Source organism: Bacteroides stercoris ATCC 43183, assembly GCF_025147325.1.
Taxonomy (GTDB): Bacteria; Bacteroidota; Bacteroidia; order Bacteroidales; family Bacteroidaceae; genus Bacteroides; species Bacteroides stercoris.
This window is the reverse complement of record NZ_CP102262.1, coordinates 3,574,827-3,632,497: the sequence shown is the minus strand read 5'-3', so window position 1 is coordinate 3,632,497 and position 57,671 is coordinate 3,574,827. Positions and strand designations below refer to the sequence as shown.

At 46.8% G+C, this 57,671-nt stretch carries 50 protein-coding genes, 2 rRNA genes and 4 pseudogenes (2 of these 56 cut by a window edge); 46 read left to right on the top strand and 10 right to left on the bottom strand.

What is annotated here, in order from left to right; all coding sequences use genetic code 11:
* The 10 genes from NQ565_RS15395 to cysK all read left to right on the top strand — a co-directional run.
* A 23S ribosomal RNA gene (locus NQ565_RS15395) occupies nt 1–955 on the top strand (it extends 1,926 nt beyond the left edge of the window).
* An 84-nt stretch (nt 956–1,039) separates the two neighbouring features.
* A 5S ribosomal RNA gene (gene rrf / locus NQ565_RS15390) occupies nt 1,040–1,150 on the top strand.
* A 454-nt stretch (nt 1,151–1,604) separates the two neighbouring features.
* Nucleotides 1,605–1,868 (top strand): hypothetical protein, encoded by a 264-nt coding sequence (locus NQ565_RS15385; protein ID WP_005654366.1) that lies wholly within the window; start codon nt 1,605–1,607, stop codon nt 1,866–1,868.
* 369 nt (nt 1,869–2,237) lie between these two features.
* Nucleotides 2,238–3,728, top strand: coding sequence for a 2-isopropylmalate synthase (locus NQ565_RS15380; RefSeq protein ID WP_005654367.1), 1,491 nt, complete (start codon nt 2,238–2,240; stop codon nt 3,726–3,728).
* A gap of 81 nt (nt 3,729–3,809) precedes the next feature.
* The gene (gene leuC, locus NQ565_RS15375) at nt 3,810–5,204 is read left to right on the top strand and encodes a 3-isopropylmalate dehydratase large subunit (RefSeq protein WP_005654369.1); all 1,395 of its coding nucleotides are present in this window, start codon (nt 3,810–3,812) and stop codon (nt 5,202–5,204) included.
* Nucleotides 5,205–5,283: 79 nt separating this feature from the next.
* The gene (leuD, locus tag NQ565_RS15370; RefSeq protein ID WP_005654370.1) at nt 5,284–5,877 is read left to right on the top strand and encodes a 3-isopropylmalate dehydratase small subunit; all 594 of its coding nucleotides are present in this window, start codon (nt 5,284–5,286) and stop codon (nt 5,875–5,877) included.
* Nucleotides 5,867–7,408, top strand: coding sequence for an alpha-isopropylmalate synthase regulatory domain-containing protein (locus tag NQ565_RS15365; RefSeq protein WP_005654372.1), 1,542 nt, complete (start codon nt 5,867–5,869; stop codon nt 7,406–7,408). The genes leuD and NQ565_RS15365 overlap by 11 nt, the downstream gene beginning before the upstream one ends.
* Nucleotides 7,409–7,419: 11 nt before the next feature.
* The gene (locus tag NQ565_RS15360) at nt 7,420–7,665 is read left to right on the top strand and encodes a hypothetical protein (protein ID WP_005654373.1); all 246 of its coding nucleotides are present in this window, start codon (nt 7,420–7,422) and stop codon (nt 7,663–7,665) included.
* A 5-nt stretch (nt 7,666–7,670) separates the two neighbouring features.
* Nucleotides 7,671–8,729, top strand: a complete 1,059-nt coding sequence (leuB, locus tag NQ565_RS15355; protein ID WP_005654375.1) for a 3-isopropylmalate dehydrogenase — start codon at nt 7,671–7,673, stop codon at nt 8,727–8,729.
* Between the two features lie 137 nt (nt 8,730–8,866).
* Nucleotides 8,867–9,817 (top strand): cysteine synthase A, encoded by a 951-nt coding sequence (cysK, locus tag NQ565_RS15350; RefSeq protein WP_016662585.1) that lies wholly within the window; start codon nt 8,867–8,869, stop codon nt 9,815–9,817.
* On the opposite strand, the gene NQ565_RS15345 is transcribed toward cysK, so the two are convergent.
* Nucleotides 9,814–10,017, bottom strand: a complete 204-nt coding sequence (locus NQ565_RS15345; RefSeq protein ID WP_229127208.1) for a hypothetical protein — start codon at nt 10,015–10,017, stop codon at nt 9,814–9,816. The two genes, cysK and NQ565_RS15345, sit on opposite strands and share 4 nt — an antisense overlap.
* A gap of 4 nt (nt 10,018–10,021) precedes the next feature.
* Between NQ565_RS15345 and NQ565_RS15340 the strand changes: the two genes are divergently transcribed.
* The gene (locus NQ565_RS15340) at nt 10,022–10,873 is read left to right on the top strand and encodes a tetratricopeptide repeat protein (RefSeq protein ID WP_005654379.1); all 852 of its coding nucleotides are present in this window, start codon (nt 10,022–10,024) and stop codon (nt 10,871–10,873) included.
* 200 nt (nt 10,874–11,073) lie between these two features.
* Here the strand turns inward: NQ565_RS15340 and recQ are convergent, their stop codons facing one another.
* Nucleotides 11,074–12,888 (bottom strand): DNA helicase RecQ, encoded by a 1,815-nt coding sequence (gene recQ / locus NQ565_RS15335; RefSeq protein ID WP_005654381.1) that lies wholly within the window; start codon nt 12,886–12,888, stop codon nt 11,074–11,076.
* Between the two features lie 283 nt (nt 12,889–13,171).
* Here recQ and NQ565_RS15330 point away from each other — a divergent pair, with 283 nt between their 5' ends.
* The 13 genes from NQ565_RS15330 to NQ565_RS15270 all read left to right on the top strand — a co-directional run bounded on the left by NQ565_RS15330 (nt 13,172) and on the right by NQ565_RS15270 (nt 27,600).
* Nucleotides 13,172–13,636 (top strand): helix-turn-helix domain-containing protein, encoded by a 465-nt coding sequence (locus NQ565_RS15330; protein WP_005654383.1) that lies wholly within the window; start codon nt 13,172–13,174, stop codon nt 13,634–13,636.
* Nucleotides 13,637–13,736: 100 nt separating this feature from the next.
* The gene (locus NQ565_RS15325) at nt 13,737–15,785 is read left to right on the top strand and encodes a dipeptidyl-peptidase 3 family protein (RefSeq protein ID WP_040315693.1); all 2,049 of its coding nucleotides are present in this window, start codon (nt 13,737–13,739) and stop codon (nt 15,783–15,785) included.
* A gap of 202 nt (nt 15,786–15,987) precedes the next feature.
* Nucleotides 15,988–16,650: a DNA alkylation repair protein gene (locus tag NQ565_RS15320; RefSeq protein WP_005654386.1), complete on the top strand. Its 663-nt coding sequence runs from the start codon at nt 15,988–15,990 to the stop codon at nt 16,648–16,650.
* 122 nt (nt 16,651–16,772) lie between these two features.
* Nucleotides 16,773–17,261, top strand: coding sequence for a Fur family transcriptional regulator (locus tag NQ565_RS15315; protein ID WP_005654388.1), 489 nt, complete (start codon nt 16,773–16,775; stop codon nt 17,259–17,261).
* Nucleotides 17,258–18,526: an adenylosuccinate synthase gene (locus NQ565_RS15310; protein WP_005654390.1), complete on the top strand. Its 1,269-nt coding sequence runs from the start codon at nt 17,258–17,260 to the stop codon at nt 18,524–18,526. Before NQ565_RS15315 ends, NQ565_RS15310 begins: the two co-directional genes overlap by 4 nt.
* A gap of 106 nt (nt 18,527–18,632) precedes the next feature.
* Nucleotides 18,633–19,937 (top strand): alpha-L-fucosidase, encoded by a 1,305-nt coding sequence (locus NQ565_RS15305; RefSeq protein WP_005654392.1) that lies wholly within the window; start codon nt 18,633–18,635, stop codon nt 19,935–19,937.
* 178 nt (nt 19,938–20,115) lie between these two features.
* Nucleotides 20,116–20,811, top strand: a complete 696-nt coding sequence (locus tag NQ565_RS15300) for a zinc metallopeptidase (RefSeq protein ID WP_005654394.1) — start codon at nt 20,116–20,118, stop codon at nt 20,809–20,811.
* 124 nt (nt 20,812–20,935) lie between these two features.
* Nucleotides 20,936–22,297 (top strand): histidine--tRNA ligase, encoded by a 1,362-nt coding sequence (gene hisS / locus NQ565_RS15295; RefSeq protein ID WP_005654395.1) that lies wholly within the window; start codon nt 20,936–20,938, stop codon nt 22,295–22,297.
* 128 nt (nt 22,298–22,425) lie between these two features.
* Nucleotides 22,426–22,584, top strand: a complete 159-nt coding sequence (locus tag NQ565_RS15290) for a hypothetical protein (RefSeq protein WP_005654397.1) — start codon at nt 22,426–22,428, stop codon at nt 22,582–22,584.
* 191 nt (nt 22,585–22,775) lie between these two features.
* A complete protein-coding gene (locus tag NQ565_RS15285) occupies nt 22,776–24,278 on the top strand; it encodes a glutamine synthetase family protein (RefSeq protein ID WP_005654398.1) in 1,503 nt (500 codons plus the stop codon).
* Nucleotides 24,279–24,494: 216 nt separating this feature from the next.
* Nucleotides 24,495–24,767 carry a co-chaperone GroES gene (locus NQ565_RS15280; RefSeq protein WP_004290132.1) on the top strand — a complete coding sequence of 91 codons (273 nt, stop codon included), beginning with the start codon at nt 24,495–24,497 and terminating at the stop codon, nt 24,765–24,767.
* A gap of 41 nt (nt 24,768–24,808) precedes the next feature.
* The gene (groL, locus tag NQ565_RS15275; RefSeq protein ID WP_005654400.1) at nt 24,809–26,446 is read left to right on the top strand and encodes a chaperonin GroEL; all 1,638 of its coding nucleotides are present in this window, start codon (nt 24,809–24,811) and stop codon (nt 26,444–26,446) included.
* A gap of 131 nt (nt 26,447–26,577) precedes the next feature.
* Nucleotides 26,578–27,600 (top strand): threonine aldolase family protein, encoded by a 1,023-nt coding sequence (locus NQ565_RS15270; protein WP_005654403.1) that lies wholly within the window; start codon nt 26,578–26,580, stop codon nt 27,598–27,600.
* Between the two features lie 168 nt (nt 27,601–27,768).
* Here the strand turns inward: NQ565_RS15270 and NQ565_RS15265 are convergent, their stop codons facing one another.
* Nucleotides 27,769–30,297 (bottom strand): glycoside hydrolase family 9 protein, encoded by a 2,529-nt coding sequence (locus NQ565_RS15265; RefSeq protein ID WP_005654405.1) that lies wholly within the window; start codon nt 30,295–30,297, stop codon nt 27,769–27,771.
* A gap of 311 nt (nt 30,298–30,608) precedes the next feature.
* Here NQ565_RS15265 and NQ565_RS15260 point away from each other — a divergent pair, with 311 nt between their 5' ends.
* The 7 genes and pseudogenes from NQ565_RS15260 (at nt 30,609) to NQ565_RS15230 (ending at nt 36,021) form a co-directional block, all read left to right on the top strand.
* Nucleotides 30,609–31,586, top strand: a complete 978-nt coding sequence (locus tag NQ565_RS15260; protein ID WP_005654407.1) for a DnaJ C-terminal domain-containing protein — start codon at nt 30,609–30,611, stop codon at nt 31,584–31,586.
* Between the two features lie 15 nt (nt 31,587–31,601).
* Nucleotides 31,602–31,901 carry a chaperone modulator CbpM gene (locus NQ565_RS15255; RefSeq protein ID WP_005654409.1) on the top strand — a complete coding sequence of 100 codons (300 nt, stop codon included), beginning with the start codon at nt 31,602–31,604 and terminating at the stop codon, nt 31,899–31,901.
* A gap of 630 nt (nt 31,902–32,531) precedes the next feature.
* Nucleotides 32,532–32,723: pseudogene (locus NQ565_RS15250) on the top strand (site-specific integrase); the annotation flags it as partial.
* Between the two features lie 81 nt (nt 32,724–32,804).
* Nucleotides 32,805–33,422 (top strand): FAD:protein FMN transferase, encoded by a 618-nt coding sequence (locus NQ565_RS15245; protein WP_005654418.1) that lies wholly within the window; start codon nt 32,805–32,807, stop codon nt 33,420–33,422.
* Nucleotides 33,423–33,523: 101 nt separating this feature from the next.
* A complete protein-coding gene (locus NQ565_RS17045; protein WP_010185707.1) occupies nt 33,524–33,760 on the top strand; it encodes a hypothetical protein in 237 nt (78 codons plus the stop codon).
* A 310-nt stretch (nt 33,761–34,070) separates the two neighbouring features.
* Nucleotides 34,071–34,376 carry a hypothetical protein gene (locus tag NQ565_RS15235; protein WP_005859437.1) on the top strand — a complete coding sequence of 102 codons (306 nt, stop codon included), beginning with the start codon at nt 34,071–34,073 and terminating at the stop codon, nt 34,374–34,376.
* Between the two features lie 191 nt (nt 34,377–34,567).
* A pseudogene (locus NQ565_RS15230) lies at nt 34,568–36,021 on the top strand (IS1182 family transposase).
* A 140-nt stretch (nt 36,022–36,161) separates the two neighbouring features.
* Here NQ565_RS15230 and NQ565_RS15225 read toward each other — a convergent pair.
* Nucleotides 36,162–36,437, bottom strand: a complete 276-nt coding sequence (locus NQ565_RS15225; RefSeq protein WP_005654429.1) for a hypothetical protein — start codon at nt 36,435–36,437, stop codon at nt 36,162–36,164.
* Nucleotides 36,438–37,219: 782 nt separating this feature from the next.
* Between NQ565_RS15225 and NQ565_RS17005 the strand changes: the two genes are divergently transcribed.
* The 15 genes and pseudogenes from NQ565_RS17005 (at nt 37,220) to NQ565_RS15155 (ending at nt 51,846) form a co-directional block, all read left to right on the top strand.
* The gene (locus NQ565_RS17005) at nt 37,220–37,429 is read left to right on the top strand and encodes a hypothetical protein (protein ID WP_005654431.1); all 210 of its coding nucleotides are present in this window, start codon (nt 37,220–37,222) and stop codon (nt 37,427–37,429) included.
* Nucleotides 37,430–37,590: 161 nt separating this feature from the next.
* Nucleotides 37,591–38,043 carry a ferritin-like domain-containing protein gene (locus tag NQ565_RS15220; protein WP_008777875.1) on the top strand — a complete coding sequence of 151 codons (453 nt, stop codon included), beginning with the start codon at nt 37,591–37,593 and terminating at the stop codon, nt 38,041–38,043.
* Nucleotides 38,044–38,145: 102 nt separating this feature from the next.
* Nucleotides 38,146–38,793 carry a MarC family protein gene (locus NQ565_RS15215; RefSeq protein WP_005851956.1) on the top strand — a complete coding sequence of 216 codons (648 nt, stop codon included), beginning with the start codon at nt 38,146–38,148 and terminating at the stop codon, nt 38,791–38,793.
* Between the two features lie 50 nt (nt 38,794–38,843).
* Nucleotides 38,844–39,353 carry a ferritin gene (locus NQ565_RS15210; protein WP_005654442.1) on the top strand — a complete coding sequence of 170 codons (510 nt, stop codon included), beginning with the start codon at nt 38,844–38,846 and terminating at the stop codon, nt 39,351–39,353.
* 1 nt (nt 39,354) lies between these two features.
* A complete protein-coding gene (locus tag NQ565_RS15205; RefSeq protein WP_005654447.1) occupies nt 39,355–40,404 on the top strand; it encodes a class I fructose-bisphosphate aldolase in 1,050 nt (349 codons plus the stop codon).
* A gap of 13 nt (nt 40,405–40,417) precedes the next feature.
* Nucleotides 40,418–41,167, top strand: a complete 750-nt coding sequence (gene gpmA, locus NQ565_RS15200) for a 2,3-diphosphoglycerate-dependent phosphoglycerate mutase (RefSeq protein WP_005654449.1) — start codon at nt 40,418–40,420, stop codon at nt 41,165–41,167.
* Between the two features lie 76 nt (nt 41,168–41,243).
* Nucleotides 41,244–41,672: an Hsp20/alpha crystallin family protein gene (locus NQ565_RS15195; RefSeq protein WP_005851963.1), complete on the top strand. Its 429-nt coding sequence runs from the start codon at nt 41,244–41,246 to the stop codon at nt 41,670–41,672.
* A gap of 101 nt (nt 41,673–41,773) precedes the next feature.
* Nucleotides 41,774–42,271 (top strand): RNA polymerase sigma factor, encoded by a 498-nt coding sequence (locus tag NQ565_RS15190; RefSeq protein ID WP_005654453.1) that lies wholly within the window; start codon nt 41,774–41,776, stop codon nt 42,269–42,271.
* Nucleotides 42,272–42,293: 22 nt separating this feature from the next.
* Nucleotides 42,294–43,280 (top strand): 6-phosphofructokinase, encoded by a 987-nt coding sequence (gene pfkA / locus NQ565_RS15185; RefSeq protein ID WP_005654454.1) that lies wholly within the window; start codon nt 42,294–42,296, stop codon nt 43,278–43,280.
* 13 nt (nt 43,281–43,293) lie between these two features.
* The gene (locus tag NQ565_RS15180; protein ID WP_005654455.1) at nt 43,294–45,540 is read left to right on the top strand and encodes a cation:proton antiporter domain-containing protein; all 2,247 of its coding nucleotides are present in this window, start codon (nt 43,294–43,296) and stop codon (nt 45,538–45,540) included.
* 27 nt (nt 45,541–45,567) lie between these two features.
* The gene (glgP, locus tag NQ565_RS15175; RefSeq protein WP_005654457.1) at nt 45,568–48,126 is read left to right on the top strand and encodes an alpha-glucan family phosphorylase; all 2,559 of its coding nucleotides are present in this window, start codon (nt 45,568–45,570) and stop codon (nt 48,124–48,126) included.
* A 16-nt stretch (nt 48,127–48,142) separates the two neighbouring features.
* Nucleotides 48,143–48,952: an arginase family protein gene (locus NQ565_RS15170; protein WP_005654458.1), complete on the top strand. Its 810-nt coding sequence runs from the start codon at nt 48,143–48,145 to the stop codon at nt 48,950–48,952.
* A 52-nt stretch (nt 48,953–49,004) separates the two neighbouring features.
* A complete protein-coding gene (locus tag NQ565_RS15165) occupies nt 49,005–49,541 on the top strand; it encodes a methylglyoxal synthase (RefSeq protein WP_005654459.1) in 537 nt (178 codons plus the stop codon).
* A gap of 206 nt (nt 49,542–49,747) precedes the next feature.
* Nucleotides 49,748–51,407 (top strand): annotated as a pseudogene (locus tag NQ565_RS15160) (IS1182 family transposase).
* Between the two features lie 214 nt (nt 51,408–51,621).
* Nucleotides 51,622–51,846, top strand: coding sequence for a DUF7688 family protein (locus NQ565_RS15155; protein WP_040315779.1), 225 nt, complete (start codon nt 51,622–51,624; stop codon nt 51,844–51,846).
* Between the two features lie 322 nt (nt 51,847–52,168).
* On the opposite strand, the pseudogene NQ565_RS15150 reads toward NQ565_RS15155, so the two are convergent.
* The 6 genes and pseudogenes from NQ565_RS15150 to NQ565_RS15125 form a co-directional block, all read right to left on the bottom strand.
* Nucleotides 52,169–52,384 (bottom strand): annotated as a pseudogene (locus tag NQ565_RS15150) (GNAT family N-acetyltransferase); the annotation flags it as partial.
* 23 nt (nt 52,385–52,407) lie between these two features.
* Nucleotides 52,408–53,337, bottom strand: coding sequence for an acyltransferase family protein (locus NQ565_RS15145; RefSeq protein ID WP_005654474.1), 930 nt, complete (start codon nt 53,335–53,337; stop codon nt 52,408–52,410).
* On the bottom strand, nt 53,334–54,110 hold the full coding sequence (locus NQ565_RS15140) for a class I SAM-dependent methyltransferase (protein WP_005654481.1): 777 nt from the start codon (nt 54,108–54,110) through the stop codon (nt 53,334–53,336). The genes NQ565_RS15145 and NQ565_RS15140 overlap by 4 nt, the downstream gene beginning before the upstream one ends.
* A gap of 249 nt (nt 54,111–54,359) precedes the next feature.
* Nucleotides 54,360–56,066 carry an acyl-CoA dehydrogenase family protein gene (locus NQ565_RS15135; RefSeq protein WP_005654482.1) on the bottom strand — a complete coding sequence of 569 codons (1,707 nt, stop codon included), beginning with the start codon at nt 56,064–56,066 and terminating at the stop codon, nt 54,360–54,362.
* Between the two features lie 37 nt (nt 56,067–56,103).
* On the bottom strand, nt 56,104–57,123 hold the full coding sequence (locus tag NQ565_RS15130) for an electron transfer flavoprotein subunit alpha/FixB family protein (protein ID WP_005654484.1): 1,020 nt from the start codon (nt 57,121–57,123) through the stop codon (nt 56,104–56,106).
* Between the two features lie 4 nt (nt 57,124–57,127).
* Nucleotides 57,128–57,671, bottom strand: the 3' portion of a protein-coding gene (locus NQ565_RS15125) for an electron transfer flavoprotein subunit beta/FixA family protein (protein WP_005654485.1). It continues 350 nt past the right edge of the window; 544 of the gene's 894 nt are visible here — the last part of the coding sequence; its start codon lies beyond the right edge, outside the window; the stop codon is at nt 57,128–57,130.

The following is a 57,671-nucleotide window of genomic DNA, read 5'->3' as shown; positions in this document are numbered from 1 at the left end:
AACGGTCCTAAGGTAGCGAAATTCCTTGTCGGGTAAGTTCCGACCTGCACGAATGGTGTAATGATCTGGACGCTGTCTCAACCGTGAGCTCAGTGAAATTGTAGTATCGGTGAAGATGCCGATTACCCGCGATGGGACGAAAAGACCCCGTGAACCTTTACTATAGCTTAACATTGAATTTGGGTAATTGATGTGTAGGATAGGCCGGAGGCTTCGAAGCAGGTACGCCAGTATTTGTGGAGCCGCTGTTGAAATACGGCCCTTTGATTATTTGAGTTCTAACCCGCGGTTGCGGGGACACTGTTTGGTGGGTAGTTTGACTGGGGTGGTCGCCTCCAAAAGCGTAACGGAGGCTTCTAAAGGTGCCCTCACGACGATTGGTAACCGTCGGCAGAGTGTAATGGCATAAGGGCGCTTGACTGGGAGACTAACAAGTCGATCAGGTAGGAAACTAGAGCATAGTGATCCGGTGTTTCTGTATGGAAAGGACATCGCTCAAAGGATAAAAGGTACTCCGGGGATAACAGGCTGATCCCTCCCAAGAGCTCATATCGACGGAGGGGTTTGGCACCTCGATGTCGGCTCGTCACATCCTGGGGCTGGAGAAGGTCCCAAGGGTTGGGCTGTTCGCCCATTAAAGTGGCACGCGAGCTGGGTTCAGAACGTCGTGAGACAGTTCGGTCTCTATCTATCGTGGGCGTATGAAATTTGCGTGGCTCTGACACTAGTACGAGAGGACCGTGTTGGACTGACCTCTGGTTTACCGGTTGTGCCGCCAGGTGCATTGCCGGGTATCTAAGTCGGGATTGGATAAGTGCTGAAAGCATCTAAGTACGAAGCCAGCCACAAGATTAGATTTCTTAGGGTCGTCACAGACGATGACGTTGATAGGATGCAGGTGTACAGGCAGCGATGTCATAGCCGAGCATTACTAATTGCCCGTTCACTTTTGGTTTTTCCGTGTATGGGTGGTATATACGTTCAGTTTACCGGTTTCATTACCGGTTGTTCTTTACTTTTTACATCATGTCTGCCTTATTCAGGTGACTATAGCACTGAGGTTCCACCTCTTCCCATTCCGAACAGAGAAGTTAAGCTCAGTCACGCCGATGGTACTGCGTAACAGTGGGAGAGTAGGTAGTCGCCGTTTTTTAGAGAGAGAAGCCCCTGTATCGGAAGATGCAGGGGCTTTCTTGTTTTTGGGCTATTTTGTCTGCCTTGCCTTATACTTGCCTTGTTTTGCTTGCTTTTCTTTTCTTTTCTTTTCTTTGTTTTGCTTGCTTTCTTGGGGTCAGCAGATTTTTAGTGGGGATTATTTTTATGAATGCTATGTCTCCTAAATCCCCCTTAGTACAGAGAATTTACTGTACAGCCAGAACAACACCCCGAACTACATCCCCCTCTCTTTACGTTCTTTTGTTCTTCTGTCTAAAAAATAATATAAAAATAATGTCACAAAAAATGATAGTGTCACCAGACAAACAATCAATTTACCGATAAGTTTATTCTTACTTCTCTTCTTCCTCGTTTTGGAAAACCGGGTTGTTTTTCGTATATTTGTCAGCGAACTGATTTTTTAATTAATATTTAAAGCAAATTGAAGTATGAAAACTAAAGTTTTATTCGCTGCTGTGGCAGTAGCATTTTCTTTCGCTGTAACATCATGTGGTAACAAAAAAGCTGCTGATGCCAATGCTGCCGGAGCAGACTCTTGTTGCGCTGCACAAACAGAACAGGTATGTGACTCTGCAAAGGCTTGCTGCCAGGCTGATTCTGCCGTTTGTCCGAAAGCCGATTGCGCGAAAGCTGATTGTCCGAAGGCCGCTTGCGATAGCGCCAAGTGTGACAAACCTTGTGAAAAGAAGTAATTCAGGACTTGTATCGAACTGAAACATAAAGGAAAGGCGTGCCTGTTTGGTACGCCTTTCTTGTGATATATTGGTGCGATAAATGAATATAATCTTATAAAATGATATTATTTCAGATGAAAAAGTTACTGATTTATTTGCATGCTACAAAATAATCTATACCTTTGCATCATTAAACAAAAAAACAAGATGATTCAGAACTTTACATATATTCTACTGTGTGGTATTATTATTCTACTGGCAAAGTTTAGTGGAAGTGAGTGCTGTGCATAAATATATGTAAGATATAACAATATACGAAAGCCTTTCTCACTTCCCTGTGTGAAAGGCTTTTTTTATGGAATATGAATTTATAAATACAATGAAGCGATGAGTGATAAATTATTTATTTTCGACACAACGCTCCGCGATGGCGAGCAGGTTCCGGGATGCCAGTTGAATACAGTGGAAAAAATTCAGGTGGCAAGGCAACTGGAAGCGCTGGGCGTGGATGTGATTGAGGCGGGATTCCCCATTTCGAGTCCGGGTGACTTTAACTCGGTGATTGAGATTTCCAAAGCTGTGACGTGGCCTACGATTTGCGCCTTGACACGTGCCGTACAGAAAGATATTGACGTGGCGGCGGAAGCTCTGCAATTTGCCAAGCATAAACGTATTCATACCGGTATCGGTACTTCCGACTCGCACATCAGATATAAATTCAATTCCAACCGCGAGGAGATTATCGAACGTGCCGTAGCGGCAGTGAAGTATGCCCGTCGCTATGTAGAGGATGTCGAATTCTATGCCGAAGATGCCGGACGCACGGATAACGAATACCTGGCGCGTGTGGTGGAAGCCGTTATCAAAGCGGGCGCTACGGTGGTGAATATTCCCGATACCACCGGTTACTGCCTTCCCGGTGAGTATGGTGCGAAGATAAAATATCTGATGGAGCATGTGGACGGCATTCATAACGCTGTCATCTCCACGCATTGCCACAACGACCTGGGTATGGCTACTGCCAATACAATGGCAGGTGTGCTGAACGGCGCCCGCCAGGTGGAAGTTACTATCAACGGTATCGGCGAACGTGCCGGAAATACTTCGCTTGAAGAGGTGGCTATGATTATCAGATGTCATAAGGATATCAATATTGAAACCAATATCAACACGCAGAAGATTTACCCTACCAGCCGTATGGTATCCAGCCTGATGAATATGCCGGTGCAGCCTAACAAGGCAATCGTAGGCCGTAATGCCTTTGCGCACTCGTCGGGCATTCATCAGGACGGCGTATTGAAGAATGTGCAGACTTATGAGATTATCGACCCGCACGATGTGGGCATCGATGACAACTCTATCGTACTGACCGCCCGTAGCGGACGCGCTGCCTTGAAGAACCGCCTGCAGGTGTTGGGCGTGTCTCTGGATCAGCAGAAACTGGATAAGATTTACGAAGATTTCCTGAAACTTGCCGATAAGAAGAAAGATATTAACGACGATGATATTCTGGTATTGGCAGGTGCGGACCGCTCGCAGAATCATCGTATCAAACTGGAATACTTGCAGGTGACGAGCGGCGTAGGTGTCCGTTCGGTAGCCAGTATCGGGTTGAACATTTCGGGTGAGAAGTTCGAAGCCGCCGCCAGCGGAAACGGTCCGGTAGATGCCGCAATCAAAGCCCTGAAGAAGATAATAGACCGCCACATGACGTTGAAGGAGTTTACCATTCAGGCCATCAGCAAGGGGAGTGATGATATGGGTAAGGTGCACATGCAGGTGGAATATGATAACCGTATCTACTATGGTTTCGGCGCCAATACGGATATTATAGCTGCGTCGGTGGAAGCGTATATAGACTGTATTAATAAATTTTAGCGGTTAGTGATTAGCGGTTAGTGATTAACGATTAGTGATTAACGATTAGTGATTGATAATTTGTAATTAATACTTATTCTGATGAATACATTATTTGATAAAATTTGGGATGCCCACGTTGTACAGAAGGTGGAAGACGGCCCTACACAACTTTACATAGACAGGCTTTATTGCCATGAAGTGACCAGCCCGCAGGCTTTTGCCGGATTGCGTGCCAGGGGAATCAAGTGTTTCCGTCCGGAAAAGATATTCTGTATGCCCGACCATAATACGCCGACGCACGACCAGGATAAACCTATCGAAGACCCCGTGTCAAAGACGCAGGTGGATACGCTTGCCAAGAATGCGGAAGATTTCGGACTGGAGCATTTCGGCATGATGGACAAGAAGAACGGCATTATCCATGTGGTGGGTCCGGAACGCGGGCTGACCTTGCCGGGCATGACGATTGTATGCGGTGACTCGCATACGTCCACTCACGGCGCAATGGGAGCGGTGGCTTTCGGCATCGGTACGAGCGAAGTGGAGATGGTGATGGCTTCGCAGTGTATTCTGCAAACCCGCCCCAAGACGATGCGCATTACCGTAGACGGCAAATTGGGTAAAGGGGTGACCGCCAAAGATGTGGCGCTCTATATGATGTCCAAGATGACTACCAGCGGCGCTACGGGCTACTTTGTGGAGTATGCCGGAGAGGCGGTGCGCAGCCTGTCCATGGAAGGACGCCTTACGCTGTGCAACCTCAGCATAGAAATGGGTGCGCGCGGCGGTATGGTTGCTCCGGACGAAACGACTTTCGAGTACATCAAGGGACGCGAATATGCTCCGAAAGGCGAAGCGTGGGACAAGGCGCTGGCATACTGGAAAACGTTGAAAAGCGATGAGGATGCCGTGTTCGATAAGGAAGTACGCTTCGACGCCGCCGACATCGAGCCGATGATTACCTATGGAACCAATCCGGGTATGGGCATGGGCATCACGCAGCACATCCCCGCTACCGAGGGCATGGGCGAGGCCGCCAAGGCATCTTTTATGAAGTCGATGGAGTATATGGGCTTCCGGCCGGGTGAACCGTTGTTGGGCAAGAAGATTGATTACGTGTTCCTGGGTGCTTGCACCAACGGCCGTATCGAGGATTTCCGTGCATTTGCCTCTATCGTGAAAGGCCGTAAGAAAGCGGCGGATGTAGTGGCATGGCTAGTTCCCGGTTCGTGGATGGTAGATGCGCAGATACGCGAGGAAGGCTTGGACAAAGTGCTGGAAGAGGCGGGATTCGCTATCCGCCAGCCGGGATGTTCGGCTTGTCTGGCGATGAATGATGACAAAGTGCCTGCCGGGAAATATGCGGTATCCACCAGTAACCGTAACTTTGAGGGACGTCAGGGACCGGGTGCACGCACATTGCTTGCCAGTCCGCTGGTGGCTGCGGCAGCGGCGGTGACGGGGGTGATTACAGACCCGAGGGAGTTTATCTAAATCAAGGTTCACTACAGAGGGAGAAACTGAGGGCCTATGTCCTCTGCAGTGAAGAAAGAACAATCAAATAACAGCAACAATGAAACAGAAATTCAATATCATCAACAGCACTTGTGTACCTCTTCCGTTGGAGAATGTGGATACCGACCAGATAATCCCTGCACGTTTCCTGAAAGCCACCACGAAAGAAGACTTTGGCGAGAACTTGTTTCGCGACTGGCGGTATGACAAGCAAGGCAACAAAATAGAATCTTTCGTACTGAACGACCCTACCTACGGCGGACAAATCCTTGTGGCCGGCAAGAACTTCGGTTCGGGAAGCAGCCGCGAGCATGCGGCATGGGCCATTGCCGACTATGGTTTCCGCGTGGTGGTGAGCAGCTTCTTTGCGGATATCCATAAGAACAACGAACTGAATAATTTCGTGCTTCCCGTGGTGGTGAGCGAACCGTTCCTGAAAGAACTTTTCGACTCGGTTTTCGCCAATCCCAAAACGGAAGTGGAAGTGAACCTGCCCGAACAGACCATTACCAACAAGGCCACGGGCAAGAGCGAGCATTTTGAAATCAATGCCTACAAGAAACACTGCCTGATGAACGGATTGGACGATATAGATTTCCTTGTAGAGAATAAAGACAAAATAGAATCCTGGGAGAAGAAACATGAAGCATAATCATCCGAAGATAGAAATCATGGACACCACGCTCCGCGACGGCGAACAGACCAGCGGGGTGTCTTTCGTGCCCCATGAGAAGCTGATGATAGCCCGTTTGCTGCTTGAAGACTTGAAGGCGGACCGGGTGGAAGTGGCTTCCGCGCGGGTGTCTGAAGGGGAGTTCGATGCGGTGAAAATGATATGCGACTGGGCCGCCCGCCGCAATATGCTGCCGAGGGTGGAAGTGCTCGGTTTCGTAGACGGGCATACGTCGGTGGACTGGATACACGCTACCGGCTGCCGCGTCATTAACCTGCTGTGCAAAGGCTCGCTGAAGCATTGCTCCTGCCAGTTGAAGAAGTTGCCCGAAGAACATATCGAGGACATTCTGGCAGTGGTGGACTACGCAAACGTGCAGGACATGGAGGTGAACGTCTACCTGGAAGACTGGAGCAACGGCATGAAAGATTCGCCCGAATATGTGTTTCAATTGATGGACGCATTGATCCGGACCAACATAAAGCGGTATATGCTGCCCGATACGTTGGGGGTGCTGAACCCGTTGCAGGTCATTGAATTCATGCGGAAAATGGTGAAACGCTATCCGCACGCGCATTTCGACTTCCATGCGCACAATGATTACGACCTTGCGGTGAGCAATGTGCTGGCAGCCGTGTTGAGCGGTTGCAAGGGGTTGCACACCACCATTAACGGTCTGGGCGAGCGTGCCGGGAATGCGCCTCTTGCCAGCGTGCAGGCCATCCTGAAAGACCATTTCAGCGCTGTTACCAATATCGACGAGAGCCGCCTCAATGATGTGAGCCGTGTGGTGGAGTCTTATTCGGGCATCGTAATTCCCGCCAACAAACCGATTGTGGGTGAGAATGTGTTTACGCAGGTGGCGGGCGTGCATGCTGACGGAGATAATAAAAGCAACCTGTACTGCAACGACCTCTTGCCCGAACGTTTCGGTCGTAAGCGGGAGTATGCGCTGGGCAAGAACAGCGGCAAGGCGAATATCCGCAAGAACCTGGAAGACCTGGGGCTGGAGCTGGACGAGGATGCCATGCGCAAGGTTACCGAACGTATCATCGAGCTGGGCGATAAAAAGGAACTGGTGACGCAGGAAGATTTGCCGTACATCGTTTCCGATGTTTTGAAACATGGCATGATGGACGAGCGGGTGAATCTGAAAAGCTACATCGTGAACCTTGCCTACGGACTGAAACCGATGGCTACGTTGAAAATAGAAATCAACGGCAAGGAGTATGAGGAGAGTTCCAGCGGCGACGGTCAGTACGATGCCTTTGTGCGTGCGTTGCGCAAGATATACAAGGTGACTCTGGGGCGCAAGTTCCCGATGCTGACGAACTATGCGGTGACCATCCCGCCCGGCGGACGTACCGATGCCTTTGTGCAGACGGTTATCACCTGGAGTTTTGAAGACAAGGTGTTCCGTACCCGCGGGCTGGATGCCGACCAGACGGAAGCGGCCATTAAGGCTACGGTAAAGATGTTGAATATAATAGAAGCTGAATACGATAAATAAGATGCCCAACCATGATTGATAAGAGAATAAAGGATTATTTCGAAAGAAAACCCAATGTAAGCTATCTGTTTTTTGCTTGCATGATATTTTTGTTTCGTGTTTTCTTGAATTGGTATGCAAATGAGCTGCAGCTCGTCACTCTTATGGATGTGATATGGACGCTTATGCTGACTGCGGGATTTGTGACGGGTGACCGTGTTCGCCGCAAGAATAAAGCAATGAAAGATAAGATAGAAAATGAATTGAAAAAGAAATAATAATTATGGACTTTAAAATTGCAGTATTGGCCGGTGACGGTATCGGCCCCGAAATATCCGCCGTAGGTGTGGACGTAATGACCGCCGTTTGCGAGAAATTCGGTCACAAAGTAAGTTATGAGTATGCCGTGTGCGGTGCGGACGCCATCGACAAAGTGGGCGACCCTTTCCCCGAAGCTACCTATCAGGCTTGTAAGAATGCCGATGCAGTGCTCTTTTCGGCAGTAGGCGACCCGAAATTCGACAATGACCCCACCGCCAAGGTGCGTCCCGAACAAGGACTGCTGGCTATGCGCAAGAAGTTGGGGCTGTTTGCCAATATCCGTCCGGTGCAGACCTTCAAGTGCCTCTTGCACAAGTCGCCGCTCCGTGCGGAACTGGTGGACGGTGCGGACTTCATCTGCATCCGCGAACTGACGGGCGGTATGTATTTCGGTGAGAAGTATCAGGACAACGACAAGGCCTACGACACCAATATGTATACCCGTCCGGAGATTGAACGCATCCTGAAAGTGGGCTTTGAGTATGCCATGAAGCGCAACAAGCACCTTACGGTAGTGGACAAGGCAAATGTACTTGCCTCTTCGCGTCTGTGGAGACAGATTGCGCAGGAAATGGCCCCGGACTATCCGGAAGTCACCACCGACTATATGTACGTGGACAACGCCGCCATGCGCATGATTCAGGAACCGAAGTTCTTCGACGTGATGGTGACCGAGAATACCTTCGGCGATATTCTGACCGATGAAGGCTCCTGCATCAGCGGCTCCATGGGCTTGCTTCCTTCGGCTTCCACGGGCGAAAGCACGCCGGTGTTCGAGCCTATTCACGGCTCATGGCCGCAGGCTAAGGGCCTGAACATAGCCAATCCGCTGGCACAGATTCTTTCCGTAGCCATGCTGTTTGAGTATTTCGACCTGAAGGAAGAAGGCGCGCTTATCCGCAAGGCGGTGGATGCTTCGCTCGACGCCAATATCCGTACCCCGGAAATCCAGGTGGAAGGCGGCGGCAAATACGGCACGAAAGAAGTGGGGGCGTGGATTGTGGACTATATCAAACACTAATCTTTATTAAGGAAAGAAAGGGCGAAACGTTTTTTTCCTACCTTTGCGAGGAGATGCGTCAAGAGTACGGCGATAGCGAGCCTGCTTTTGCTGTGTCTCCTCATTTGTGTCTTATTCTGTATAAACTCGGACGAATTATGGCGAAAATAGCGAATAACTTGACGGAACTTATCGGCGGTACGCCGCTGATGAAACTGGCGGGGTACAGCCGGAAGTACGGATTGCAACGGGAGGTGGTTGCCAAACTGGAGTCCTTTAATCCCGCAGGCAGCGTAAAAGACCGCGTAGGGCTGGCGATGATTGAGGATGCCGAAGCGCGAGGAGCGTTGAAGCCCGGCGCCACCATTATAGAGCCTACCAGCGGCAATACGGGAGTAGGGCTGGCAATGGTGGCGACCATTAAAGGCTATCATCTGATACTGACCATGCCCGAAACCATGAGCATCGAACGCCGCAACCTGCTGAAAGCCCTCGGAGCGGAAATCGTGCTGACAGACGGACTGGCAGGCATGGCTGGTTCTATTGCCAAGGCGCAGGAACTGAGGGACAAGATACCCGGTGCCGTGATTCTGCAACAGTTCGAGAACCCTTCCAACGCCCGGATACACGAACTTACTACGGGCGAGGAAATCTGGACGGATACGGACGGACAAGTGGACGTGTTTGTAGCGGGAGTAGGTACGGGCGGCACGATTTGCGGTGTGGCGCGCGCCTTGAAAAGGCATAATCCGAATGTCTACATTGTGGCCGTAGAACCTGCATCATCTCCCGTGCTTGAGGGGGGCGAGGACGCTCCTCACCGCATACAGGGCATCGGGGCAAACTTTATTCCGGCCCTTTACGATGCTTCGGTAGTGGACGAGGTGATTCCCGTGCCGGATGATGAAGCCATTCGCGCCGGACGCGAACTGGCATCTACCGAGGGATTGCTGGCGGGAATATCTTCCGGAGCGGCTGTCTATGCGGCACGTCTGCTGGCGGTGCGTCCCGAATTTGCCGACAAAACGGTGGTGGCCTTGCTGCCTGATACGGGAGAGAGGTATCTCTCTACGGAGTTGTTTGCTTTTGACACCTATCCTTTGGATTAAATGCCGGGGACGGACGTTTGTTTCACCCGGTGGTAGCGGTCATACCGACGGGTGGTAGCACTTGTACCGTCGCGTGGTATTGCCCGTACCAGCGCTTGGTACTGTCCGTACCACCGCCTGATATTCTTTGTACCCTTGCTTGGTACTTCCTGTACCGGCTGGTGAAACCGGTACGGGTGCATTAATAAATTTAGAATCATAAGTATGAAGAAACTGATTTTTCTCGCAGTATGTTTATTGGCAAGCGGTATGCCTGCATTCGGGCAAACCTATCAGGAACTTTGCGACCGTGCCGTAACTTATACGGAGCAGGATAGTCTGCCGCAGGCGGAAACGTACATCCGCAGAGCCTTGAAGCTGGAGCCTGCGAATCCTCATAACGCCCTTCTGTTCTCCAACCTCGGTACGATACAACGCCGCCAGCGGAAGTACGAAAAGGCTTTGGAGTCCTATAACTTCGCCCTGAATATCGCCCCGCGGGCAGTGCCTATCTTGCTGAACCGTGCGACCATTTATATGGAACTGGGGCGTAACAACCTGGCACAAGCCGATTATTCGCTGGTGCTGGATTTGGAGAAAGACAATGAAGAAGCCCTGCTGATGCGCGCTTATATCTATATGCAACAACGTGACTATAAAATGGCAAAGGCGGATTACGAACGCTTGTTGAAAGTGAATCCCACCAGCTACAACGGCCGTCTCGGCTTGGCTACTTTAGAGCAGAGAGAGGGAAAATACGAAGAAGCACTGAGGCTATTGAACACTATGATTGCCGCCAAAGGAGAGAACCGGCAGTTGTCTCCTTCCCAATATGCCATGCTTTATGTGGCTCGTGCCGGAGTAGAAAAAGACTTGCACCATACAGATATGGCATTGGTAGACCTGGAAGAGGCGATAAGCCTGGATAGCTCGCAGCCTGAAATATACCTGATGCGCGGCGAAATCTACCTCGCCCAAAAAAAGAAAGAACTTGCCAAACGCGATTTCGAGAAAGCCATATCGTTAGGAGTACCGCAATCTGATTTACGCAACTTCTTACAACAAACGGGGAAATAGGGGGTAGCGGTTAGTGATTAGCGGTTAGTGATTAGCGTTTAGTGGTTAGTGGTTAGTGATTAAGTTATGTACAATAAACAGTTAATTGCTAATTGCAAAACACTAACTGCTCACGACTAATCACTCACGACTAATCACTTACCACTAATCCTTAACCGCTAATCACTAATCCTTAACCGCTAATCACTAATCCTTAATCACTAATCACTATATTTTCGTATTAGGTTGATAAATTCTTTGCCGTATTTCTTTTTTTTGTGTTCTCCGATGCCGCTGATGTTGCCGAACTCTTCGAGGTTGGTGGGGCGTGAGGTGCTGAGCAAGTGGAGAACCTTGTCGGACAAGACGATATAGGCAGGCAGGGCCTCTTCATCGGCAAGACGTTTTCTTAATTTGCGTAATGCTTCAAAGAGGGCTTCGTTCTCTGTATTGGGAAGTCCTAAGGGTAGCTCTTGGGCGGGGACGGTTGCTTTGCGTTTTCTGCCACGTTTGGTTTCGTTTGTTTCTTCCCGGCGTATCACTACCAATCGGGCGGTGGCTCTGCCGAAGAGGACATCGCTTCCTGCGGAAGTTATTTTCAGATGATTGTTTTCGTTGTAGGCAATCTCGAAGTATCCGAGTTGCAGCATTTGTAATAAATAATCATGCCAGTCGCGGGCGGGAACATCACGTCCGGCGGCAAAGGTTTTCAGTTGCTGATAGCCTTTGCCTACGACTTCGGGCGACATGTTTCCCCTGAGAATATCCACTAAAACGCCTGTACCGATTTGCTGGTCTGTGCGGACAATGGCGCTCAGGGCCTTTTGTACGATGACAGTTCCGTCAAAGCGTTCGGGCGGGTTCTTGCAGACGTCGCAATTGCCGCAGTCATGGTCTGCTATTTCTCCAAAATAACTTAACAATATGCGGCGTCGGCAGATGTCGGATTCGGCGTATTGCTGCATGCGTTGCAGTTTCTCCAGGTTGATATTCTGCTGTCCGCTCTCGGTAGCGAATTTGGTAAGCAAAATCAGGTCTGCAAGCGAGTAGAACAGTAGCGTGTCACTGGGCAGTCCGTCTCTGCCGGCACGCCCTATCTCCTGGTAGAAACTCTCGATGCTCTTTGGTAAATTATAATGAATAACCCAACGAACGTTACTCTTGTCTATACCCATGCCGAAAGCAATGGTGGCGCACACTACCTGTACGCGGTCGTTGATGAAATCGTCCTGTGCTTCGTCCCTGAGAGAGGGGGAGAGTCCGGCATGGTAGACGGCGGTGCGGATACCATGCTTCTGGAGCATCTGCGCCACGGATTCCGTCTTGCTCCGGCTCATGCAATAGATGATGCCGCTTTCTCCGGGATGGCGGGCTATGAAGTCAAGAATTGTCTTGGATTTTTCCTTCTGCTGGTAGCCCCGTTTTACGGTGAGGCTCAGGTTGGGACGGTCGAACGAGGAGATGAACGTCCGGGGATGGTTCAGGTGAAGCTGCCTGATGATATCTTCGCGCGTGATTTTGTCGGCGGTGGCGGTCAGGGCGATGATGGGCACGTGCGGGAACTGCTGGTGCAGAATCCCCATCTGTGCGTATTCAGGCCGGAAGTCATGTCCCCATTGCGAGATGCAGTGCGCTTCGTCGATGGCGAAAAGCGAGATGTGCATGTCCCGCAGGAGATAATTGGCTTCTGCAAGCAGCTTTTCGGGCGAGATATACAGCAGTTTCAGTCTGCCTTCCATGCAGGCACGGCGCAGGGCGGCATTCTCCGTTTCGTCATTGCTGCTGTTCAGCGCACCGGCGCTGATGCCGTTGGCGCATAATGCCTCTACCTGGTCCTTCATCAGCGAGATGAGCGGTGAAACGACTACCGCGGTTCCTTCGCGCAGCAGGGCGGGAAGCTGGTAGCATATTGATTTTCCACCGCCGGTGGGCATTAACACAAGTGCGTCGTTTCCGTCCAGAATGTGACGGATAATCTCTTCCTGAAGGGGACGGAAACTGTCGTATCCGAAGTATGTTTTAAGCGTTTGTAGCATAAGCAGTGCCGGTATCTTTTTATCAGGGGACAAAGGTACGTTAATTCTTGCATAAAATGCAAAAGGAAGTGGCGTTCAGTCAAATAACTTAATAATTAAGCAGTTGTGTTAAATAAGCTTGTAATTAAACGTATCCTGCTTCTTTTCAAGCTTTTTCGTTGTTTGTATATTAAAAATATGTACGGGAAAAGTTGCGTATTAAAAAAAAATGTTAGACTTTTGTGTAATCTAAGGGAAGCTCCTTTGGATTTCCGTATTTAAACAACCCTAACCAGTTAATTCAATGAGTGATTTAGAAAAGAATGCACAGGAGGAGGCTACAAAGAAGCATCCCTATAACCTGCGCGAAAAGAAAGAAAAGAAGGCTGCCTACAGTTCCTTGATACGGCCGGAACTGGCAGACGAGCTGTACGACAGGATACTGAATATCATTGTCGTGCAGAAGAAGTACAGAGACCCCAATTACTCTGCTAAGGATTTGGCGAAAGAACTGCAGACCAATACCCGTTATTTGTCGGCAGTGGTGAACTCCCGTTTCGGCATGAATTATTCTTGTTTGTTGAATGAGTACAGAGTGAAAGACGCTTTGCATTTATTGACAGATAAGAGATATGCTGACAAGAATGTTGAGGAAATCAGCACGATGGTAGGCTTTGCCAATCGTCAGTCTTTTTATGCTGCATTTTATAAAAATGTAGGAGAAACTCCTAACGGTTATCGTAAGAAAAATGCAGTGAAAGGTAAATAATGCAGTAAAACTGAACTTATAAAAGGAAATATTCCGAGTCATGTGCTCCGGAATACTTCCTTTTGTTATTTTAATACTAATCAATCTTTTCCAAACACGCATGAAAAAACAACTGATTTCCGTAATGGTTGCCGCGTCCTTGCTGACAGCTTGCGGCGGAGCACCGAAAACTACTGCCGAGGCAGAAAAATTTGATTATACAGTGGAACAATTTGCAGACTTACAGATTTTACGCTATCGCGTACCGGAGTTTGAGAACTTGTCTCTCAAACAGAAAGAATTAGTTTATTACCTCACGGAAGCCGCTTTGCAGGGACGTGACATCCTGTTCGACCAGAACGGGAAATACAACCTCAGAATCCGCCGGATGCTGGAAGCCGTCTATACGGGCTATACCGGCGACAAGACTGCGGCAGACTTCAAGGCTATGGAAGTGTACCTGAAACGGGTATGGTTCTCCAACGGCATTCATCATCATTACGGCTGCGAGAAGTTCGTACCGGGCTTTACTCCCGAATTCTTCAAGCAAGCCCTTTTAAGCGTGGACGCCGCTACACTGCCGCTTGCAGAAGGGCAGACGGTGGAGCAGCTTTATGAAGAGGTGGCTCCCGTTATCTTCGACCCCAAAGTGATGCCGAAGCGTGTGAACCAGGCTGCCGGTGAGGATTTGGTGCTGACCTCGGCATGTAATTATTATGACGGGGTGACGCAGCAGGAAGCCGAAGCCTTTTACAGCGCCATGAAGGACCCTAAGGATGAAACGCCGGTTTCTTACGGATTGAACAGCCGCCTGGTGAAAGAGAACGGCAAGATTCAGGAGAAAGTGTGGAAAGTGGGGGGCTTGTACGGCGCGGCTATCGGGAAGATTGTGTATTGGCTGAAGAAAGCGGAAGGCGTGGCCGAGAACCCTGAACAGAAAGCGGTTATAGCCAAGCTGATAGAGTTTTATGAAACAGGTGACTTGAAGACCTTTGATGATTATGCCATTCTGTGGGTGAAGGATTTGGATTCCCGCATCGACTTCGTAAACGGATTCACCGAAAGCTACGGCGACCCGTTGGGCATGAAGGCAAGCTGGGAATCTTTGGTGAACTTCAAGGATTTGGAAGCTACCCGCCGCACGGAGATTATCAGCAGCAATGCGCAATGGTTTGAAGACCACTCTCCGGTGGAAAAGCAGTTCAAGAAAGAGAAGGTGAAAGGTGTTTCAGCCAAGGTAATCACTGCCGCTATTCTGGCGGGCGACCTCTATCCTTCGACGGCTATCGGTATCAACCTGCCCAATGCCAACTGGATCCGCAGCCATCACGGCTCCAAATCCGTAACGATTGGCAATATAACGGATGCCTACAACAAGGCGGCTCATGGCAACGGCTTCAACGAAGAATTTGTATATAGCAATGCCGAACTGCAATTGATAGACAAATATGCCGATACGACCGATGAACTGCATACCGACCTGCATGAGTGTCTGGGACATGGTTCCGGCAAACTGCTTCCGGGCGTAGACCCCGATGCGCTGAAGGCTTACGGCTCTACTATCGAAGAGGCGCGTGCCGACCTGTTCGGACTGTATTATGTGGCCGATCCGAAACTGGTGGAACTGGGGCTGACTCCGAGTGCGGATGCCTACAAGGCCCAATTCTATACCTATCTGATGAACGGTCTGATGACACAGCTTGTGCGTATCGAACCGGGAAACAACGTGGAAGAGGCACATATGCGCAACCGCCAGCTCATAGCCCGTTGGGTATATGAAAAGGGTGCTGCCGACAAAGTGGTGGAACTGGTGAAGAAGGACGGAAAGACTTATGTCGTAATCAATGATTATGAAAAGGTACGGGAACTGTTTGGCGAACTGCTTGCCGAAATACAGCGTATCAAGTCCACGGGCGACTATGACGCAGCCCGTGAACTGGTAGAGTCCTATGCCGTGAAAGTAGACCCGGAACTGCACGCGGAAGTATTGGAACGTTACAAGAAACTGAACCTGGCTCCGTATAAGGGCTTTGTCAACCCGAAGTATGAGGCTGTGACGGATGCGGACGGCAACATAACCGATGTGAAGGTAACTTATGATGAAGGGTATGCCGAACAGATGCTGCGTTATAGCAAGGATTACTCGGCATTGCCTTCAGTGAACGATTGAATGGTAATTTAGAGATTTTATTGTTTTCTTTTAGGCACGGATTACGCGGATTTCACGGAAACGGAAAAAAAGGATAAAGTAAATCCGTGCATTCCGCGTAATCCGTGCCTAAAAAAATCATCAGGTGCATTTTGACACACCTCTTTTAAGATAAAAGGCTTTTTGCCTCAGGTGATAACCGGAACTCTCATTTCTGAAACTAATGGAACTAAAAGAACAACTCAAAGAAATAAAAACCCAGCTCCGCCTTTCCATGAATGGGGCTGTGTCTCAAAGTATGCGTGAGAAAGGTTTGGTCTACAAACTTAACTTCGGCGTGGAACTGCCCCGTATCAAAAGTATTGCTTCTGCTTACGGGAAAGATCATGCCTTGGCGCAGGCACTTTGGAAAGAAGATATTCGCGAATGTAAAATATTGGCGGGATTGCTCCAGCCTGTCGACAGCTTCTTGCCCGAAATAGCGGACATATGGGTGGAGAACATCCGGAACATCGAGATTGCGGAACTTACCTGTATGAACCTGTTCCAACATCTTCCGTATGCTCCTGCGAAGTCTTTTCACTGGATTGCCGCTGAAGATGAATATACGCAGGTCTGCGGTTTCCTTACCATTGCCCGGCTGTTAATGAAAAAAGGCGATATGAACGAACGGGTGGAGAATGAATTCCTTGACCAGGCAATATCGGCGTTCCTCTCAGGCTCTTATCATGTGCGCAATGCCGCGCTGACCGCTATCCGCCGCTTCATGCAGCACGGCGAGGAAAATGCGTTTCAGGTTTGCCGCAGGGTAGAAGGCATGGGAGATTCCTCTTCGGAGACAGAACGGCTTCTTTATAATCTGGTAAAGGAAGAGGTGGCGTTATGATAAAACGGTAAAGTGATAGAGTGTTGGCTACTTTACTATTCTCATCATTAATTTTTCTTTTTTTGTTTGCTTTCCGCAAAAAAGGCTTAACTTTGTTGGCTGTTAAAAAACTGCGCCTTTAAATGGAAAGTCAGAACGTGAAAGATACGGTTAGACAGATATTCACCGAATATCTCAATATGAACGGGCATCGCAAGACTCCCGAACGCTATGCCATACTCGACACTATTTATTCCATAGACGGCCATTTCGATGTTGACACGCTTTATTCGCTGATGGCAGACCAGGAGAATTTCAGAGTGAGCCGTGCGACGCTGTACAACACCATCATATTGCTTATCAATGCCCGGCTGGTTATCAAGCATCAGTTCGGAAATTCCTCTCAATACGAAAAATGCTATAACCGTGATACGCATCATCACCAAATCTGCACGCAGTGCGGCAAGGTTACCGAATTCCAGAACGAGGAATTGCAGCATGCCATTGAGAATACCAGGTTGAGCCGCTTTAACTTGACGCATTATTCGCTGTACATGTACGGCTTGTGTAGCAAGTGCGACCGCGCAAACAAAAGAAAGAAGAAAAATAATAACCATAAGAAAGAGAAATGAAAGTAGACATTCTATTAGGATTACAATGGGGCGACGAAGGCAAAGGCAAAGTCGTTGATGTATTAACTCCGAGATACGATGTAGTGGCACGTTTTCAAGGCGGCCCGAACGCCGGTCATACATTGGAGTTTGAAGGTCAGAAATATGTGCTCCGTTCCATTCCTTCGGGAATCTTCCAGGGTGATAAGGTGAATATCATCGGTAACGGTGTAGTGCTCGACCCGGCACTGTTCAAGGCGGAAGCGGAAGCATTGGAAGCATCCGGTCATAATTTGAAGGAACGCTTGCATATTTCCAAGAAAGCACACCTCATCCTGCCCACGCACCGCATTCTGGATGCTGCCTATGAAGCTGCAAAAGGAGATGCCAAAGTGGGAACTACCGGCAAGGGCATCGGTCCTACCTATACGGACAAGATTAGCCGCAACGGTGTACGTGTAGGTGATATCCTGCACGATTTCGACAAGAAGTATGCTGCTGCCAAAGCCCGTCACGAGCAAATCCTGAAAGGCTTGAATTACGAATATGATTTGAGCGAATTGGAAAAGGCATGGTTCGAGGGTATCGAATACCTGAAGCAGTTCAAGTTTGTGGACAGCGAACATGAAATAAACGGTCTGCTGTCGGACGGAAAGTCTGTTTTGTGCGAAGGTGCGCAAGGTACGATGCTCGATATTGATTTCGGTTCTTATCCGTTTGTCACTTCTTCCAATACCATTTGTGCAGGAGCTTGCACGGGCTTGGGCATAGCTCCCAATAAGATTGGCGAAGTGTACGGTATCTTCAAGGCATATTGTACGCGTGTGGGTGCAGGTCCGTTCCCGACGGAACTGTTCGACAAGACCGGTGACCAGATTTGTACGCTGGGACATGAATTCGGTTCGGTAACCGGACGTAAGCGCCGTTGCGGATGGATTGACCTGGTAGCCTTGAAGTATGCCATTATGGTAGACGGCGTAACCAAGCTCATCATGATGAAGAGCGATGTGCTCGACTCATTCGAAACAATCAAAGCCTGTGTGGCATATAAGGTCAACGGTGAGGAAATCGATTACTTCCCGTTCGATATCGAAGGTGTGGAACCGGTGTACGTGGAATTGCCCGGCTGGCAGACGGATATGACAAAGATGCAGAGCGAAGACGAATTCCCCGAAGAATTCAACGCTTATCTGTCGTTCCTGGAAGAGCAGCTCGGTGTGCCTGTGAAGATTGTATCTGTAGGTCCCGACCGCGAACAGACCATCGAACGCTATACGGAGGAATAACATAGATTGACAAATAGACAACCTTACGTACGGGTTACGCGGATTTTGTGGTTTCGATAACGGACTGTATAAATTCGGGTAACCCATATTTTTTTTATTTATTACCATGAAAACACGTATTATCTCATTATTGCTTCTGTTCTCTCTCTGCTCTTCCGGGAGGTCGCAACCTTATCAGCCTACGGCAGAAAACTTACAGTCGCGCCAGGAGTTCAGGGACAGCAAATTCGGCATTTTCCTGCATTGGGGACTGTACTGCATGTTGGCAACCGGAGAATGGACTATGACCAATAATAACCTGAATTATAAAGAATATGCCAAATTGGCGGGCGGATTTTATCCTTCCAGGTTCAATGCAGCCAAGTGGGTGGCGGCTATCAAGGCTTCCGGAGCAAAATATATTTGTTTCACTTCACGGCATCACGAGGGCTTTTCCATGTTTCATACCCGTTATTCCGATTATAATATTGTGGACGCCACTCCTTTCAGGCGGGATGTACTGAAGGAATTGGCGGATGAATGTCATAAGCAGGGGATTCGCCTGCATCTGTATTATTCACATATAGACTGGTATCGCGAGGATGCTCCGCAAGGGCGTACGGGGCGTGGAACCGGGCGTCCGGATCCTTCGGGAGACTGGAACAGCTATTACGCTTTTATGAATAACCAGTTGACGGAGTTGTTGACCGGTTACGGGAAAATAGGCGCAATATGGTTCGACGGCTGGTGGGATCAGGACCGGAATCCCGGTTTCGATTGGCAGTTGCCTGGACAATATGCGTTGATACACCGCCTGCAACCTGCCTGTCTGATTGGTAATAATCATCACCGGACACCTTTCGAGGGAGAAGATATACAGATTTTTGAGCGTGATTTGCCCGGTGAGAATAAGGCGGGACTTTCCGGACAAGGTGTCAGTAACTTGCCATTGGAAACGTGCGAGACAATGAATGGCATGTGGGGATATAAGATTACGGACCAAAACTATAAGCCGGCAAAAACTTTGATTCACTATCTGGTGAAGGCAGCCGGTAAGGATGCCAATCTCTTGATGAATATAGGTCCGCAGCCCGATGGCGAACTTCCGGCTGTTGCCATGGAGCGACTGGCAGAGATAGGAGAGTGGATGAAAGTGTACGGTGAAACTATTTACGGAACACGTGGCGGCTGTGTGGCTCCTCACCCTTGGGGAGTGACAACGCAGAAGGGAAATAAGCTGTATGTGCATATTCTGGATTTGCAGGATAAAGCGCTTTTCCTGCCTTTGGATGGAAAGCGCGTGAAGAAGGCTGTAGGTTATACCGACCGCCGGCCGCTGAAAATACAGAAATGCCGGGATGGTGTCATGCTTTATCTTTCCGAAGTCCCGACAGATATTGACAAAGTCATCGAACTGCACCTGGAAGAGTAGCCTGCTGCCGGTGAATTGCTAAAACTGTAACCGTTATGTCAGTAAATCTTTAATTCTTCCTAAAAGATAGGGAGAACCGGGAGATAGCTCGCAGTTTCCCTTTATTTTTGGCAGACAATTTGTTATACAAACAGAAACGACACATTATTCATTTATTTATTATTAAAAGAAGAAAATTATGGGAACAGGAATGATAGGCATGCAATGGATTATCTTTATCGGGGTGGCTGTGGTCAGTTGGCTGGTACAGATGAACCTGCAGAGTAAATTCAAGAAATATTCTAAAATCCCCACCGGCAACGGAATGACGGGAGCCGATGTGGCTTTGAAGATGCTGCACGATAACGGCATCTACGATGTAACCGTAACACATACTCCGGGTCACTTGACAGACCATTACAACCCTGCCAATAAGACCGTCAACCTTAGCGAAAGCGTTTATAACAGCAACAGCATTATGGCGGCGGCCGTTGCCGCCCATGAGTGCGGACATGCCGTGCAGCATGCACGCGCCTATGCACCGCTTACGATGCGTAGCAAACTGGTGCCTGTGGTTTCGTTTGCTTCTAACATTATGACGTGGGTACTGTTGGGCGGTATCCTGATGCTGAACACTTTTCCGCAGTTGCTGCTGGCAGGTATCATCCTGTTTGCCATGACTACACTGTTCAGCTTCATCACCCTTCCGGTGGAAATCAATGCGAGCAAGCGTGCATTGGTATGGTTGAGCAGTTCCGGCATTACGAATGCCCGCAATCATACACAGGCGGAAGACGCGCTTCGTTCGGCGGCTTATACGTATGTGGTAGCTGCGCTCGGTTCATTGGCAACGCTTGTTTACTACATAATGATATTCATGGGACGCAGAGAATAAGAACGTTCTGTTCCGTAGAAATAGAAAAATGCTTTCTTCATGCTAAATGGAGAAAGCATTTTTTTTCTTAATCAATAAAATACCGTAACTTTGTCATCTGATTTTATAAATAATTGATACGATTATGGCAGCAAAACCAAGTATTCCAAAAGGAACCCGCGACTTTTCGCCCGTAGAAATGGCGAAGCGTAACTATATATTCAATACGATTCGTGATGTTTATCATCTTTATGGTTTCCAGCAGATAGAGACTCCTTCCATGGAAATGCTTTCCACCTTAATGGGGAAGTATGGTGAAGAAGGCGATAAACTGTTGTTCAAGATACAGAATTCGGGTGATTACTTTTCCGGTCTGACGGACGAGGAGCTGTTGAGCCGTAATGCCGCGAAGCTCGCAAGCAAGTTTTGTGAGAAAGGTCTGCGCTATGACCTTACCGTACCTTTTGCCCGTTATGTCGTGATGCACAGGGATGAAATCACGTTCCCTTTCAAGCGTTACCAGATTCAGCCGGTGTGGCGTGCCGACCGTCCGCAGAAGGGGCGTTATCGTGAGTTCTATCAATGCGATGCCGATGTGGTGGGCAGTGACTCCTTGCTGAATGAAGTGGAACTGATGCAGATAGTCGATACCGTATTTACGCGCTTCGGCATCCGTGTGTGTATTAAAATCAACAACCGCAAGATATTGAGCGGCATTGCCGAGATTATCGGTGAGTCCGATAAGATAGTGGACATTACCGTAGCGATTGACAAACTGGACAAGATAGGGCTGGACAATGTCAACGCCGAACTGAAAGAGAAGGGCATCAGTGATGAGGCCATTGCCAAGTTGCAGCCTATCATTTTGTTGAGCGGTAGTAACGAAGAGAAACTCGCTACACTGAAGCAGGTGCTTTCTGCCAGCGAAGAGGGCTTGAAGGGTGTGGAAGAGAGCGAATTTATCTTGAAGACGCTTTCCGCGCTTGGATTGAAGAACGAAATCGAGCTTGACCTGACGCTGGCTCGCGGCTTGAACTATTATACGGGTGCTATTTTTGAAGTAAAGGCGTTGGATGTACAGATTGGCAGCATTACCGGTGGCGGCCGTTATGACAACTTGACCGGTGTATTCGGCATGGCAGGTGTTTCGGGAGTGGGCATTTCGTTTGGTGCAGACCGCATATTCGATGTGCTGAACCAGCTTGAACTCTATCCGAAGGAAGCGGTGAACGGTACGCAGCTTCTGTTTATCAATTTTGGTGAGAAAGAAGCCGCCTTCTCTATGAATGTGCTTACCCAGGTACGTGCGGCAGGTATCCGTGCCGAAATCTTCCCCGATTCCTGCAAGATGAAGAAGCAGATGGGGTATGCCAACTCCAAGATGATTCCGTTTGTAGCTTTGGTGGGAGAAAACGAGATGAACGAGGGCAAGGTAACCTTGAAGAATATGGAGACGGGAGAGCAGAAATTGATTACCCCCGAAGAGTTGGTTAGCGAACTGAGTTAATAAAAACTGAAATACTATTAAAAAGGAGCCTGTTTGTGCTCCTTTTTTTGTATATTTGTTACGCAGGTGTTGCAGGAATGTAATATTCGGCTCTTACCTTTGCAGTGACAATAAAAGAGGAGGTTTGTATGGTTTCCGTTCAATTTAAACAAGAAAGGCATAATGCGCTGGTCAGTTTCCTGATGATTGTCATAGCGGTGTTGTTTTTGCTTTATATGGGCAGCTCGCTGGTGAACTCTACCCGGACTTTTTGGGAAAACTATTCCATAGAGAATTTATTGGAATGACATTCTGTAGGCAGGGAACAGAAAGTCGAGTTCTATCCGTTTTTTGCAATATTTATCCATATCGGGAATAAATAAAGACAGTCGGTTTATTGCAATTGGCTGTCTTTTTGTATATTTGTGAGTCCGTGTTCCAAACTTTTAATACGGACATGTTTTGTTAACCGTATCATCAACTAAAAACAACCAGAATCATGGAACAAGATTTCTCAATGCATGCCAATCCGTTGGTGGCCAAGCTTCAAAAACCGGCTTCCGAATTTACAAAAGCCGACATCGTTTCTTATATAAAGGAGAATGGAATCACTATGGTGAACTTCATGTATCCTGCTGCCGACGGGCGGTTGAAAACTTTGAACTTTGTCATTAACGATGCCGCATATCTCGATGCGATACTTACGTGCGGGGAGCGTGTGGACGGTTCCAGCCTGTTTCCTTTCATTGAAGCGGGCAGCAGCGATTTATATGTAATCCCCCGCTTCTGTACGGCTTTTATAGATCCGTTTGCCGAGCAGCCTACGCTTTCCATGCTCTGCTCTTTCTTCAATAAAGACGGCGAACCGCTGGAAAGTTCTCCCGAACACACTCTGCGCAAGGCGTGCCGGGCATTTACGGAAGTAACCGGTATGGAGTTCCAGGCCATGGGCGAATTGGAGTATTACGTCATTTCGGAAGACAGCGGCATGTTCCCGGCTACCGACCAGCGTGGTTATCACGAGTCTGCTCCGTATGCCAAGTTCAATGAATTCCGTACCGAGTGTATGGCATACATCGCACAAGCCGGCGGACAAATTAAGTACGGGCATTCCGAAGTGGGTAACTTCACCCTTGACGGCAAGATATACGAGCAGAATGAAATCGAATTTCTGCCGGTACGTGCCGAGCAGGCAGCCGACCAGTTGATGATTGCCAAATGGATTATCCGTAACCTTGCTTACCAGTATGGATACGACATCACTTTCGCTCCGAAAATAACGGCAGGAAAGGCCGGTTCCGGATTGCATATTCACATGCGCATCATGAAGGACGGAAAGAATCAGATGCTGAAAGACGGCGTACTTTCCGAAACAGCCCGCAAGGCGATTGCGGGAATGATGGAGCTGGCTCCTTCCATTACCGCATTCGGCAATACGAATCCTACTTCTTATTTCCGCCTTGTTCCTCATCAGGAAGCGCCTACCAATATCTGCTGGGGCGACCGCAACCGTTCCGTATTGGTACGTGTGCCGTTGGGATGGTCGGCAAAGACCGATATGTGCATGATTGCCAATCCTCTGGAAGCGCCGAGCAATTACGACACCACTCAAAAGCAGACGGTAGAGATGCGTTCACCGGACGGTTCAGCCGATTTGTACCAACTGATTGCAGGACTGGCTGTAGCTTGCCGCTGCGGTTTTGAGATGCCGGATGCTTTGGAAATTGCGGATAAGACTTATGTGAACGTGAATATCCACAAGAAAGAAAACGAAGACAAACTGAAACAACTGGCTCAGTTGCCCGACAGTTGTGTCGCTTCTGCCGATTGTCTGGAAAAACAGCGTGCCGCTTTCGAGAAATACAATGTCTTCAGTCCTGCCATGATTGATGGAATTATCAGTAAGTTGCGTGCTTATGAGGATAGGACTTTGCGTAGCGAAGTGCAGGATAGTCCGGAAGAGATGCTGAAACTGGTTGAGAAGTATTTCCATTGCGGGTAACGGACAGAACAGATATTATAGTAAAGAACTCCTTGCCGGACGGTTGCCGGTGAGGAGTTCTTGTTTTATAGCCGGTCACCTTTGCCATTTTGTCAGCATTTATCTGCCAAACGAACAGCTTTGCCTTTTGGCACGGTTTTCGTAAGTTCTTTATCGCTTGTATAAAGCAACATTACCATTATAATAAATTGTATAACATATAAAACAAAAGAAACTATGAACATTAAACCATTAGCAGACAGAGTGCTGATACTCCCTGCACCTGCAGAAGAAAAGACAATTGGCGGTATCATTATTCCTGATACGGCAAAAGAAAAACCTTTGAAAGGTGAAGTTATCGCAGTAGGCAACGGAACTAAGGACGAAGAAATGGTGTTGAAGGTTGGTGATACGGTACTGTATGGCAAATATGCCGGTACGGAACTGGAAGTGGAAGGAACCAAGTACCTCATCATGCGTCAAAGCGACGTACTCGCTGTTTTGGGATAATAAATTTATAAATAGTAAACCTGATAAATAGTAAAAACATTATGGCAAAAGAAATATTATTCAATATCGATGCCCGCGACCAACTGAAGAAAGGTATCGATACACTGGCAAATGCAGTAAAAGTAACGCTCGGCCCGAAAGGACGTAACGTAATCATCGAAAAGAAGTTCGGCGCTCCCCACATCACAAAGGACGGTGTAACAGTAGCCAAAGAAGTGGAACTGGCCGATGCTTACCAGAATACCGGTGCACAACTGGTTAAGGAAGTTGCTTCCAAGACTGGTGACGATGCTGGTGACGGTACAACTACCGCTACCGTATTGGCTCAGGCTATCGTAGCCGAAGGCTTGAAGAACGTAACTGCCGGTGCAAGCCCTATGGATATCAAACGCGGTATCGACAAGGCTGTTGCCAAAGTGGTTGAGTCTATCAAGAGCCAGGCCGAGATGGTAGGTGACAACTATGATAAGATTGAACAGGTAGGTACGGTATCTGCCAACAACGACCCGGTTATCGGTAAGCTGATTGCAGACGCTATGCGTAAGGTTTCCAAAGATGGTGTTATCACTATCGAAGAGGCTAAGGGTACGGATACCACTATCGGTGTAGTAGAAGGTATGCAGTTCGATCGCGGTTATCTTTCCGCTTATTTCGTAACCAACACTGAAAAGATGGAATGCGAAATGGAGAAACCGTACATCCTGATTTACGATAAGAAGATTTCCAACCTGAAAGATTTTCTGCCTATCCTCGAACCGGCTGTACAGACTGGCCGTCCTCTGTTGGTAATTGCAGAAGATGTGGATAGCGAGGCTCTGACTACCTTGGTTGTGAACCGTCTGCGCTCTCAGTTGAAGATATGTGCTGTGAAGGCTCCGGGCTTCGGCGACCGCCGCAAGGAAATGCTGGAAGACATTGCCGTATTGACAGGCGGTGTTGTAATCAGCGAAGAAAAAGGCTTGAAACTGGAACAGGCTACTATCGAAATGTTGGGTACTGCCGACAAGGTAACTGTTTCTAAAGACAATACGACTATCGTGAACGGTGCCGGTGCAAAAGAAAACATCAAGGAGCGTTGCGAACAAATCAAGGCTCAGATTGCTTCTACCAAGTCCGACTATGACAAGGAGAAATTGCAGGAACGTCTTGCCAAGTTGTCAGGCGGTGTGGCTGTTCTTTACGTAGGTGCTGCTTCCGAAGTGGAAATGAAAGAGAAGAAAGACCGTGTAGACGATGCTCTCCGCGCTACTCGTGCCGCTATCGAAGAAGGTATCGTAGCAGGTGGTGGTGTGGCTTACATCCGTGCGCTCGAAGCATTGGAAGGTTTGAAGGGTGACAATGCCGACGAAACTACCGGTATCGACATCATCAAACGTGCCATCGAAGAGCCTTTGCGCCAGATTGTAGCCAACGCCGGTAAGGAAGGCGCTGTTGTAGTACAGAAAGTTCGTGAAGGCAAAGCCGACTTCGGTTACAATGCACGTACCGATGTTTACGAAAACCTGCACGCTGCCGGTGTGGTAGACCCTGCAAAGGTTACTCGTGTGGCTTTGGAAAATGCCGCTTCTATCGCAGGTATGTTCCTTACTACCGAATGTGTGATTGTCGAGAAGAAAGAAGATAAGCCCGAAATGCCGATGGGTGCTCCCGGAATGGGCGGTATGGGCGGAATGATGTAATATCGTTTTCCCTTGATTTCTTAATCATATAAATTGACCGCGATGTCTTGCATAAAGGCGTCGCGGTTTTTTTATGTTGGATAATATTGTTTCCTTTGCATATTCATTTCGATAATAAAACAGAAAAGACCATGAGAAGTTTTGCTTCAGATAATAATTCGGGGGTGCATCCTTTGGTAATGGAAGCGCTGAATAGGGCCAATCGGGACCATGCAGTGGGATATGGTGATGATGTATGGACGGAAGAGGCTGTCCGCAAAATCAGGGAAGCTTTTACTCCGGATTGCGAACCGTTGTTTGTATTCAATGGAACCGGCAGCAATACTGTTGCCTTACAGTTATGCACGCGTCCTTATAATTCGATAATATGTGCGGAAACTGCGCATATTTATGTAGATGAGTGCGGCGCTCCTGCCCGCATGACAGGCTGTCAGATTCGTCCGGTTGCCACTCCCGACGGAAAGCTGACTCCTGAGTTGGTACGTCCTTATCTTTGTCATTTCGGCGAGCAGCATCATTCCCAGCCGGGAGCTTTTTATATCTCGCAATGTACGGAGCTGGGCACTGTCTACCGGCCCGATGAAATCCGTGCGTTGACGGAACTGGCGCACCGGCACGGCATGTACGTCCATATGGACGGCGCCCGTCTGGCAAATGCCTGTGCGGCCCTTAACCTTAGCTTCAGGCAGTTGACGGTAGATTGCGGCATTGATATTCTTAGTTTTGGCGGAACGAAAAACGGGTTGATGCTTGGAGAAAGTGTAATTATCTTTAATCCGGCTTTAAAGAAAGAGGCTTGTTTTGTACGCAAGCAGTCGGCACAGCTCGCATCGAAACTCCGTTACCTGTCCTGTCAGTTTACTGCTTATCTCACGGACGACCTTTGGTTGAAGAACGCTTCACATGCCAATCGTATGGCGCAGCTTTTATATGCCGGATTGAAAGAGTTGCCCGGAGTACGTTTTACGCAGAAAGTGGAAAGTAACCAACTGTTCCTGACAATGCCCCGTCCGGTAATTGACAACTTGTTGAAAGACTACTTCTTCTACTTCTGGAATGAAGAAGAGAATGAGATACGTTTCGTTACCTCTTTTGACACTACGGAACAGGATATAGAAGAACTGCTACGCGCCATTAGACGTTATTGTCATTAAGCGGTATTCATGTTTTGCCATATAAAAAAGCCCCCGAACCTTCACAGGCAAGGGGCTTGATTTAGACCTTTCCCTCTTTTTAGGGGGTGAGGGAAAGGCTTACTGAAAACAAACAGATTTACTTTACCTTAAAATACCTTTGATTGATAACCTTTTAACTAACCTTCTTTATAATGCTGAATTTGTCTTAATACCTATTGCTTCGAGTATGGGGGTAAAGGTATAACCTTTACGTTTCAATGTTTTTATCAATTTATCCAAATAGCTGTTGTAAAATTTATCCGTACGGCGGTTGTCTGTTCCGAAGTGTATCAGCATCAAATGTCCGTTCAGGCCCTCTTTCTTCTCTACTTCCATGATTTTGTTGTAGATGAACTTGCTGCTCCGGTATTTCTGTCCCATATCGGGGGTGGTATAATCTGCATTGCTCATGGTTCCGGGAGTATAGTTGACAACTTGTATTCCCATATTTTTTGCCCAGGCGGCTATCTCCTTGTTATAATATTCATAGGGCGGAATGTATATCGGGGCATCTTTATATTCAATACCGGCCTTGCGCATGGCTTCGTAGCTTTTCAGCATATCCTTTTCAAATTCCTCGCGGGTAACCAATAAGGAATCGCGGTTCTCCCACGGCATATAGAGCAGATGTCCGTAGCTATGGCTGCCTACCAGATGTCCTTCGTTGAGCAGCCGTTTTACTATTTCGGGGTAAAGCTCGTAAAATTCGCCGGTAAAGAAGAAGCTTCCTTTGATACCGTGCCTTTTCAGGGTACTGATAATGGCATCCGCGCCGTCAGCCTTGTCGGCTGCTGTGAATACGAGGCTGATTTGTTTTTTAGACGGGTCGGTACGCACGATACCGCCATTGACGTATACATTTTTATCTGCCGATGCACCTGCCTGTTTCATGCCTTCTTTCTGCATGGCAGAGAGATAATAGGTGAGGCAGGCGGTTCCGTCCATGGTCGGTTCATTGGTGGAATAGTCGTGGAGTGCATCGTGGTATACCATCAGGTCCGGTTGAAAGCGTTCGTAATCCTGTCCGGGCGTACCGGGAATGCCGGTCATGTTTACGCCTCGCAGCCCCTCGAATATGCTGCGGTATACGGGGCCGTCTACCAGTCCGCCTGTCGTATTGCCTACGCCTGCATTGAGCAGGGAGGAGTGGGGTTGCGAAGGATAATCGCCGTAAAGCGGCAGTTCCACAATCATGCTCGTTCCCCACGGATTGCAGCCGAACAGCCAGTCGCGGAGGGCGGCTTCCATTTCGGCATAAGTCTCATCGCCGGTTGTCTCTCGGTAGAGACGGCATTGCGTCAACATGGCAGTAGTCAGGTTGTTGGAACACCAGATGTAGGGAATACCGTGCAGGAAAGGACTTTCGACTGCTTTCTCGTATGTGCGCTCAATACCGGTGCGCATGTTGCGGATAAACTCTTTACTGATGCGCGGGTTGTTTACAGTGGCCAGGTGGTAGTGTCCCATGTTCATGAACGGATACCATTGGTAATGGCGGGCGCTGTCGGCACCCATCCACGGAGTGACGGGTTCGCGGCGTCCGTATTCGAGGGCTTGCGACAGGTATTCCGGCTTGCCGGTAGCATTGTATAGCTCCATGGCTCCGAGCTCCATATCGTCCGTCCAGTTGTCTTCTTCATAGATGTAGGGTGATTTTACGGAGGCGGTCTGGCATGTTCCCGGTCTTTTTACACCTTCCTGATAGGCGGCATCGGCTTTTTCACCGATTTCAGCGGCAAATTCGGGGTAAAACTCTTTCAGTATCCTGGCTCCCAGTGCAAAACAAGCGGCAAACTTGCCGGCTGTACTTGCTACGCCGGTGGTGGCATTGGTGAATTTTCCGCGCACTTGCGGCTCTCCGCTGCAAAAGTAAACGGGGCGTCCTTTGCCCGGTCCGTAGCCATAATCCACCTCATCTTTATTGGGCAGGCGCATGCCGGCGTGGTCGCGGTCGTCGGCAATCTGGTTGTACAGTTCGCCCGGAGCGGGATTCATGCGGTTCAGCCAGTCCAGCCCCCATTTTATTTCGTCTACTATATCGGGGATGCCGTTTGCTTCCGGCAGTCCGGCTGCATTGTAGGCATCGCCGAATGCCTCGGGGTTTTCCTGGTAGGCAAACATCATTTGGTATATGGCATTGGCGGAAGTCGTGGTATATTGCAGGTAGTCGGTAGCATCGTGCCAGCCGCCGCGCACATCGATGTGTTGCCCGGTTTTTGTGGGGTGGTACACTATGTAGCCGTCGTGTACGTGGCAACTGTCTTTCAAGAATGGGTTGTAACCGCAACGTTGCTGGCGCATGTAGTTCAGCAGGAAGTCGGCTGTGCCGTTATATACCTGCGCATTGATAGGGAAGCGTGGAGAAACTGCTTTTCCCGCTTTCAGGTAATATGTGCCCGGTTCTTGAAAATTACTGAAATCCAACCGGTAAGTACTGCTCATGCTGCCTGATTGGCCGGTGGCTTTGGGCGAAGTAAAAGTGCGTACCGTTTTTCCGGTAAAAGCATCGACCAGTGCGTATTCTTGTACGTCGGTTTTTGTTTCGCTCATGAATACCGCTACTTTAATGGATTGCGGCAGATAGCCCAGTTGGTTGATTCTAATCCATTCGTCTGCCTTACACGGGAGTGCGGCAAATGCAAAAATCAGTGTTAAGAGCCGATAATAACGTTTCATAAAATGCTTTTCATTTAAGGTTGTGGGGGTACTATGTAACAAAAGGTTTTACCTAAATGCAAATAAAGCGGTTTCTATCAATTTTAGGAAGATTTGGTGTAAATTATTAGATGATATTATTTTTCATTTACAATATTTTAGAATGAGACAAAAAGTATGGCATTAGTCGTTTTGTCAATAAACTCTTGCTTGCCATATGTTTATGTGATATTGAATATCTTTTTAGCTTTCGTTTACGCATTTTAATTTCTTAAAAACAATGTTGGTGTGTTATTTGTTCTATCCATTTTAGAATACAAAACTTATAAACTATGGCTTACATTGATTATTATCAAGTCCTTGGAGTAGACAAAACGGCATCTCAGGATGACATCAAGAAGGCGTTCCGTAAGTTGGCGCGCAAATATCATCCCGACCTGAATCCGAATGACGCTACTGCCAAAGACAAGTTTCAGGCTATCAACGAGGCCAATGAGGTGCTTAGTGATCCTGAGAAAAGAAAGAAGTATGATGAATATGGCGAACACTGGAAGCATGCCGATGAATTTGAGGCTCAGAAGCGGGCACGGCAACAGGCCGGTGCAGGAGGTTTCGGCGGCTTCGGCGGTGCAGGCTTCGGTGGTCAGGGCGGTGCCGGTTTCGGTACGGACGGGAGCGGTACATATTGGTACTCTTCCGACGGGCAGGAGTTTTCCGGAAGCAGTGCAGGCGGCTTCTCCGATTTCTTTGAACAGATGTTCGGACACCGTACACGCGGTGGTGGCGGGGCGAATGCAGGTTTTCGCGGACAGGATTTCCATGCCGATTTGAACCTGTCGCTTCGGGATGCCGCCCGGACTCATAAGCAGATATTGACGGTGAACGGCAAGAATGTCCGCATCACCATTCCCGCCGGTGTGGCGAACGGCCAGGTCATTAAACTGAAAGGCTATGGCGGCGAGGGTATCAACGGCGGGCCTGCGGGCGACCTGTACATTACTTTCGTGATAGCGGAAGATCCCGTCTTCAAACGCTTGGGCGATGATTTGTATGTAGATGTGGACATCGACCTCTATACAGCGTTGCTGGGTGGCGAGAAGTTGGTGGACACATTGGAAGGTCAGGTGAAACTGAAAGTAAAACCCGAAACGCAGAACGGTACGAAAGTCCGTCTGAAAGGGAAGGGTTTTCCGGTATACAAGAAAGAAGGCCAGTCCGGTGACTTGATTGTGACTTATTCCGTAAAGTTACCGGTGAATCTGACGGAACAGCAGAAAGAAATGTTCCGTAAAATTCAAAGTATGAACTAAAAAGGAGAACGAGTTATGCAGAACGAATTAATTATAGTCAGTGAGTATTGCGACAAGTGTCACATAGAGCCCTCGTTCATTGAGATGTTACAGGAAATCGGTCTGATAGATATCCGGACGGAAGGCGGGGAGCGTTGTTTGCAGTTTGCCCAGTTGCCGGATGTGGAACGTTACAGCCGTATGTATTACGACCTGTCCATCAACATCGAAGGTATTGATGCCATTCATCATTTGCTGGAGCGTATGGAAAGTATGCAGCAGGAGATTTATTCTTTACATAGCAGGTTGAGGCTGTTTGAGGATGTGTCAAGATGATTTAGTATTTTCTTTCAGGCATAGATTATACGGATTTCATTATTTCTGTTTATAAAATACATGAAATCCGTATAGTTTGTGCCTGAAGATTTATTATCATGTAAACACTCGCGTACATTTATCAAGTTGTATATTATGTTGGATGATTACTGCTAAACAGCCAGTGTATATTCCAGCATATATTTGCATTTGGACGGCATTTTCGGTTGTTCTCAGAATCCTTTGTATGATCTTTACATATAAGGATTTTACTTGTTTTTGTCGGAAAAATATCAAATTATAATAGTAGTATGTTTAGTTTGTTCAAAAAATAATATATATTAGCCTGATAAAATATCTTTTACGTGGTATTATAGGCAAGAACATTCTCAAAGCAATAATTTAAAGTAATGGATTTGTGGTTCTGCTTGCAAAGTTTAGTCTTTTTTGTCTATATATCCAAAACGGACTAAACTTGTTTCTATTGACGGCAATTTATATATGTGCTGGCGAAAAGAAAAACAGTATTCTTCTTTTCGCCAGCATTACTTTTATGATAGGTTAGTAATTTGAGGAAGCAATGAACGCTTTTGAAAGAAAGGTAAAAATAATAAAAGAATTGATTCGCTTCAATAAAAATCCAGTTTTTTTCATATCGGACATTATACCTTTGTTGTTTCGGGTATATTAAAAGGCGTGCCATAAGAAACTTTACAAAAGTATTAGGACACAAAATCAATCTTTTCTATGCAGATATATGCTGAACTGATTAACCCAAAGGTCGGAGAAGATACGGACAAAATTTTCGATAAGATTAGTTTCATATATCGCTTAGCTAATTAGAAATGTATTCTACATAGAGATACACTTGGCACAAAAAACATCGTAAGATATATAACTTGATGCAATCCTTTCCGCACAGCCATGCAAGTGTCGGAACAAACAGGCGGGATATTTGACGTAACTTGTGCACCGCTTATCAACCTGTGGGGATTTGGCTTTACAAAGTTTGACAGCATCACTCCGCAACTCGTAGACAGTATCCGCCACTTTGTAGGCTTCCGAAAAGTGCATTTACAGGGCAACCGTGTGATGAAAGACGATCCCCGCATTCTGCTCAATTTCTCGGTGCTCGGCGGCGGTACTATCTGTAACATAATCGCGTGTTTGTTCGACCGCAAAGGCATATCGAACTATATGATAGACATCGGCGGCGAAATGATAGCGAAAGGAAAGAACCCGCAAGGGTGGAATTGGTGCATTGGCATTGTCAGACCGAAGGATGACAGTACCGGAACAAACTCCGAGCTTGAACAAATTGTGCAACTGTCGGAACGGCTGGGACTCGCAACTTCCGGCAACTACCGTAATTTCTATCTGAAAGATGGAAGGAAATACGCTCATGCCATCAATCCGATAACAGGATATCCGGTTCAAAAGGATATATTGAGTGCTACAATTATTGCCCATCAGTGCATGCTTGCTGATGCCTATGCAACGGCCTTTATGACGTTGGGGAGCCGCAAAGCCCGTCAGTTGTAGAAAGAGCATCAGGAAATTGACAATTTCATTATCTATACGGACAGTTGCGGAAACTACCGGACAGAGTACTCGCCGCGAATGAAAAGGTATCTGGCAGATTAATGTTTTCTATATTCCTGCGGAGTAGAGCCGGTGAACCGTTTAAAGAATTGGGTGAAGAACGCCGTATTTTCAAATCCCAGCGAATGGGCCATCTCCTTTACGAACATATACGCAATTACTTCGGCGTGAAAGTGACAAAGGGAGTCGCTTTCCAGTTTATGGTGAACAACCTGTTGAGCAAGGAGTGCGGCTATCGTTCGATAACATTCATGGTGAAATTGGATATTACTTTTTAACAGTAGAAGGATAATAACCTGGAGCCGTAATGGAGAGATTACTTTCGTTACGACTCCTTTCGCATGCCGTCTGCATGATTTTAACGTCTCAACTCTCTTATTCACAGTCGTTAGACCATGTGTAGCCATGTGTATCGCATTCCACATCATTGTAGAAAAAATGCCCATCAGACATTTGCATTATGCAATATGAATAATTCATAAGAGTCTGTTTTACAGCAATATGATAAATATCCATTTATTTGGCACGGTGATTGTCTATTCTTTAGCGTAAGACGATAAGATGTTTAACAATTTAATAATTAGCATTATGAAAAAGGTATTGTTTGCAGTAGCACTGGTAATGGGATTAGGTAGTTCAGTAGCATTCGCTAACAACATGGCATCAGATGTTGAAATCGTTGCAATGGTGAACGAGTTTAAACCGATTGATATAAAGGAACTCCCGCAGGCAGTTCAGGACGCCATCAAGAAAGACTATGCTGAATCCACCATTAAGGAAGCAGCCGTAGAAGTGGCAGAAGATGGCGTAAAGACTTATAAAGTAACTTTGGTTGATGCCGTCGGAACCGAAAGCGTTGTGTTTTTCAACGAAAAAGGTGAAATGCTGAAATAATTCTGAATGGTTATTTAGGATAACAGTTACATTTGCACATAAAATAAACAAGGCTGTCTCAAATAAACTTTGGGATGGCCTTTTTTGTGTCTGCAAAAAATCGGGTAAGCCCTAACTTCGCTCAGCCAGAACTTGCCCATCTCCCTAATTTTTTGTATCTTAGGGCATCAAGTCAAGATATCCCAAAGATAATGTTTAAAAGTTACACATCCAACGATAATCTGCTTTTACCTCCATGTTTAGGCGATTTTATTCCCCGGAACGATCCGGTCCGGGTTGTTCACCGCATCATTGAACAGATAAACCTTGAAGCACTTTACCGTAAGTATTCCCCTAAAGGCTGTTCTGCGTACCACCCACGCATGATGCTTCAGATTCTTGTCTATGCATTTGCGTAATATCTATTCCAGCCGTCGCATAGAAGAGTTCTGTCGTAATGACATACGCTTCATGTGGCTTACCGGCAATGTAACTCCTGACCATAATACCATCAACCGTTTCCGCAGCAGCCGGCTAAAGGATGTGCTGAAGACGATATTTGCAACCATTGTAAAGTTTCTCGTGGCGGAAGGTTTTGTAAGTCTGGATGTGGCCTGTACCGACGGGACGAAGATGGAGGTGAACGCCAACCGTTATACGTTCGTCTGGGGGGCAAATCTATACATACCCGCATATCCAGAATCGCGGAACAGCTTGAGGAGATATGGCAATACGCCGACTCCCTCACCAAGCAGGAACTGCGTGACTCCGCTCCGGTTGCCTATCAGGATATCACCCCGGAGAAAGTGGAAAAGGCACTCGGGCAGATAGATGATGCCCTGAATGGAGTGGATGCTGACAAGAAGATGAAAGCGAAGGTAAGACGTGTAAGGAAGTCATGGCTTGAACAGCTCAAGAAATATGAATCGCAGGGAAAGATACTTGACGGACGTAACAGCTACTCAAAGACAGACAATGATGCTACTTTCATGCGCATGAAAGATGACCATATGAAGAACAGACAACTCAAACCCGGATACAATCCCCAGTTCAGTACCAATAAACAGTTCATTCTGAACTATACCATCCATCAGTGTTGGGCGATACCTCCACCTATCCTCTGCATATGGATGATTTCCATTCCCTCTACGGCAGATACCCTGACGTGTCTGTCTGTGATGCCGGATACGGAAGTGAAGAGAACTATCTGTATGCTTTCAGACATGGCATTGAAACCTTTATAAAGTACAATTATTTTCATAACGAAGAAACCGACGGCATGTATTGTCCTATGGGACAGAGAATGGAAAGACTCTCCGATGCAAGGCGGGTAACAAACAACGGTTTTGTGCAGACCATATCAAGATACAAGGCACGTAACTATAAGGGCTGCCCGTTAAGATGCCGGTGCTACAGAAGCCGCTCGGAAAGGATTGTACAGGTAAATCACCGTCTGAGGAAAATCAAGGAAAGAGAACGTGAAAAGCTACTCTCTGATGAAGGTCTGAAATATCGCAGTCAGCGACCACAGGATGTGGAAGCCGTATTTGGAAACCTCAAGAACAACAAGCACTTCAAGAGGTTCCATCTTCGTGGATTTAAGAAGGTTGAAATTGAGTTCGCCCTGCTAGCCATAGCATATAATCTTGCAAAAGTAGCCTCTTAGGAGGCTTATGGCAACGAAAAAGCAGTTTGAAAGGATGAAATCTTCAAAAGTAAGTTTGTAAACACCTCTTTTGAGACGCCTCTCCTTTTTTAGTAAATTTGTATCTGTCTAATTTTTAAGCCCCTATATCCATACTCAATCTAACCAAACATCGCATGAAGTGGTACTGCTTCATCCAAATGCAACTGATAGGCACGTTCGTACATTATTTTGTGCTTGATTGTATCGTTATATCCATTGCAGCCATTATCTGTAGTCCATTTGTATCCATGACCCATTACAGACAGGCGTTGTTCAGTATGACTTATTTTTCCTCCCTGGTGTTTTTTATGGAGTATGCATTGTGCATTTTGCGGCACCGGCCAAATATCCGGATAGAGGTATAAACCGTGCACGATGGAAATATATTTTTTCATTCTACGGTTTGTGGACTCCGTGACCATTTTCCCTTATATGTTAACCTATATGTATTGGGATACGAATATTGTCCATGCCATTATCCTCCTTTACATTTTTATTATTGTCAAATAGATAAGATACTCACGGAAGAGTGGGTTATGGCCTATACTGCCTGCGGCATCATGGTCTGTTTTTCTGCTTGTACTATATAGAGCTTAATGTACAGCTTGAGGATTTCAAAAAAATTGTGACGGGCTTTGGCAGGCAGTAATTCTAAGACTTTTAATGAAGAAAAATTAAGCCACCCCTTAAAAAAGGAGATATTTCCTTTGAAAGAATTCATTTCTTTTATTACATTTGTATTAGTCTTTTAAAAATAGAAGATTTATAGTAAAGCGTTAAGGCATTATCCAAGTTCAGGAAATCCCCAATTTCGAAACAACAATTGGATAATACATTGGACGCTCCACGTACTATTTATATAGATTTTTGTTATATATAGGCGTGGGGCTTTGTGTATTATATGTTGTTGAGTATGGGGATACTTCTGAACGGTAATACCAAAGTTCCCACGCTTAACTTTATATAAACACAACTCCAGGGAACAGGGTTAGCTTATTATAAACATTATGAAAGCAACTTGTTTTAAAAGCGAGACAACTGTCTCCAACGACTTCCCCCCCTTCGTTTGTTACTGTCTTTTGTGGAATATTCTATCCTTTCATTTCCATCCTGTCTCTTTCGGGACATACCGTTCATTATCATACAAATTACATGCCAAGACACTTTTCTGCCTTCTATGGTACTAGATAATAGTAACTCCCCCTGTCACACAGAGGAAGAACTTTGGTTGCAGGTACTTTCTCTATCAAGAGAGTTGCAGGACTGTAAAGCTAGTCTGCACCATAATACTTTGGACTGTATTTCCGATAAGATTGAAGGAATAGAAAGAGAACTGGATATCTTATTGGATATTCTGCAAGGAAGACAAGACAAAAAGACACCATAGCGCTATTTTTTTGTGACAATTTGTCTATGCGGATAAGTATCCTATTATTTAAGCCTCGTTTAAGAATTCCGTTTTATGGGTTACCCACAATCGAATGGAATTTTTATATACAGGGAATAACACATAATATTAGTAATGGATTTTCAATATTCAGAGTGATAATGGATAAACGAATAGAAAACGCCATGAATGAGTTGATCAATACAGAAATATGGTCAACCGGTTTATACCTGTCATTGCAGGTCTATTTTGAAGATGAACGGCTTCCAATACTTAGCTCCTGGCTAAACTCCCAAGCACAGGACAATATGAACAAGGTTTATCAGATGATGAATCGGATATGCCATGATGGAGGATGTGTTGCAATCAATGAAATGAAACGGGATACACATGAATGGACAACGCCATTGAATGCCCTGAATGAATTGCTTGAACACGAGCAGTACATATCATGTCAGGTAAACACATTTCTCATATTATGCCGGAATGTGAACATGTCCTTCCATTCTTTCATCAGCGGGCTGTATGCAGACCGTATATATGTAAGTACGGTATTTATGGAATTATTACGTATCCTCGCCAAGGAAAACGAACGGAGACTACCTTATTTTTGACGGTATGGATTTAAGATTGATATTCTGCAAAATTTAATATTGCAGAATGCTATCTGGTATGTTTTTTGCAATATAATAATCGACAATAAAATATATGTCATCATGGATATATTTGTATATATAACATTGTGTTTCACTTCGCTATTCACCTTGATGGACCCGCTTGGAGTGATGCCGGTATTCCTGCAAATGACTGATGGAATGGATACGAAAGAACGCAGATGTATCGCCTTGAAAGCATGTACCATTGCATTTATCATATTAGTCCTTTTTACATTATCGGGCAGGTTCCTGTTTCATTTTTTCGGCATCTCAACAGACGGATTCCGGATTGTGGGAGGTATCATCATCTTTAAAATCGGATATGATATGTTGCAGGCACATTTCACCCATGTGAAACTGAATGAAACTGAACGAAAAGAATATTCCAAAGATATAACCATCACACCTCTTGCCATTCCGATGTTATGCGGTCCGGGAGCGATTTCCAGTGGAATAACATTGATGGAAGATGCTTCGGAATATACTTTCAAAATAGTATTGCTTGGCGTAATCGCTTTGGTCTGCATTCTTTCATTCTTTATTCTGTGCGCGTCCACCCAGCTTTTAAAAATCTTGGGAGAGACGGGAAACAATGTAATGATGAGACTGATGGGACTTATTCTGATGGTGATCGCCGTGGAATGTTTTATCAGCGGGATACGTCCGGTATTAATTGAAATTTTGAAACAAGCCCATGCTTGTTCTTAAAGAAGAGAGGTAATTTGGATTTATTATTAACATTAAAAGTTTGATTCGTCATGACTGAAAAATTGCAAAATGCCCTGAATGAGCAAATCACAGCAGAATTATGGTCTGCCAACCTGTATTTATCGATGTCTTTTTATCTGGAAAGAGAGGGCTTTTCCGGAATGGCTCGCTGGATGCAGAAACAATCTGCAGAAGAGATCGGGCATGCATATGCCATTGCTGAGTACATGATTAAGCGTGAGGCAACCCCGAAAGTGGACAAGGTCGATGTGGTTCCACAAGGTTGGGGTAACCCTGTTGAAGTATTCGAACATGCTTTGGAGCATGAAAAACATGTTTCCAAACTGATTGATGAATTGGTACAGGTAGCATCCGAAGAGAAAGACAATGCCACTCAGAACTTCTTGTGGCAATTTGTTCGTGAGCAGGTAGAAGAAGAAGCGAATGTACTCAATATTGTTAGTCGGCTAAGGAAAGCCGGAGACAGTGCTATCCTTTTTATGGATGCAAAACTGGGTGAACGGGAGTCACAAACCAGAATAATCAATAAAAATAAATAAGATGAAAATAGTAGATTTATTGGGAGGACAGGCTGAGTACTACCTGAACCATACATGTAAGACGATAGACAAACAACTTATCCATATTCCGGGACCGGATATGATAGATAAGGTATGGATGAATTCCGACAGGAATATACGCACCTTGGAGAGCCTACAAGCCCTGTACGGGCACGGGCGTCTGGCCAATACCGGGTATGTCTCCATCCTGCCGGTGGATCAGGGGATAGAACATTCTGCAGGAGCGTCTTTCGCCCCCAATCCGCTTTATTTCGATCCCGAAAACATCATAAAGCTGGCCATTGAAGGAGGATGCAACGCCGTGGCATCCACATTCGGAGTTCTGGGAGCTGTGGCACGTAAGTACGCCCATAAGATTCCTTTCATCGTGAAGTTGAACCATAACGAGCTGTTGACTTATCCGAACAGCTACGACCAGGTAATGTTCGGTACGGTAAAAGAGGCATGGAACATGGGTGCTGTAGCTGTCGGCGCTACCATTTATTTCGGTTCGGAACAAAGCCGCCGCCAGATAGTAGAAGTGTCACAGGCTTTTGAATATGCCCACGAACTGGGAATGGCTACTATTTTATGGTGCTATTTGAGAAACAGCAGCTTCAAAAAGGATGGAACCGACTATCATGCCGCTGCCGATTTAACAGGACAAGCCAACCATATCGGGGTTACCATCAAAGCCGATATCGTGAAGCAGAAGCTCCCATCCAATAACGGCGGTTTCAAGGCTATCGGATTCGGAAAGACAAACGAGCGTATGTATTCGGAACTGACCACTGACCATCCGATAGACCTTTGTCGTTATCAGGTGGCGAATGGCTATATGGGACGTGTCGGATTGATCAACTCGGGCGGGGAATCCCATGGGGAATCCGACCTGCATGATGCCGTCGTAACGGCAGTAGTAAACAAGCGTGCAGGTGGTATGGGGCTGATCAGCGGTCGTAAGGCTTTCCAGAAACCGATGAAAGACGGAGTTCAACTTCTGAACACCATTCAGGACGTATATCTGGATTCTTCAATAACCATTGCATAAAGGAGAAGTATCCATGAAAAGAATAGTGTTATTACGTCATGGCGAAAGCCTATGGAACAAAGAAAACCGTTTTACCGGATGGACGGACGTGGATTTAAGCGAGAAAGGAGTCGAAGAAGCCTGCAAGGCAGGCGATGCATTACGGGAGGCCGGATTTTCTTTTGAGGCAGCTTACACTTCTTACTTGAAACGTGCCGTAAAAACGTTGAACTGTGTCCTGGACCGGCTGGATGAAGACTGGATTCCGGTTGAAAAGACCTGGCGGCTGAACGAGAAGCATTACGGCATGCTTCAAGGACTGAATAAGAGTGAGACGGCGGTCCAATATGGTGAAGAACAAGTACACATCTGGCGAAGAAGCTATGACGTGGCTCCCGCTCCGGTAGGCAAAGATGATCCCCGTAATCCGGGCATGGATATCCGCTATGCCGGTGTGCCAGATAGGGAACTTCCCCGTACGGAATCCCTGAAAGATGCTATTGGGCGTGTCATGCCTTACTGGGAATGCATCATCTTTCCCGCATTGATGTATAAGGACAGCCTGCTAGTAGTCGCCCATGGCAACAGCCTGCGCGGAATCATCAAGCATCTCAAAGGGATTTCCGATACGGATATTTCCAACCTGAACCTGCCTACGGCGGTTCCTTATGTCTTTGAATTTGACGACAGACTGGTTCTTGTCAAGGACTACTACCTTGGAAACCCGGAAGAGATACGGAAACGGACAAAGGCTGTAGCTGAACAAGGTATGATCAGACGATAAAAGTCAGTCAATCAGACTGGATTGTATTGTCTTTTTGAATATTTTATTTATTAACAATTTAAAAAAGGAGGTAAAAATGGTACCTGTAAAAACAAACTCAAACTGGTTGCCGAGTATTTTTAACGATTTCTTCGAGAATGAGTGGCTGGCAAAAACGGGAGTTACGGCTCCTGCCATCAATGTCATTGAGAATGACAAGGACTACAAGGTTGAAATGGCGGCTCCCGGAATGACAAAGGATGATTTCAAGGTGAATGTTGACGAGAACAACAACCTGACAATCTGCATGGAAAAGAAAGAAGAGAAGAAGGAGGAGAAGAAAGACAAGAAGTATCTCCGCCGCGAATTCTCATATTCCAAGTTCCAGCAGACCATCCTGCTGCCTGAAAATGTGGAGAAGGATAAGATCTCCGCAAAAGTCGAACACGGGATTCTGTCCATTGAAATCCCGAAAATGAAGGAGGAAGAAAAACAAAAAACTTCCAAGGCTATCGAGGTTAAATAATTCCAGATCTGGAATGTCGTAAGGTCGGACAGGCTTTTCTTGTTCGGAAAAGCCGTCCGACCTTTAACAGACACTTCCGGAACAGGGAACCGGCACAACCGATGAAGGAATTCAATTTTGAAAAAAAACTACTTGGCGTACAGGACGAACTGTTCCGTTTTGCGTACAAACTGACAGCTAACAGGGAGAAGGCGGAAGACCTGTTGCAGGATACCCTGCTCAAGGCAATGCTTCACAAAGAAAGTTACAACAAGAACACGAATTTCAAAGGGTGGCTGTTTATCATCATGCGCAACACGTTTATCAACGGTTACCGGGCGGAGGTCGGTCATACCCGCCTGTACATATCCTCCGATCCTGCATATTATTCGCGGATCATGGACGAGTCCCGTAGAGAGGAGGTGGACAAGAACTATGACCTGGAAAAGATACGTAATGCCATCAAAAGTGTACCGGAGTCACATTTCATACCTTTTGAGATGTACCTGTCAGGATTCAAATACCGTGAGATAGCGGAAAGAACCGGCGTGAGTTTGGGAACTATAAAGAGCCGTATTTTTCACTGCCGGAAAAAACTGAAAGCTATATTGGCAGAATGAAACAAAACAAGAACTGAGATAGATGAAAAAAGATGAATATATAGGAATTCTGACTTCCGGAGGGGACGCTTCCGGAATGAATGCGGCTATCCGTGCCGTGACCCGCGCCGCTATTTTTAACGGATTTAAAGTGAAAGGAATTTATAGAGGCTACGAGGGGCTGATTGCCGGTGAAGTGAAAGAACTCACTACGGAAGACGTAAGCAGCATTATCCAGAGGGGAGGTACCATACTGAAAACAGCCCGCTCCGAGACTTTCATCACTCCCGAAGGACGCAAGAAAGCTTATGAGATCATACAGAAAGAGAACATCAATGCATTGATAATTATCGGTGGAGACGGTTCCCTGACGGGATCCCGGATCTTTGCGGAGGAGTATGATGTGACGTGCATAGGATTGCCCGGCACCATTGACAATGATCTGTACGGCACCGATTTTACCATAGGATATGATACGGCCCTGAACACCATCGTGGAGTGTGTGGACAAAATCCGGGATACGGCCACCTCGCACGACCGCATTTTCTTTGTCGAGGTGATGGGGCGTGATGCGGGCTTCCTGGCACAAAACAGCGCAATAGCTTCCGGTGCTGAAGCGGCCATCATTCCGGAAGACCGGACGGACGTGGACCAGTTGGAAACATTCATCGGACGTGGATTCAGAAAGACGAAAAACAGCAGCATCGTAATTGTGACCGAAAGTCCTGAAAACAAGAATGGAGGTGCCATGTATTACGCCGACCGGGTAAAGAAGGAATATCCCGGATATGATGTCAGGGTTTCTATCCTGGGCCATCTGCAACGGGGTGGCGCTCCGAGTGCCAATGACCGCATACTGGCAAGCCGGCTGGGTGAAGCCGCAATCCAGGCCTTGATGGAAGGCCAGCGAAATGTTATGATAGGCATACGGAACAACGAGATTGTTTATGTTCCTTTTGTCCAGGCAATCAAAAAGGACAAGCCTATTGACAAAAGCCTGATCCGGGTCCTTAACGAATTATCGATCTAAAATAACCGTTAATATGTCAGAAGTTGCTCCTTTAATATCGGATCTTGCCATAATTCTGATTATTGCCGGTATTGTAACCGTCATTTTCAAGTGGCTGAAGCAACCGGTCATATTGGGCTACATTGTAGCCGGTATTATGGCGGGTCCTTCCGTTTCCCTGGTCCCGACTGTTTCCGATCCTGCCAATATCAAAATATGGGCGGACATCGGTGTCATTTTTCTGCTGTTCGCGATGGGACTGGACTTTTCGTTCAAGAAATTGATAAATGTGGGCATTACGGCTATCGTTGCCACTGTCACTATTGTATGTGGCATGATGTTCATAGGCTATACAGCGGGGAATGCAATGGGGTTCTCCCACATGAGCAGTATTTTTCTGGGTGGAATGTTGTCCATGTCGTCCACGGCCATCGTATTCAAGGCCTTCAATGACATGGGACTTCTCCAACAGAAATTCACCGGCATTGTCTTGGGGATTCTTGTCATCGAAGATCTGGTGGCGGTAGTGATGATGGTTATTCTTTCCACGTTGGCGGTAGGCAAACATTTTGAAGGGAAGGAGATGCTGGAAAGTATATTGAAGCTGGCCGCTTTCCTGATTTTCTGGTCGGCATTGGGCATCTATCTGATACCTACCCTGCTGAAGAAGATACGCCGTTTCACCAGCAACGAGATTTTATTGATAACCTCTCTGGGACTTTGCCTGGGAATGGTGATGATTGCGACAAAAGCGGGATTTTCTGCCGCATTAGGAGCCTTTGTCATGGGGTCCCTGCTGGCAGAGACCGTTGAAGCGGGAAAAATCGCACATATCGTACAGCCGGTAAAAGACCTGTTCGCTTCCATATTTTTCGTGTCGGTGGGAATGATGATCGATCCTGCCATGATGTGGGAATATGCTGTCCCTATTCTCACCCTGACATTGCTGGTACTGTCCGGCCAGGTACTATTCGGGAGCTTTGGTATCCTGCTTTCCGGCCAGCCGTTGAAAATCGCCATACAGTCCGGCTTTTCACTGACACAGGTCGGTGAGTTCGCATTCATTATCGCATCTTTAGGCGTCAGTCTGAATGTCACGGACAAGTATCTCTATCCGGTCATAGTGGCCGTATCTGTCATAACGACTTTTCTTACCCCCTATATGATACGGCTTTCGGAACCTGCATACCGGTTTATAGACAGCCACCTGCCTGAATCCCTGAAAGATTATCTCGTACACTATACGTCCGGGGCAATGACTGTAAAACACCAGGGTACTTGGCATAAACTGATCCGGTCTATGCTGGTGTCTGTCACACTCTATCTAGTCGTATGCGTTTTTTTCATCACTTTATATTTTTCCTATGTACATCCTTTGATTAGGAAAAGTCTGCCGGGAATGGAAGGGAACTTGTTGGGCTTCGTCATCATCTTTCTTGTCATATCCCCGTTTCTGTGGGCCATCATCATGAAAAAGAACAATTCAACCGAGTTCCGTAAACTCTGGACGGACAACAAGTTCAACAGAGGGCCTTTGGTATCAATAGTACTTGTCAAAATACTGATCTGCACGATTATCATGATGAGTATCATTACCCATCTTTTCAATGTTGCCTTGGGAGCCGGGCTGGTAGTCTCTTCCATTATCATTGCCGTCATTTATTTTTCCAAGCGGATCAAGAAACGGTCGCTGACTATAGAGAGACAATTTATGGCAAACTTTCAAGGGACGGATGGGAATGGACTTTCTACAGAAAGTGATACAGGCTCCACCCTTGGCAGCAATATCCCGTTCAAGGAATTACATTTGGCGGATTTCACAGTATCCCCTGATTCCATATATGTGGGCAGAACATTAAAAGAAAGCAGACTACGCACCTTGTTTCAGATAAATGTGATTTCAATCACCCGTGGAGAAAAACGCCTGGATATACCACAAGGGGAAGAACATCTCTATCCATATGACAAGGTTACGGTCGTAGGTACGGACCGGCAGTTGGAAAGCTTCCGGACATCCATGGAACAAAAGGAGGTAGAAAGGAACGGGAACGAAACATCCTTGCAGGATGAGATGGAAATAGGGCAATTCCCTGTCGAAGGAGGTTCACCATTGATCGGAAAGACGATCCGGGAGGAGGACATATCGGATAGCATCATTATCGGAATAGAGAGGAGTACCGCGAATATTATGAATCCAGACCCTGATACAATTTTCAAGGAGAATGATACGGTATGGATTGTCGGTAAACGAAAAATAATAAAAGGATTGAATAAAGATTAGAACTTATTTAATTTAATATAAAATGTCATGGAATATTCAAGTTATAATGTAAATACCCCTCAATGGAGGGAGATTACAGTAGGTTCACATCTTCCTGCAGAACTGCGGAAGCTTGCAGAAATCGCACATAATCTCTGGTGGACATGGAATGATGACGTAAAGAAACTGTATTGTGATTTGGACCCGGGACTTTGGAAAGAGGTGGAACAGAATCCGGTATTGTTTCTGGAGCGGATAAATTATGAAAAGCTGGTAGCGCTGGCACATGATGAGAACTTTGTCTATAAAATGGATGCCGTCTATTCCGCCTTCAAAAAATACATCGATGTGGAACCGGACCACCAGCGCCCGTCAATAGCTTATTTCAGCATGGAATACGGCTTGGATGAAGTTCTTAAGATATATTCCGGTGGTTTGGGAATGTTGGCGGGGGATTACCTAAAAGAGGCGTCGGACAGCAATGTGGACCTTTGTGCCATAGGACTTTTGTACCGTTACGGTTATTTTGACCAGTCGCTTTCCATGGACGGCCAGCAGACAGTCAATTATAAAGCGCAGAATTTCGGGCAGCTCCCGATTGAAAAGGTAATGCAACCGGATGGGAAACAACTGGTAATCCACGTCCCCTATGCCGACAGTTTTGTGGTACATGCCAATGTTTGGAAAGCCAGTGTGGGGCGTATCCCCCTTTATCTGCTGGATACGGACAATGAACTCAACAGCGAGTTTGACCGCCCTATCACTCACCATCTGTATGGAGGTGACTGGGAGAATCGGCTAAAACAGGAAATTCTGCTTGGCATAGGCGGGATGATGACGCTGAAAGCTTTGGGTATAACGAAGGATGTATATCACTGTAATGAGGGGCATGCCGCATTGATCAATATCCAGCGGCTTTGTGATTACATAAATGGCGGCTTGAATTTTGGGCAGGCCATGGAGCTGGTACGTGCTTCCTCACTTTATACCGTACATACTCCCGTACCCGCTGGTCATGATTATTTTGACGAAGGGCTTTTCAATAAATATATGAAGGGATATCCTGGCAAGTTGGGTATAACCTGGGATAACCTGATGGATCTCGGGCGTCACAATCCGGGAGACAAGGAGGAACGTTTCTGCATGTCTGTCTTCGCCTGCAAGACCTGCCAGGAGGTAAACGGCGTCAGCAAGTTACATAAATCGGTATCTCAGCAAATGTTTGCGCCGATCTGGAAGGGATACTTCCCGGAAGAGAACCATGTGGGTTATGTAACCAACGGGGTACATCTGCCTACCTGGTGTGCGGCAGAATGGAAAAAGCTTTTCAAGGACAATTTTGATGAGAACTTTTTCTGTGACCAGTCCAATCAGAAAATCTGGGAGGCTGTCTATGGCATCCCAGATGAAGAGATATGGAATACCCGGTTAAAACAGAAAGCAAAATTGCTGGACTATATCAAAAGCAAATGCAGCAAGGACTGGCTCAGGAGTCAGGTTGATCCGGCATTGAGCGTTTCCATTTTTGAGAGATTCAATCCCGATGCCCTTCTAATAGGTTTCGGACGCCGTTTTGCTACATATAAGAGGGCTCATCTTCTGTTCACGGATATAGACCGACTTGCTAGGATCGTGAATAATCCGAAATATCCGGTACAGTTCATCTTTGCAGGCAAAGCCCATCCCAATGACGGTGCCGGGCAGGGACTGATCAAGCAAATCGTGGAAATATCCCGGCGCCCGGAATTTTTAGGTAAAATCATATTCTTGGAGAATTACGACATGGACCTGGCGCGCCATCTTATCTCGGGTGTGGATATCTGGATGAATACCCCTACGCGGTTGGCAGAAGCTTCGGGTACGTCGGGCGAGAAGGCATTGATGAACGGTGTGCTTAATTTCTCCGTGCTGGACGGTTGGTGGTATGAAGGATACCGCAAGGATGCCGGATGGGCACTGACCGATAAAAGTACTTATCAGAATGAACAGTACCAAAACCAGCTGGATGCCGAAGCCATCTATTATTTGTTGGAGCATGACATCCTGCCACTATATTACGAGCATGGGGGGAAGAACTATTCGGAAAACTGGGTCAAGTATATCAAGAACTCAATCGCACAAATCGCTCCCCATTTTACCATGAAAAGACAGTTGGACGACTACTATGACAGGTTCTATAACAAGCTGTCAGAGCATTTCCATATTCTGGCAGCCGACAACTTTGCGAAGGCGAAAATGATGGCTGACTGGAAAGCAAACGTCCGGAGCAGATGGGATGCCATAGAAATCAAATCCATAGAGGCTGGGAATGGGCTGAATGCCACGGTTGAAGCCGGAAAGGAATATGAGGTGACGGTTGTCGTTGATGAGAAAGGCCTGGATGACGCAATCGGAATAGAATCGGTCATTATCAGGCATGAAGGCGGTCAGGATCACATATATGAGGTAATTCCCCTTTCGTCAGTTTCCAAGAATGGGAATTTATATACCTTTAAGGCGACATCCGGCATTTTCAACGCCGGAAGCTTCAAGCAGGCCTTCCGTATGTATCCCAAGAATGCTTTGTTACCTCACCGGCAAGATTTCTGTTATGTACGATGGTTTTAATGAACAGTAAAAGGAAATGCAAAAACAACGTATGAGCGGGCAAAATCAAAAAACAGATAAACGGAGAGCATGGCCGATCATCATCATGAACTTCACGGGAGTGTATGACTACGAGGCGTTTGCCCGGAACAATAAGTTTATATGGTTGGACTGTCGTCATCTTTATGGTACAGAGGGCTACTGTGACAGGGATGGTACTTTGGCTTTGAAGCGGATGATTGCTGATTATCCGGCGGAGGGAGTCCATTTCATCGATTCAGGCAACTATCATTATTTGACTAAATTCTGGACAGACAAACTCGAAACTCCGTTTTCGCTGATTGTGTTCGACCACCATCCCGATATGCAGCCACCGTTGTTTGACAACATACTTTCTTGCGGAAGTTGGGTAAAGAATATATTGGACCATAACAACAACTGCAAGAAAGTAATTATCGTAGGTGCTTCAGACAAACTGATACAGGCTGTGCCGAAAGGATATGAAAGACAAGTCCGGTTTTACAGTGAAACTACGCTCATGCACGAAGAGGGTTGGCAGGACTTTTCTTCCGGACATATCAACGGGCCGGTTTACATTTCCATAGACAAGGATGTCTTGAATCCGGCTTCGGCAGCAACAAACTGGGATCAAGGTTCTCTCAGCTTATGGGAATTGGAGATACTGCTGGCTGTTATTCTTCAGAAAGAACAGGTAGTGGGCATTGACATCTGTGGGGAATGCTCCACAACACTCAATCTTTTTGAAGAAAAACGGGAAACCATCATGGATAGCCGGGCAAACAAAGAATTGCTCAGACTTATCCGGTCATCCTCCGGCCTTCAATAGAATTAGTTTTTTCTTGTTATTATAATTTATCATATAAAAATAATTTAGCTTAATGAAAACAATTGTTCGAAGAATTGGGCTTGTTGCACACGATGCAATGAAAAAAGACATGATAGAGTGGGTTCTCTGGAACTCGGAACGTCTGATAGGACATAAATTCTATTGTACGGGTACAACCGGTACACTAATTAAAAAAGCCCTTGAAGAAAAACATCCTGAAATCAAATGGGATATCACAATCCTGAAATCTGGTCCTTTAGGAGGTGACCAGCAAATTGGTTCGCGGATCGTAGAAGGAGAAATAGACTATCTGTTCTTTTTTACAGATCCGATGACACTACAGCCGCACGATACGGATGTGAAAGCATTGACCAGACTGGCTGGAGTTGAAAATATTGTTTTCTGCTGTAACCGTTCGACTGCGGACCACATTATTACGAGTCCCTTATTCACTGACCCAACTTACGAACGTATTCACCCGGATTATACCAATTACACGCAGCGTTTTGAAAACAAGGGAATCATATCTGAAGCAGTGGAGCAAGTGAAAAAGCGGAGGAATAAAAGTGAGAATAACATTTCCAAATGAACTGTAATAAGTAGTAGCATATTTATAAGGCTATCTAAGAAACAAGTTGTTTACATCTTTCAGAACTGGTATCTACTGAATGGTAATCTGCTGAAGGTGTGTCAAAATGCACCCCTTCTGTTTTTTACGCAAAAGCCCCGACTTTCACAAGCTGGGGCTTTGTTATTACCTAAAGATTTTGTATCTTTAAGCATAAGTTCTTTACTATGACAAAGATACATTTTCGTCCTTACAATCCCAACCAAACCGTTCTTTTTCCTCAAAGAATTGATGAGGATATTGCAGAAAACGATCCGGTGCGCATGGTTGACGCCCTGGTTGAGGGCTTGAATCTTGAAAGTTTCAGAAAGCTGTATAAGGAATGCGGTCGCAGCCCTTACCACCCCAAGATGATGCTCAAGGTCATTCTGTATGCCTATATGAACAACATCTACTCCTGCCGGAAAATTGAAAAGCTTCTTCACCGTGACATCCATTATATCTGGCTGGCCGGATATGAGAAACCGGATTTCATTACCATCAACCGTTTCCGCAACCGGGTGAAGAAGGAAATCAACGAGGTGTTTACGCAAACCGTACTTCTTCTCTCTTCCAAAGGCTTCATCAGCCTGAATGTGGAATACATTGACGGGACAAAGATCGAATCCAAAGCCAACAGGTACACTTTCGTCTGGCGAAAAACGGTTGAGCGGAACCGTGAACGCCTGATGAAGAAGATACATGTCCTGTTAGGGCAGATAGACGATGTCATTGCCCGGGAGAAGTCATCAGAGAACAATGAGGAGGTTGAGTTCACTCCGGCCATGCTGACTGAAATGGCAGGAGAATTGCGTCATGCACTGGAACAGGTTTCCGAGCCATCCGCGAAAGAGGAAAAGACTGAACTGAAAAAGAAACACAAACAGTTGAAGGAACTGGAAGAACACAGGGACAAACTGCAGGAATACGACTGACTGCCATCTGGAAACGCTGCAAGAGAGGAATTCCTATTCCAAGACGGACAAGGACGCTACTTTTATGAGAATGAAGGAGGATGCCATGCGCAACGGACAGACGAAGCCCGGTTACAACCTTCAAATCGGCACCGAAAATCAGTTCATCACCGATTTTGCACTCTTCCCGAACCCTACGGATACACTGACCCTGATTCCTTTCCTGCAATCTTTTTCAAACAGGTATGACCGGATGGCCCATACGGTGGTTGCTGATTCCGGCTATGGCTCCGAAGAGAATTACCGCTTCATGTCCGAAAACGGCATGGAAGCCTACGTAAAGTACAACTATTTCCACATGGAGCAGCGGCCGAGATTCAAACCGGACCCGTTCAAGGCCGAAAACTTCTACTACAATGAAGAACATGACTTCTGCATCTGCCCTATGGGGCAAAGGATGCGGAGGATAGGCACCAGGAATGTGAAAACCGCATCCGGATATGTCAGCGAAAATGCACGGTACAGAGCTGTCAGGTGTGAAGGCTGTCCCCTGCGATGCCGCTGTTTTAAAGCAAAAGGAAACAGGACGATAGAACTGAATCATAGGCTTAGACAATACAAGCGGAGAGCCAAAGAACTGCTCTGCTCAGAGAAAGGACTGAAACACAGAGGGCAGAGATGCATAGAACCGGAGGCCGTGTTCGGACAAATTAAAAACAATATGAACTACAAACGTTTCCGACATTTTGGAAAGGACAAGGTCTTCATGGACTTTGCCTTCCTAGCCATTGCCTTCAATATAAAAAAGATGTGTGCAAAACTGACAAAAGAAGGTATGAACTGGCTGATTAGACTGTTTTATGAGCTTACAACTGCTGTTTTTAGATGCTGGGAACACATAAATCAAAGAAATCTTCAAAAGATCGCAGCTTAAAGAAAATGAACAGATTTGTATAGTGATGAATAAGAAAGAAGGTGCATCGTGCATTACGACACACCTTCTTCTATCCGGGTTTGGCTCATTATGCCGATGCTTTATCCTCTCCCTGCCTTAAAAAAACCGAAAAACAGACCTGTACTGCAAGGCGAAAGCAGGGAAAGAAAAAACGGTTTTCAATATTTAACGACCTTTTAAAAACAAAATGGGTATGACAGATGAAATCAGACAGGACGGCAAAGTGGTGCTGTCGAGCGAGGACGGGTTTTCTATCCCGATGTTTTTCAACAATCTCTGCGGAAAGAACTTTTCAGGCGAAAAGTACCGGGACTATATCAAGTATATAGCCCTCGGAGAAATGGGGTTCAAGCCCGGGCGTATCGAGTTCTATCGGGACGGCGTGCTACAGAGGACGGGAGAAATCCCGAATAGATAGAACCATTTCCACCCTTTGCTCCCCGACAGTGTAAAATGTTGTCGGGGAAATACTTCGGAACAGTTTGCAGAAAAGCGCAAAATAACGACAAAAAGTTTCTGTACATCAAAGAAATTATTCTCTAACAATGATTGGGCAATCGTCTATTTTACTTTATTTGTTCAGATAGCTTTTATAGATGCAAATATAAAGAAAAGAAAGCGGATGAAGAAGAAAATTGAATCATTCTCTTTCTATTCTGTCCGCTTCTGTTCCATTTATATCGACCTATCAGTAAATAAAAGAATGATGTGTCTATTTGAAAGCAACGTGCTTATATCGGCTACAAATCTTCGATAAAATGATTTTCGGACGTATCCCAGTATTTCCTGTATACGGAATCAGTATTACCATCTAAGTTTAACTGGTACATCCTGAATATCACAGGAAAGTTCTTGGGTTGCCATTGTTCTTCATATGAATAGCAGTAAGTCATGCCGAGCTTCCGCATCACATTTCCGCTTCTTGGGTTATTCCGGTCGTGTGTCGCCGTAATATAGGTTCTATTGAAATGCCGATTTTCTATATGAGTATCTTTTTTCCGAAGAAGAAAGGAGAAAGGCGTGCTTTATCCAAACAGAATGCGATGAAAATGCTACCGTACAGAGTGATGACTGTGGCGGTACAGAGAAAGCATATCCCTGTCGGGTCGAACGAAAAGAAAGGCAGAAAGAGTTTGGACAGTGCGGTAAAGACGGGGGAGAAAAGAAGAATAGGCAATGTGTTCTTTCCGATGAACAGTGAAGCTTGCTTCACAGTATGGGGAAGATGTTTGTAGATGTACAGCGAAAGGCTGATGACCAATCCGGTAATTAATATGCCTCCTAAAGTGCCTCTGTTCAGATTCTCCGGCTGGCTGCACAGAAAAACCAGAGGGATAATGGCAAGAAAAGAAGCGGGGAAACAAGATAGGAACGGACGTTTTCCCAGATGGATAGCAGTGCCTGCCATGAAATAGAAAGCATTGGCAAATGTCAGCAAATGAAAGATGTAAGAGAAAAGTAAAAGGAGACTGCTTGTTACCAGTAGGCGGATAAATGGAGTCGAACTGAGATAAGTATGCACGAAATAATAGGTGGTGCCACATAATATGAATGTGTGCAGATACCAGTAAGGCCCAATAGGATCAAGCAATACTTTGCCGAGCAGAACTGAGGCACTGATTTCTTTTATCCCGTCCCAAACGGGAAATAGCATAGACATGCAGGCATAACTGATTTCCATAATGGTGTATGGAATGAATATCCATGCCATCGCTTTCAGAAAAATTTCCGGCTTTTTATGCACGTTAATCAGATAACCCGAAATCAACAGGAAGGCGGGCATATGGAAAGTATATACGATACTTTTGGCATACGGATACTTACTTCCTATATGGCTCAGGTGAAAGATGATCATGAGTATGATAAACAGGCATTTCAGATAGTCCAGTTCATGGATACGGTTCCTCATGATTGTATCAGATAAAAGCATGAGGTACAGAAAAAATTGCGCAGATGCGGTATCGAACCGATGAGACGTAGCAATTTACGCGGTTTAAGGTGAAATTTTTGTTCGTAATGCGGATTGATAAACCAGAATTGTTTGTGAAAAATCTGATAGTGGGAAGTGCAGAGAAGTTTTTCGAATAGTTCGATACTTGTCCGGCATTTCCGTATGTCGAGAAGTTCATCGATGCGTGCCTGGCTTTCGCCAAAGTGGTGTAATAAACTGCTGTAGATGCCTGCGGGCAATAAATGAATGAAAGGCAGGCGTGAAACATATTTGTTCCGGCAAATCTGCTGATGCCCTCCAAAAGGCATTTGCCAGGGAGGGAAGCTGATAAAGAGTAGTCCACCGGGAGTGAGGAAGCGTTTGATATGTTCTAAAAGGCGGTATTTTTCGGAGATATGCTCTATAACATCGTGAATCAGTATGATGTCGAATGCTTCTTCCAATTGTATGATTTGAAAAATATCCGAGGCTATGAAAGTGGCGGGCAGTCTTTCTTCCTGGAAGAACTGGCGGGCTTGCCGGATGCGGTTTTCGGATAAATCAATGCCTGTAACCCGGCAGCCGATGCGGGCAAAGGGTACCAGATTGCCACCTTCGCCACAACCGATTTCAAGAATCCGGCTTTGGGGAGTGACAGAAGTGAATCGGTGAATGTAGGGAAGGAAATGAAGTTCACTGGTCGTTGCCAGTTCCTGAAAGTAAGTCTTTCTGTTTTCGTGTCTTTGCTGCATACGTTTGGTTGTGTTTTAGATTCATTTTCAAAGAAAATCCTTGAAAGAAATAAAGATATAAATAATAATTGTATATTGAGTGAAAAGTAACTTTTTTTTTAGTTAATATTTGCGATTTCTATATCCAGCTTCATCTGATTAATGGTTGACGAATCTTGTTTTGGATACAGAGTTAGAGTGTATAAAAAGCAAACGGACACCGGAACTGATAAAGTTCCGGTGTCCGCTGCATTTTCTATCTATACGTCTTTACTTGCGATAGCTTTCCAACTCTTCCGCCTTGAACTTACGGATGAAGTTGAAATGCTTCTCTATTTCAGATTCGGCATAGTTTACGTACACCAGCGCCGACTTGGCAAACATTTCGGGAGCTGTTGTCGCATCCTGAATCAGCAAGTGAGACATTACGCACACGGCAGCCATTTCGTAAAGACGGCGAGCCACGAAGTCCAGCAATTCCTGATTGCCGCTTTCCTTAACGGCGTTGGTGCAGGCTTCGAACTTATTCGTCATTTCTTTTACGCGGTCCAACAGCGGTTGCATTTCTTCGCTGCACGGAATCAGCTCATAGTCGCGCAGGGTGGCGGCATAAGAACCGTTGGTGACGTAGCGGATGGCGGCTACCGTCTGCAACTGTGTGGTACCTTCGTAGATGCTGGTGATACGTGCATCGCGATAAATGCGCTGACAGGCATATTCCAGCATGAAGCCGGAACCGCCGTGAATCTGGATACTGTCGTAAGCATTCTGGTTGGCGTATTCGGAGTTCATACCTTTTGCCAGCGGTGTGAAGGAATCGGCCAGTTTGGCATATTTCTTCTGTTCCTGACGTTCTTCCGGAGTCAGTTTGCGTTCGCGGGCGATGTCGTCCAGTGCCTTGTAGATGTCTACGTAGCGTGAAGTCTGGTACAGCAGGGCACGGCCGGCATCCAGTTTGGCTTTCATGATAGCCAGCATATCGTACACGGCGGGGAACTCGATGATGGCTTTGCCGAACTGTTTGCGGTCTTTGGCATAAGCCAGCCCTTCGTTATAGGCAGCCTGCGACAGACCTACGGACTGAGCGGCGATACCCAGACGGGCGCCGTTCATCAACGCCATTACGTATTTAATCAAACCGAGCTTGCGGTCGCCGCAAAGTTCGCATTTCGCATTCTTGTATACCAGTTCGCAAGTGGGCGAACCGTGGATACCCAGTTTGTTTTCGATGCGGCGCACGTTTACACCGCCGTCACGCTTGTCGTAGATGAACATGGACAGACCGCGGCCGTCCTTTGTTCCCTCTTCCGAGCGTGCCAGCACGAGGTGCAGGTCGGCATCGCCGTTCGTGATGAAACGCTTCACGCCGTTCAGGCGCCAGCAGTTGTTGGTTTCATCGTAAGTGGCTTTCAGCATCACGCTCTGCAGGTCGGAACCGGCATCGGGTTCGGTCAGGTCCATGGACATGGTTTCACCGGCGCAGATGCGGGGTATGAAACGGCTGTGCTGGTCTTCGTTACCGAACTCGTAAAGAGTCTCGATACAGTCTTGCAAAGACCAGATGTTGCCAAAGCCAGCATCGGCGGCAGCTACGATTTCCGCGCACATGGTGTACGGGGTAATCGGGAAGTTCAGTCCGCCGAAACGGCGCGGCATGGTCATACCGTTCAGTCCGGCCTTTACCATGGCGTCGAGGTTCTGTTTGGTGCCGCTGGCATATTCCACACGGCCGTTGGCGCAATGAGGGCCTTCTTCGTCCACACCTTCGGCATTGGGCGCGATAATCTCACCCGTAATCTCACCGGTGATTTCGAGCACCTTGTCGTAGGAGTCGATTGCATCCGCATAATCCTGCGGTGCATAATCGAACTTGTCTTTATCTTCGTAGCCGCGTTCTTTCAGTTCGCAGATACGCTGCATCATCGGATTGTTCAAGTGATACTTGAGTTCCGGAATATCTGTATAAAAATTAGCCATATTGTTTTTCCCTTTAGGAGTTAGCGGAGTTAACTCCTTATTTACTATTCTGTTTGTAATACTTAATCATCTTCGGAATAACCTCTTCTACCGTACCGTTGATAACGTAGTCGGCAATGGCATTGATAGGAGCGTTCTCGTCATTGTTCACGGAGATGATGATGCCGCTCTCCTGCATTCCGGCGATGTGCTGGATTTGTCCTGAGATGCCGCAGGCGATATAGAGTTTCGGACGGACGGTTACACCCGTCTGACCTATCTGACGGTCGTGGTCGGCATAGCCCGCATCGACGGCGGCGCGGCTGGCGCCTACTTCGGCGTGAAGCTCCTTGGCAAGGTCAAACAGCATGTCGAAGTTCTCGCGGCTGCCCATGCCGTAACCGCCGGCAATGACGATGGGGGCACCTTTCAAGTTGTGTTTCGCCTTTTCTACGTGGCGGTCGATAACCTTCACTACATAGTCCGTTTCGGGAACGTACTTGGCAACGTCGTGGCGGATTACTTCACCCTTGTAGTCGGCATCCAGAATCTCTTTCTTCATCACGCCCTCGCGCACGGTCGCCATTTGCGGACGGTGTTCGGGGTTCACAATCGTTGCCACGATGTTGCCGCCGAATGCGGGACGGATTTGGTACAACAGATTTTCGTAGGTCTTGCCCTCTTTCTTATCCTCATGGTTGCCGATTTCGAGTGAGGTACAGTCGGCAGTCAGTCCGCTGGTCAGTGCGGAAGATACGCGCGGGCCGAGGTCGCGGCCGATAACGGTTGCACCCATCAGGCAGATTTGCGGCTGTTCTTCCTTGAACAGGTTGATGAGGACGGAAGAGTGGGGAAGGGAAGTGTATGGGAACAGGCCCGGAGCATCGAATATGTGCAGTTTGTCGACGCCGAAAGGCAATACCTGCTTTTCAATGCCTGCCAGATTGCTACCGGCAGCAACTGCTTCCAGTTGGCAGCCCAACTGATTAGCCAATTTACGACCTTTGGTCAGGAGTTCGAGACTGACATCGGCTACCGTAGTGCCTTCTATCTCTAAATATACAAATACGTTATTCATAATCTTATCCTATGGTGTGGTTAGCTAACAGTTCAACAATCAAATCTTCTACATCCCGGTCGCTGCCCGTGAGCGTTTTGCTTTCTTTGGCCTGGAATGAAATATTCTGAATGGTTTTCACCTTGGTGGGCGAGCCGCTCAGACCGCATTGTGCGAGGTCGCCGTTGACGTCGGCCACACTCCATTCCGTGATGTTCAGATAAGGGTATTTCTCGTAAAGGGCTGCATACGGCAGTTCGGCGCCTTCTTTTTCAATGGCGGCTTTCTCCTGCGCACCGAGGGCGCGTTTGTATTTCTGCACCAGTTTGGCATTGCGCGGACGGCAGGGAGCGGCGCTTCCGTTAACGGTGATAACGATGGGCAGCGGACCTTCCACAGTCTCCACACCGCCGTCGATATGGCGTTTTACGGTAATCTTTCCGGCTGCTTTGTCCACATTCAGAATCTCTTCCGCATAAGTAACCTGCGTCAATCCCAACTTCTCAGCCACTTGCGGGCCTACCTGTGCCGTATCGCCGTCGATGGCCTGGCGGCCGCCGATGATGATG

Excerpts from the sequence above, each read along its gene's own strand:
- NQ565_RS15210 (WP_005654442.1), top strand. The coding sequence starts at position 38,844 with ATGACTGAAAAATTGCAAAATGCCCTGAATGAGCAAATCACAGCAGAA.
- pfkA (WP_005654454.1), top strand. The coding sequence starts at position 42,294 with ATGAAAAAAGATGAATATATAGGAATTCTGACTTCCGGAGGGGACGCT.
- NQ565_RS17045 (WP_010185707.1), top strand. The coding sequence starts at position 33,524 with ATGTTTTCTATATTCCTGCGGAGTAGAGCCGGTGAACCGTTTAAAGAA.
- leuC (WP_005654369.1), top strand. The coding sequence starts at position 3,810 with ATGAATACATTATTTGATAAAATTTGGGATGCCCACGTTGTACAGAAG.
- NQ565_RS15205 (WP_005654447.1), top strand. The coding sequence starts at position 39,355 with ATGAAAATAGTAGATTTATTGGGAGGACAGGCTGAGTACTACCTGAAC.
- NQ565_RS15320 (WP_005654386.1), top strand. The coding sequence starts at position 15,988 with ATGGAACTAAAAGAACAACTCAAAGAAATAAAAACCCAGCTCCGCCTT.
- NQ565_RS15235 (WP_005859437.1), top strand. The coding sequence starts at position 34,071 with ATGAAAAAGGTATTGTTTGCAGTAGCACTGGTAATGGGATTAGGTAGT.
- NQ565_RS15195 (WP_005851963.1), top strand. The coding sequence starts at position 41,244 with ATGGTACCTGTAAAAACAAACTCAAACTGGTTGCCGAGTATTTTTAAC.
- NQ565_RS15285 (WP_005654398.1), top strand. The coding sequence starts at position 22,776 with ATGGAACAAGATTTCTCAATGCATGCCAATCCGTTGGTGGCCAAGCTT.
- NQ565_RS15165 (WP_005654459.1), top strand. The coding sequence starts at position 49,005 with ATGAAAACAATTGTTCGAAGAATTGGGCTTGTTGCACACGATGCAATG.
- NQ565_RS15270 (WP_005654403.1), top strand. The coding sequence starts at position 26,578 with ATGAGAAGTTTTGCTTCAGATAATAATTCGGGGGTGCATCCTTTGGTA.
- NQ565_RS15180 (WP_005654455.1), top strand. The coding sequence starts at position 43,294 with ATGTCAGAAGTTGCTCCTTTAATATCGGATCTTGCCATAATTCTGATT.
- NQ565_RS15135 (WP_005654482.1), bottom strand. The coding sequence starts at position 56,066 with ATGGCTAATTTTTATACAGATATTCCGGAACTCAAGTATCACTTGAAC.
- gpmA (WP_005654449.1), top strand. The coding sequence starts at position 40,418 with ATGAAAAGAATAGTGTTATTACGTCATGGCGAAAGCCTATGGAACAAA.
- NQ565_RS15360 (WP_005654373.1), top strand. The coding sequence starts at position 7,420 with ATGATTGATAAGAGAATAAAGGATTATTTCGAAAGAAAACCCAATGTA.
- NQ565_RS15365 (WP_005654372.1), top strand. The coding sequence starts at position 5,867 with ATGAAGCATAATCATCCGAAGATAGAAATCATGGACACCACGCTCCGC.
- NQ565_RS15255 (WP_005654409.1), top strand. The coding sequence starts at position 31,602 with ATGCAGAACGAATTAATTATAGTCAGTGAGTATTGCGACAAGTGTCAC.
- leuD (WP_005654370.1), top strand. The coding sequence starts at position 5,284 with ATGAAACAGAAATTCAATATCATCAACAGCACTTGTGTACCTCTTCCG.
- NQ565_RS15345 (WP_229127208.1), bottom strand. The coding sequence starts at position 10,017 with ATGATTCTAAATTTATTAATGCACCCGTACCGGTTTCACCAGCCGGTA.
- glgP (WP_005654457.1), top strand. The coding sequence starts at position 45,568 with ATGGAATATTCAAGTTATAATGTAAATACCCCTCAATGGAGGGAGATT.
- leuB (WP_005654375.1), top strand. The coding sequence starts at position 7,671 with ATGGACTTTAAAATTGCAGTATTGGCCGGTGACGGTATCGGCCCCGAA.
- NQ565_RS15325 (WP_040315693.1), top strand. The coding sequence starts at position 13,737 with ATGAAAAAACAACTGATTTCCGTAATGGTTGCCGCGTCCTTGCTGACA.
- cysK (WP_016662585.1), top strand. The coding sequence starts at position 8,867 with ATGGCGAAAATAGCGAATAACTTGACGGAACTTATCGGCGGTACGCCG.
- NQ565_RS17005 (WP_005654431.1), top strand. The coding sequence starts at position 37,220 with ATGGTACTAGATAATAGTAACTCCCCCTGTCACACAGAGGAAGAACTT.
- NQ565_RS15330 (WP_005654383.1), top strand. The coding sequence starts at position 13,172 with ATGAGTGATTTAGAAAAGAATGCACAGGAGGAGGCTACAAAGAAGCAT.
- NQ565_RS15310 (WP_005654390.1), top strand. The coding sequence starts at position 17,258 with ATGAAAGTAGACATTCTATTAGGATTACAATGGGGCGACGAAGGCAAA.
- NQ565_RS15215 (WP_005851956.1), top strand. The coding sequence starts at position 38,146 with ATGGATATATTTGTATATATAACATTGTGTTTCACTTCGCTATTCACC.
- NQ565_RS15280 (WP_004290132.1), top strand. The coding sequence starts at position 24,495 with ATGAACATTAAACCATTAGCAGACAGAGTGCTGATACTCCCTGCACCT.
- NQ565_RS15300 (WP_005654394.1), top strand. The coding sequence starts at position 20,116 with ATGGGAACAGGAATGATAGGCATGCAATGGATTATCTTTATCGGGGTG.
- NQ565_RS15140 (WP_005654481.1), bottom strand. The coding sequence starts at position 54,110 with ATGCAGCAAAGACACGAAAACAGAAAGACTTACTTTCAGGAACTGGCA.
- NQ565_RS15380 (WP_005654367.1), top strand. The coding sequence starts at position 2,238 with ATGAGTGATAAATTATTTATTTTCGACACAACGCTCCGCGATGGCGAG.
- NQ565_RS15170 (WP_005654458.1), top strand. The coding sequence starts at position 48,143 with ATGCAAAAACAACGTATGAGCGGGCAAAATCAAAAAACAGATAAACGG.
- NQ565_RS15145 (WP_005654474.1), bottom strand. The coding sequence starts at position 53,337 with ATGAGGAACCGTATCCATGAACTGGACTATCTGAAATGCCTGTTTATC.
- NQ565_RS15385 (WP_005654366.1), top strand. The coding sequence starts at position 1,605 with ATGAAAACTAAAGTTTTATTCGCTGCTGTGGCAGTAGCATTTTCTTTC.
- NQ565_RS15315 (WP_005654388.1), top strand. The coding sequence starts at position 16,773 with ATGGAAAGTCAGAACGTGAAAGATACGGTTAGACAGATATTCACCGAA.
- NQ565_RS15260 (WP_005654407.1), top strand. The coding sequence starts at position 30,609 with ATGGCTTACATTGATTATTATCAAGTCCTTGGAGTAGACAAAACGGCA.
- NQ565_RS15190 (WP_005654453.1), top strand. The coding sequence starts at position 41,774 with ATGAAGGAATTCAATTTTGAAAAAAAACTACTTGGCGTACAGGACGAA.
- NQ565_RS15225 (WP_005654429.1), bottom strand. The coding sequence starts at position 36,437 with ATGAAAAAATATATTTCCATCGTGCACGGTTTATACCTCTATCCGGAT.
- NQ565_RS15265 (WP_005654405.1), bottom strand. The coding sequence starts at position 30,297 with ATGAAACGTTATTATCGGCTCTTAACACTGATTTTTGCATTTGCCGCA.
- groL (WP_005654400.1), top strand. The coding sequence starts at position 24,809 with ATGGCAAAAGAAATATTATTCAATATCGATGCCCGCGACCAACTGAAG.
- hisS (WP_005654395.1), top strand. The coding sequence starts at position 20,936 with ATGGCAGCAAAACCAAGTATTCCAAAAGGAACCCGCGACTTTTCGCCC.
- NQ565_RS15220 (WP_008777875.1), top strand. The coding sequence starts at position 37,591 with ATGGATAAACGAATAGAAAACGCCATGAATGAGTTGATCAATACAGAA.
- NQ565_RS15305 (WP_005654392.1), top strand. The coding sequence starts at position 18,633 with ATGAAAACACGTATTATCTCATTATTGCTTCTGTTCTCTCTCTGCTCT.
- NQ565_RS15245 (WP_005654418.1), top strand. The coding sequence starts at position 32,805 with ATGCAAGTGTCGGAACAAACAGGCGGGATATTTGACGTAACTTGTGCA.
- NQ565_RS15340 (WP_005654379.1), top strand. The coding sequence starts at position 10,022 with ATGAAGAAACTGATTTTTCTCGCAGTATGTTTATTGGCAAGCGGTATG.
- NQ565_RS15130 (WP_005654484.1), bottom strand. The coding sequence starts at position 57,123 with ATGAATAACGTATTTGTATATTTAGAGATAGAAGGCACTACGGTAGCC.
- NQ565_RS15290 (WP_005654397.1), top strand. The coding sequence starts at position 22,426 with ATGGTTTCCGTTCAATTTAAACAAGAAAGGCATAATGCGCTGGTCAGT.
- NQ565_RS15155 (WP_040315779.1), top strand. The coding sequence starts at position 51,622 with ATGACAGATGAAATCAGACAGGACGGCAAAGTGGTGCTGTCGAGCGAG.
- recQ (WP_005654381.1), bottom strand. The coding sequence starts at position 12,888 with ATGCTACAAACGCTTAAAACATACTTCGGATACGACAGTTTCCGTCCC.